Consider the following 56,779-nt stretch of genomic DNA (forward strand, 5'->3'; position numbering starts at 1 on the left):
GGTCGCCGTCGGCGCCGTCGCCCTCGGCGGCGGTGGGTTCGCCATCGGGCGGGCGACGGCACCGGGGAGCACCTCGGCCACCACCGACCAGCAGGTCCCCGGCGGTGGCCAGTTCGGCACCCCGCCGGACGGCGGCCAGCTGGGCACCCCGCCCGACGGGGGCCAGCTCGGCACCCCGCCCGGGCAGGACGGCACCACCGACGGCGGGACGTCGACCGATCCCGACATCTGACCCGTCGCGGCCGGCGCCGGCGCGCAGCTGCCGTGGGGGGTGCGGGCGCGTGCGGTCCATGCCTACCGGCTGGCCCCGTGGGGGCGCGGTCGGCGCGGGAGTGCGCGCCTACGTGGGTCTCCCGCACCGGTGCCCAGGATGGGCGCGCAGCCGCGGTGCGCTCGCGCGTGGGCGCGGGCCGATGAGTTCCGGGCGGAGCGACTGCCAGACGGGGTGACGGGGCCGCGACGGCCGCCCCACGACCCGAGGAGCACCCCGTGCGCATGGTCTTCGTGAACCTGCCCGTGTCCGACGTCGACGCCGCGAAGGCGTTCTACGCCGGGTTGGGCTGGCAGCTGAACGAGCAGTTCTCCGACGAGTGGACGGCGTCCTTCGTCGTGTCGGACACCATCACCGCGATGGTGCTCAACCGGGAGAAGTTCGCCGGCTTCCTGCCCGAGGGAACCGAGGTCGGTGATCCGGCGCGGGCGGTGTCGGTGATGACCGCCCTGTCGGCGGACAGCCGGGCGGAGTGCGACGACCTGCTGGCCAAGGCGGTGGCGCACGGCGGCCGGCAGTTCAACGCACCGCACGACCACGGCTCCATGTACGGCACCAGCTTCACCGACCCCAGCGGCAACGTCTGGGACGCGGTGTGGATGGACCCGTCAGCCCTGCAGGGCCGACGGCAGAAGGGCCCCCTCGCCCCCCGACCCGAGCAAGCTCGGGCCGGGGCCCTGCGAGGGGGCCGTTCCGTCAACTCACCTGCGGGCCAGCTGGCGCTCGCCGTTGGCGCCGGTGGAGTAGGGCAGCTGGTAGTGCGCGAACACGTTCGGCTCGTCGGCGGCGGTGAGCTCGCCGTCGGTGTCGATGCTCGGCGCGGCCTTGGCCAGGTCGCGGGGGAAGGCCACCCGGACCTCGCGCGGACCGACGGTGGAGTCCTTCAGCGGGACGAACACGATGGACTTCCCGCCGATCAGCCCGCCGACCTCGACCCCGATGAAGGACGGCTCGTCGGACACGACGTCGACGTAGATCGACTCCAGGGTGCCGATCTTGTGGCCGTCGGGGTCGACGACGTTCTCGCCGCGCCAGTCGCGGATGTTGCCAGCGGGGATCATGGGAGCAGCCTCCGTGTTCGCGGGCCCCTGGTCTGGAGCCGGTCACCGCGCCCATGCCCCGGATCGATCGCGCGCAATCGTCCGATCCGGGAGGACCTAGGCCGTCAGCAGCCCCTCGATCGCCGTCCGCACCTCGGGGGCGGTGGGCTCGGTGCGCGGTCGGAACCGGGCCACCACCTCGCCGTCGGCGGAGACGAGCCACTTCTCGAAGTTCCACTGCACGTCCCCGGCCTCGCCGGCGGCGTCGGGGACCGCGGTCAACGCGCGGAACAGCGGGTCGGCGCCGTCGCCGTTGACCTCGACCTTCGCCGTCATCGGGAAGGTGACCCCGTAGGTCGCCGAGCAGAACTCCTGGATCTCCTCGGCCGTCCCGGGCTCCTGGCCGGCGAACTGGTTGCACGGCACGCCGACGACGGTGAACCCGCGGTCGCCGTACTCCTGCTGCAGCTGCTCGAGCTGGGTGTACTGCGGGGTCAACCCGCACCGGCTGGCCACGTTCACCACCAGCGCCGGACGGCGTCCGGTGAGCTCGCCGAGGGTGGTCGGCTCGCCCTGCAGCGTGGTGACGGGGACGTCGTTCAGGTCGGTCATGGTCAGGGCGAACCCGCGGGGGGCGGCGGCGATTCCAGCCCGGACACGTCGTCGGGGACGTCGACCGCCTGCGCCACCAGCATCTCCAGCGGCACGACCTCCAGGGCGGCGACGTTGGTCGCGGCCAGCACCACCCCGGCCGGCACCCCGGCCTCGTAGGCCTGCCGCCAGCGGACGGCGACCACGCACCACCGGTCGCCCGGCACGAGCCCGGGGAAGCCGAACTCCGGCCGGGGCGTGGTCAGGTCGTTGCCGAGCCCGGCCTGCAGCGCCAGGAACTCCGCCGACACCACCGTGCACACGGTGTGGCTGCCGATGTCCTCGGGCCCGGTGCAGCACCAGCCGTCGCGGTAGAACCCGGTGACCGGGTCGGTGCCGCACTGCTCGAGCGGCCCGCCGAGGACGTTGCGCTCGCCGGGCACGAACGGTCCGCTCACGCCGGGCCGTCCGACCCGGCGGGGTAGTCGACCATCGGGACGTCGTCGGCGGCCCAGGCGTCCAGCACCGGCTGCACGATCCGCCAGCCCTGCTCGGCCTCGACGTCGGAGATGCTCAGCGTCGGGTCGCCGGCCAGCATCTCGCGCAGCAGCAGGCCGTAGGCGGGCAGGTCCTGCTCCGGCGAGGCCGCGCGCAGCACCTCCCGCTCCAGGTCGAAGGGGTCCCCGGCACCGTTGAGGTTGATCTCCAGCGCGATGCCGTCGGGGGACAGCTGCAGCCGCAGCACGTCGGGCTCGGGCTGCTCGTCGGCGAAGGCCAGGTGCGGCACCGGCTCGAACCGGACGACGATCTCCTTGCGCCGGGTGCCCAGCCCCTTGCCGGTGCGCAACCGGAAGGGGACCCCGCTCCAGCGCCAGTTCTCGACGGTCACGGTGAACTCGGCGTACGTCTCGGTCATCCGCGCCGGGTCGACGCCGTCCTCGTCGACGTAGGCCGGCAGGTCGCGGTCGCCGATCCGGCCGGCGGTGTACCGCCCGCGGACGCTCCGCGCCGGGTCGGGCCGCACCGCGCGCAGCACGTCGGCCTTGCGGGCCTGCAGGGTGGCCGCGTCCAGCGCCTGCGGCGGCTCCATCGCGACGACGGCGAGCAGCTGCAGCAGGTGGTTCTGCAGCATGTCGCGCAGCGCGCCGGCCTTGTCGTAGTACCCGGCGCGGCCCTCCAGGCCCAGGTCCTCGTCGAAGACGACGTCCACCGACGCCACGTGCTGGGCGTTCCAGACCGGCTCGAAGATCCGGTTGGCGAACCGCAGGCCGAGCACGTTGAGCACGGTCTGCTTGGCCAGGAAGTGGTCGATGCGGAACACCGCGTGCTCGGGCACCAGGTCGTGCAGCACCTCGTTGAGCCGGCGGGCGTCCTCGATGCCGGTGCCGAAGGGCTTCTCGACCACCACCCGCGCGCCGTCGGGCAGCCCCACCTCGCGCAGGGCGGTCAGGGTGGGCAGGAAGACGGTGTTGGGCAGCGCCAGGTAGACCACGGGGACCCCGCGCACGCGCTGCAGTGCCCGGCGCAGGTCGTCGGCGCTGGTGACGTCGCCGTGCTCGTGGCCCAGCTGCGCGACCACCCGCTCCCGGGCGTCGGCGTCGAGGCCGGCGGCGTGCGCGGTCAGCCGCTCCCTCGCCCACTCGCGGTAGCGCTCGTCGTCCCAGTCCTGCTGGCTGACCGCGAGGACCTCGACCTCCTCGTCCAGCACCCCCCGCCCGTACAGCTCGGCCAGGCTGGGCAGCAGCAGCCGCCCGGTCAGGTCACCGGAACCACCGAGCACGACGAAGGAACGCTCCACGGCCCGCCCCTTCCCGGCCGAGGGCCTCCTGAACCGCCGCGACCTGGCAGGGTGCGGGGCGTGACGCTGTGGTCCCCGACACCCGAGTCCGCCGCCGCCTCCCAGCTGGGCCGCTTCGCCGCCTGGGTCGACGACCGCCGGGGGCTGTCCCTCGGCACCGACTACGACGCGGTCTGGTCGTGGTCGGTGCAGCACCTGGACCAGTTCTGGGCCGACGTCGCCACCTGGTTCGACGTGTTCGGGACCCCGGTCGAGGACACCGAGGTGCTCGGCTCCCGGGCCATGCCCGGTGCGCAGTGGTTCCCCCGCCGGACGACGAACCTCGCCCGGCTGGCGCTGCGGCACGCCGCCGACGAGCGGCCGGCGATCGTCTCGGTGCGGGAGACCGCTGACGGGCTGTCGACCCCCGAGGAGCTGTCCTGGGCCGACCTGCGCGGCCAGGTCGGCGCGTTCGCCGCCACCCTGCGCCGGCTCGGCGTGCAGCGCGGTGACCGGGTCGCCGGCTACCTGCCCAACGTGCCCGAGGCCGTCGTCGCGTTCCTGGGCTGCGCCTCGATCGGCGCGGTCTGGTCGGCCTGCGCGCCCGACTTCGGCCCCCGCGCCGTCCTGGACCGGTTCGCCCAGATCGAACCCGTCGTGCTGGTCGCCGTCGACGGCTACCGGTTCGGCGGCCGCGAGCACGACCGGCGCGACGTCGTCGCCCAGCTGCGCGGTTCGCTGCCGACCGTGCGGACGACGATCGCCCTGCCCCGGCTGCGCGACGAGCTGCCCGAGGGCGCCCTCGCCTGGGCGGACGCGGTGGCCGACGTCTGCGAGCCGGCGTTCGAGGAGCTGCCCTTCGACCACCCGCTGTGGATCGTCTACTCCTCGGGCACCACCGGGCTGCCCAAGGGGATCGTGCACGGGCACGGCGGGGTGGCCCTGGAGCAGCTCAAGCAGGGCGGCCTGCACCTGGACGTCGGGCCCGGTGACCGGTTCTCCTGGTACGCCTCCACCGCCTGGATCATGTGGAACATCGCGTCCTGCTCGCTGCTCACCGGTGCGACGCTGGTGGTGCACGACGGCGCCCCGGGGTTCCCGTCCCTGGACGCGCAGTTCGCCGTCGCCGCGGCCTGCCGCACCACCTACCTGGGCACCAGCGCCGGCTACCTCACCGCCTGCGAGAAGGCCGGGCTGCGGCCGGGGTCCGCGCACGACCTGTCCGCGCTGCGGGGCATCGGGTCGACCGGGTCGCCGCTGCCCGCCTCGACGTTCGAGTGGGTCTACGACACGGTGAAGGCCGACGTGTTCCTCGGCTCGCTGTCCGGCGGCACCGACGTCGCCACCGGGTTCATCGGGTCCTCGGTGCTGCTGCCGGTGGTCGCCGGGGAGCTGCAGCGGCCGATGCTCGGGGTGGCCGCGGCGTCCTGGGACGAGGACGGGCACCCGGTGGTCGGCGAGCTCGGCGAGCTCGTGGTCACCGAGCCGATGCCGACGATGCCGCTGCGGTTCTGGGGCGACGAGGACGGTTCGCGGTACCGGGAGGCCTACTTCGAGCCCTGGCCCGGCGTGTGGCGGCACGGCGACTGGCTGGAGATCACCCCCACCGGCAGCTGCATCATCACCGGCCGCTCGGACTCCACGCTCAACCGCGGCGGCGTCCGTATGGGGACCGCCGACCTGTACGCGGCGGTGGAGAGCATCCCGGCCATCGCCGACTGCGTCGTCCTCGGCGTGGAGCAGCGCGACGGCGGCTACTGGATGCCGCTGTTCGTGCAGCTGGCGCCGGGGTTCGAGCTCACCGACGCCCTGGTCGCCGAGATCCGGGAGGCGGTGCGGCGCGAGGCGAGCCCACGGCACGTGCCCGACGAGGTGGTCGTCGTCCCCGGCGTCCCGCACACCCGCACCGGCAAGCGGCTGGAGGTCCCGCTCAAGCGGCTCTTCCAGGGTGTGCCGCCGGAGAAGGCGCTGAACCTGGGTGCCGTCGACGACGCCGACGTGGTCGCGCACTACGTCCGGCTCGCGCAGCAGCGCGGCCCCCGCTGACGCAGGCCCGTCGCCGGGTGAGCCGGGGTCGGGGGGACAGCTCCACCCTGGGCCCCGATGTCGGGGAACCCGGTGCCCTGGTGGGCGTGCGGGGCCCGCTGTCCCCGACACCGGGTCGACGGACGGCGCCCAGCGGGTTGTGATCCTCGGCGGAGCGGGTGCCGGGGTGGTTACCCGCCGGTAACTTGGTCCCGACCCCGCCCGACGACGTGCAGGAGACCGCAGTGACCGCGACCGAGGAGACCACCACCGGCACCGTCGAGATGGAGCCGCGCCGGCCGGACCTGCTGCCGCCGTGGCACACCCCCGAGCGCGAGGCGCTGCAGCTGCAGGCCCGGGCGTTCGCGATGGACGAGGTGCTGCCGGTCGCCGACGAGCTCGACCCGCAGAAGGGCGAGATCCCGCAGTACCTGCTCGAGCGGCTCGGCGAGCTCGGGTACTTCGGCATCACGGTCGACCGGGAGCACGGCGGCCTGGGTCTCGGCGTCTTCGAGTACTGCATGGTCAGCGAGGAGCTCGCCCGCGCCTGGATGAGCGTGGCCTCGATCCTGGCCCGTTCGCAGGGCATGGGCACCTCCGTCGCCGACGCCGGGCGCCGCGACGAGCTGCTGCGGAGGTCGGCCGCGGGCTCGTGGATCGGGGCGGTGGCGCTGAGCGAACCCGACGCCGGCTCGGACCTGGCCAACGTGCAGACCCGCGCCGTCCGCGAGGGCGACGAGTGGGTGATCACCGGGCGCAAGCGCTGGTGCGGCAACGCGAAGGCCGCGGACTTCATCCAGGTGCTGGTGCGCGTCGCCGACCCGGAACCGGGTGAGTCCCGCTCCCGGGGGCTGCGCAACGTGCTGCTGGCCAAGGAGCGCGGCTCGTTCCCCGAGGGGCTGTCCGGCTACCCGATCGACAAGGTCGGCTACCACGGCTTCCTGACCTGGGACCTCACCTTCGACGGCGTCCGCATCCCGGCCGACGACCTCATCGTCGGGCCCGGGGACGGCGACGGCGACGGGGGCTCGAAGGCCGGGTTCGCCGAGGCGCAGGCCTTCCTGAACACCGCCCGGGTGCACACCGCCGCCCGCGCCGTCGGCCTGGCCCGCGCCGCCGTCGAGGACTCCACCACCTACCTGCAGGAGCGCGAGCAGTTCGGCCACCCGATCGGCGACTTCCAGGCGCTGCGGTTCGCCCTGGCCGAGATGGCCGCGCAGGTGGAGGAGTCGCGGGCGTTCTACCGGCAGGTCGCGCACCTGCTCGACGTCGGCGTCCCGTGCGAGCGCGAGGCCGCGATGGTCAAGCTGCAGGCCACCGAGATGGCGGTGCGGGTGACCAACCAGGCCATGCAGCTGCACGGCGGCAACGGCTACACCACGGAGCGACAGGTCGAGCGGCACTGGCGCGACGCCCGGCTGACCACCATCTTCGAAGGCACCAGCGAGATCCAGAAGCGGATCATCAGCGACCGGATGCTCCCGCGCTCCCCCCTGACCTGACCCCACCCCCGGGCCGGCGAGGGGGCGGGGGTGGTGTCAGGTGAGCTGGGCGCGGAGCTGGCGGCAGCGGTGCGCGGTCTCCGCGGCGGCCTCGGCCTGCAGCCGGCAGGTGCGCCACTCCAGGTTCTGCGCGCCCAGGTGGGCGGCACGGTCCAGCGCGTGCACGGTCGTGCCGAGCACCGAGCGCCACACCGGGCTGGCGGCGGGGGTGTTGCGGGCCAGCACCCGCCGGCACACCGCGGCGAGGTCGGCGGCGTCCTGGGTGGCGGCGATGCAGGTGCGCAGCTGGGCCACCCTCGGATCACCCATGAGCGTGGCGACGCTGGTCAGCGCCACCTGCTCGTAGCCGGCGAGCGCGTCCAGGGTGCTGGCGAGCTGGTCGGGGGCGGTGCCCAACGGGACGACGCGGGCCTCTTCGCGCAGCATCGTGGTGGTCGACTGCATGACGTCCTCCCTGAGATCGGTTGCACGGACCAACGTCGACCCCGAACCCGGGAACGGGCTGTGAAGCTGCTCCGAGGTCGCTGCCGGGGCGGTGCAGGACGCCTGTGCGCGGACACGATGGGCCGGTGGAGAGCACCCGGCTGCACGGGGTGGACGTCGCCCGTGGCCTCGCCGTCGTCGGCATGCTGTTCGTCGACAACCGCGGCAACGCGGAGATCGGCGAGCAGCTGGTGCACGCCCCCTGGCACGGCCTGCGCGTGGCCGACGTCGTGTTCCCGGTGTTCCTGCTGGTGGTCGGGGTGTCGATGCCGTTCTCCCGGCGCGCCGACCGGCCGCGCGCCGTCCTCACCAGGGTGCTCAAGCTGGCGCTGCTCGGCTGGTTGGTGGTCACCGCCAAGTACGGCTTCGGGGCGGTCGGCGCCGGGGTGCTCGGCCACATCGCCGGGGCGTACCTGCTGTGCTGGCTGCTGCTGCGGCTGCCCCGTCGAGCGCAGGTGCCCGCGGCCGCGGCGGTGCTCGCCGTCCTCACCGCGGTCGCGGTCTGGGTGCCGGTACCCGGCAGCGGCCGGACGGCGGTCGACCCCGACCTGTCCTGGGCGCACTGGTTCGACCAGACCCTGGGCCTGGACTTCTCGGCCGAGGCCCCGCACTCCTACCTGCCCAGCGCGGTGACCGTGTTCGTCGGGGTCCTCGCCGGCCGGGTGCTCGTCGAGCGCGGGGTGCGTGCCGCGCTGCCGCGGATGCTGGCCGGGGCCGCCGTCCTGCTGGTGCTCGGTCTGGCGCTGGCCCCGCTGCTGCCGGTCAACAAGCGGCTCTGGACGCCGTCGTTCGTGCTGGTCACCGGCGGGATCGGGCTGGTGGTGCTGGCCGCGGCCCTCTGGCTGGTCGACGTGCGCGGGGTGCGCCGCCCGTTCCGGCCGGCCGAGGTGCTGGGGCTCAACGCCATCGTGGCGTTCGTGACCTCTGAGCTGGTCTTCCGGGCGGTGCTCCGGTACGACGTGCAGCCCGCCGTGGACCGCTGGCTGACCGACCTGACCAGCGCGACGGCGTCGGCCTACCTGTACGCGGCGTTCTCCGTCGTCGTGGTGTGGGCGGTGTGCCAGGTGCTGGCCCGGCGGGGGATCGTCGTCCGGGTCTGATCCCCCGCCGGGCACCGCTCACCAGGTGGACGGGGTGATCACGTCCAGCACCCAGGTGACGCCGAACCGGTCGGTCACCATGCCGTACAGCGTGGAGAACCCGGCCGGGCCCAGGTCGGCGCGCACCGTCCCGCCCTCGGCCAGACCGCGGAAGAAGCGGGTGATTTCCTCGGCGTCGTCGCCGCGCACGGAGACGAACAGGGCGTCGGTGCCCTGGTCGTACCCGCGGCCGGGCGGGACGTCGAAGGCCATGACCGAGAACCCGTTGGGCGCGGTCACCCCGCCCCAAATGATCTGGTCGTCGACCGCGCCGTCGGCCCGGTCCTGGTCGGTGCCGCCCTGGGCGAACGTGAAGGCCCGGACCTGGCCGCCGAAGACGTCGGCGTAGTGGTCCAGCGCCGCCCGGGCCTGGCCGCGGAAGTTGAGGTGGGTGGTCGTCGTGATGGTCATGAACCCAGCCTGACGGGGGTCGCGGCCAGTTCCCGTCCTACACGTGCGTCATCCTGGTCGTGTGAGCGGAACCCCCGGCCGGCTGCTGGCCCTGCTGTCGCTGCTGCAGTCCCGCCGCGACTGGCCGGGCTCCCTGCTGGCCGAGCGGCTGGAGGTCAGCCCCCGCACGGTGCGCCGGGACGTCGACCGGCTCCGCGACCTGGGCTACCCGGTCCGGGCCGCGATGGGGCCGGACGGCGGCTACCGCCTCGCCGCCGGGGCCGAGCTGCCCCCGCTGCTGCTGGACGACGAGCAGGCCGTCGCGGTCGCGCTCGCGCTGCAGCTGTCCCCCGACGACGCCGCCCACCGCGCACTGGCCGTGCTGCGCCAGGTGATGCCGTCCCGGCTGCGGCACCGGGTGGACGCCGTGCAGGTCGCCGCCGTCCCGGGCCGGCCGGTGGCGGAGGTCGACCAGGACGTGCTGGTCGCGGTCACCGGCGCGGTGCGGGCCCGGCAGGAGCTCCGGTTCGACCTGGGTGACGCCGTGCGGCGCACGCAACCGCACGCCGTCCTGGCCCGGGACGGCCGCTGGTACCTGCTGGCCTGGGACCTCGACCGCAACGACTGGCGCACCTTCCGGCTGGACCGGATCACCCCGCGCACCCCGCTCGGCGCCCGGTTCACCCCCCGCGAGGTGCCCGGCGGTGACCCCGGAGCCTTCGTCGCCGCCCTGTTCCGGGGCTCCCGCGACCCGGACGCGGGCTGGCCGTGCCAGGGGCGGGTGGTGCTCGCCGCGCCCGCTTCGTCGGTCACCCCCTACCTGGGCGACGCGGCCGTGGAACCCCTGGACGACGACCGCTGCCGGGTGTCGGCCGGGGCATGGTCCTGGACCGGCCTCGCCGCGTCGCTGCTGCGGCTGGACGCCCGGGTCGACGAGGCGGAGCCGGCCGAGCTGGCACATGCGTTCGGCGAGCTGGCGGCCCGCTGCGCCGCGGTCAGTTCACCGGCGTCGTCGCGGGCTGGCCGCCGATCGGCTCGGGCTCGCTCATCGCCAGCAGCCGGTTCGCGCTCATCAGGGTGATCCCCCGGTCGGCGATCTGCTGCAGGGCCGAGGGCAGCGCCTGCACCTCGAGCTCGCGCCGCTCCGACAGCGCCTGCGCGAAGGACGCGGTGGGGTCGAAGGTGCCCTGGCCGATCCCGTCGTGCAGGCCCAGCACGTCCCCGGCGACCACCGTCCGGCCCATGTAGTCCTGGATGTCCCGCACCTCCTTCTTGTCGCCGGGCCCGCGGGTCACCGACCAGATGTAGGTGTCGTAGCCCAGCTCCGCGGCCACCCGCAGCGCGTAGCCGGTGATCTCCCCGCGCGGGGGGCGGAAGCTGGTGAACGGCTGGTCGACCAGCGCGGCGACCTCGTCGCGGCAGCGCACCAGCTCGTCGCGGGTCTGCGCGGCGGTGAGCGTGGTGAGGTCCTTGTGCGTCCAGGTGTGGTTGCCGATCTCGTGACCGGCCGCGAGCACCTCGCGCAGCAGGTCGGGGTGCTGCACCGCGTTGTAGCCCATCACGTTGAACGTGGCAGTGACCCCGGCGGCGGCCAGCGCGTCCAGGATGCGCGGGGTGAACTCCGGGGTCGGCCCGTCGTCGAAGCTGATGCAGGCGATCGGGGACGTCACCGTGGTGTTCCAGACCACCCGGTGGGTGCCCAGCCGGGCGACGCTCTCGCCCTCGTCGGCGGCCCCGCCGGCCTCCATGAACCGGGCCTGCGCCCGCTGCCGTTCGTCCGCCCGGACCTCGTCGTCGCTGGTGGCGACCACCGTGCCGATGGTCCCGCCGGCCGCCGCGCCGACGACCAGCCCCCCGATCCCGAGCCCTGCGCGGCCCAGGAACTGCCTCCTGCTGCTCATGCAGCCTGTTCTACCGGCCCCGGGCTGGGAGGACGCTGCCAGTTCGGCAGCAGCGGCTGTGGGTCTGCTGGGAGCCGGGTCCGCAGGCCCCCGGGAGACCTACCGTCGCCGGACGTGAGCGCAGCGGGGACGACGACGGGCCGGCGGCTGGCCGTCGCGGGCGTCGTCACGGCCGTGGTGGTCGGCGTGGCCTGGACCCAGCGGCGAGACCTGGAGGACGTCGTCCGCGGGGTGCACCTGGCCGACCCCCGCTGGCTGCTGGTGCTCGCCGCCGCGCTGCTGGGGTGGTGGGTCGCCTGGACGGCGCTGCACGCCACCGCCCTGGCCGGGGTGACCCGGGTGCGGGCCGGCGACCTCCCGGCGGTCGCCGGCGGCGCGGTCTCGGCCGTGGCGCTGAACTCCGTCGTCACCTCCGCGGGGCTCGCGGGCCTGGCCGCGATGGCCCGGGCCGGACGCCGCCGCGGGCTGCCGCGCACCGACGTGGCCACCGCCTACCTGCTGGCCGCCACGGTCACCGACCCGGGCTTCCTGCTGGTCCTGCTGGCCGGGTTCGGCGTGCTGGGCGCCCGCGGGGAGCTGACCGGGCTGGACTGGCTGGCCGGCGGGGTGTTCACCCTGCTCACGGTCGCCCGCGTCGCCCTCACGGTGCTCGCCGTCCGCCGCCCGGCCGCCCTGCACGCGCTCGCAGTCCGGGCGGCCCGGGTGCGGGCCGCGGTCACCCGCCGCCCCGCCCGGGACCCCGACCCCGCGCGCACCCGCGAGCTGGTGGAGACCGCCGAGGTGCTCACCCGGCGCCCCGCGCGGGCCGTGCCGCCGCTGCTGGCCGCGGCCTGCGTGGACGTGGCGGGCGTGCTGATGCTCTGGGCCGCGCTGGCCGTCGTCGGCGGGCCGCACGACCTCGGGCTGGCGCTGTCGGCCTACGTGCTGGCGTCGGTGGCGGCCATCCTGGGCCCGCTGCCCGGCGGGATCGGCGCGGCCGAGCTCGGCGCCGGGGCGGCGCTGACGGTCGGAGGGGTGCCGCTGGGCGTCGCCGCCGCGGCCACCCTGCTCTTCCGGGTCGCGGAGTTCTGGGTCCCCCTCGCCGTCGGTGGCCTGGCGTGGGTCGGCCTGCGGGGAGGGGAGCCGGCATGAACGTGGTGGCGGTCGGGCGGTGGGTCCGGCGGGGCAGCGCGCTGGTCGCGCTCCTGGTGGGGGTGGCGGCCCTGTCGTCGGTCGCCGCGGTGCTGCCGCAGCCGCACCACCGGCCGGTGCCGGGCCTGCGGCCCCTCGACAGCGCGGTCGCGGCCATCGACGGCGGCCGCTACCTGCTGCTCGGCGCCGGTCTGGTGCTCCTGCTCGTCGTCCGGGCGCTGCTGCGGGGCCGGCGGGCCGCCTGGCTGGCCGCGGTGGCCGCGCTGGTCGCCGCCACCGCGGGCTCGCTGGTGGTGCACCGGCACGCGCCGGTGTCGGTGCTGCTGGCGCTGCTGACGACCGGTGTCGCGCTGGGTGGGCGGTCCTTCGTGGCCCGCGGGGACCCGATGCTGGTCCGCCGCGGCATCGCGGTGCTGGCCGGCGGCTCGGTCCTGGTCGGCGCCGTCGCGACCCTCGGGCTCTACGAGCTGGACGGCCAGTTCCGCGGCGGGACGACGTTCGCCGGCTCGCTGGGGTCGGCCGGCCGGCTGCTGCTCATGCTGCCGGTGGACGACCAGCCGCTCACCCGGCACGCGCAGTGGCTGGTGTCGGCGACCCGCGGCGCGACGCTGGCCGTCGTCCTGGTCGGCGCGGCGCTGCTGGTCGCCGCGGTCTCGGGCGGGCGGCAGCGGGAGGCCGACCGGGCCGTGGTGGCGCGGCTGCTCGCCGAGCACGCCACCACGTCGCTGGCGCACTTCCAGCTGCTGCCGGACAAGCGGTGGCTGATCGCCCCGGACGGGCAGGCCTTCGTCGGCTACGGCCTGCGCGGCCGGACGGCGGTCGCCCTCGGCGGCCCGATCGGTGCGCCCGGGAGCCGGCGGGCGGCGGCGCAGGAGTTCCTCGAGCTGTGCCGGCGCAACGGCTGGACGGCGGGGTTCCACCAGGTCACCGGCGACGAGCTGGACGACCTGGCGCCCCTGGGCCTGCGGGCCTACAAGATCGGCGAGGAGGCCGTCGTCCCGCTGGACGCCGAGGTGCCCCCCGCCGGCCGGCCCGGGAAGTCCATCCGCTCGGCGGTCCGCCGCTGCGAGCGGGCCGGGTACCGGGTGGTCGAGCTGCAGCACCCGCTCACCGACGCCGACCTGGCCCGGCTGCAGGAGGTCTCGGACGCCTGGTCGGCCGACGGTGAGCACCGGGAGCGCACCTTCACCCTGGGCCAGTTCGACGCCGACCAGCTGCGCGCCACCCCGGTGCTCGCGGTGGTCGACGCCGAGGACCGGGTGCAGGCCTTCGCCAACACGCTGCCGCCCTACCGCGGCCGCGAGCGCAGCTTCGACCTCATGCGCCGCCGGCCCGGCTCGGTCAACGGCGTCATGGACCAGCTGTTCGTCGCGATGGCCGAGCGGTTCCGCGCCGACGGCGGCACCGGCATGAACCTCGGCCTGGCGCCCTTCACCGGCCTGGACGACCAGCCGGGCGTGCCCGCCCGGGTCATGCGGCTGCTCTACGAGCACGGCGGGGCGCTGCTGGACTACGCCGGGCTGCGGTCGTTCAAGGACAAGTGGGCCCCGCGCTGGGAGCCCCGCTACCTGGTGACGACGTCGGAGAGCGCGCTGCCCCGGGTGGCCCTCGCGGTGGCCCGCATGGGCGAGCTGCCCGACCGGCGCAACCCGCTGGTGCGGTCGGCCGGCGTGGTGCGGGAGTTCCCGGTGACGACGGCGTTCGTCGCCGTCCAGCTGTGGCTGATGCTGTCCAGCGCCTACGACCCGCAGGTGCACCGGCAGCTGATCCTGGCCGCCGGGTCGTCCTGGGACCTGCTGCTGCACGGGCAGGTGTGGCGGCTGCTCACCTCGCCGGTGGTGCAGGCCAGCCCGGGCCTGGCCTGGGTGAACATCCTGCTCATGCTGGTCGTCCCCGTCGCGGAGAAGCGGCTGGGCAGCCGCTGGACCGCGGTCGGGTTCTTCGCCGGCGACCTGCTCGGCTCGGTGCCGGTGCTGCTGGGCACCCGGGTGGCCGCGGCCCTGGGGTTCGACCCGGCGCGCCTGCTGCTGCACGAGGTGGACGGCGGGACGTCGGCCGGCAGCTGGGCGCTGATCGCGGCGCTGGTGGTCACCATGCCGGCCGGCCGGTGGCGGCGCTGGGCCGGGGCGGCGCTGGCGGTGTGCATGGTCGGGGGGCTGGTGCTGGACCGGGGCATCGCCGACGTCCAGCACGCCGCGTCGGTGCTCGGCGTCGTCCTGGTGCTCACCGTCGGCCGCCGCGTCCTGGAGGCCCGGCGTGGATCAGGTGGGACGACCGACGTGCATCCTCAGCCGCCGACGCCGGTGGCGGAGGTTGCACGGTGATCAGCTGAGCTGATCCACGCCGAGCAGGAGGGAGACGGCGAGGGTGGCCATGACGGCGGCGATGACCCCGTCGAGCACCCGCCAGGCCGTGGGCCGGGCGAACACCGGCCGCAGCGCCCGGGCGCCGGAGCCCAGGCCGGTGAACCACAGCAGGCTGGCGGCGCACGCGCCGGCGGCGAACCACCACCGGTCCTCGCCGTGCGTCCCCGCGACGGTGCCCAGCAGCAGCACGGTGTCCAGGTAGACGTGCGGGTTGAGCCAGGTCAGCGCCAGCGCGGTGCCCACCACCGCGCCCAGCGCCGCCCGGGAGCCCCCGGCGTCGGTGGCCAGCACCGCGGGCCGCAGCGCCCGTCGGGCAGCCAGCACGGCGTACCCGCCCAGGAACAGGGCGCCGGCCACCCGGACGACGTCGACCAGCCACGGCACCCGGGTCAGCACCGCCCCGGTGCCGGCCACCCCGGCCAGGATCAGCACCACGTCGGAGGCCGTGCAGACGGCCACGACGGCGGCCACGTGCTCCCGGCGCAGACCCTGGCGGAGCACGAAGGCGTTCTGCGCGCCGATGGCGACGATCAGCGACAGCCCCAGGCCCAGCCCGGCGAGCACAGCGGTTCCCACCGGTCGGACGCTAGGCGCCGCCCGACGACAGCACCATGCGCGGTTCTGCTGCACCGTAAGCTGCGCTGTCGATGGACCTGGCCCAGCTGCAGGCGCTCGCCGCCGCCGTCGAGGCGGGCACGCTCGACGGCGCCGCCCGGCTGCTGCACGTCACGCCGTCCGCGGTCAGCCAGCGGTTGCGGGCCCTCGAGTCGGCCACGGGCCAGGTCCTGCTGGTCCGCAGCCGGCCCGTCGTCCCCACCGAGGCCGGTGCCGCGGTGCTGCGGCTGGCCCGGCAGGTGCAGCTGCTCGTCGACGACACCACCGCGCAGCTGACCGGCGATGCGGCACCCGGGCCGACGGCGGTGCCGGTCGCGGTCAACGCGGACTCCCTGGCCACCTGGTTCCTGCCGGCGGTCGCGCCGCTGGCCGACCGGGTGCAGCTCGACGTGCGGGTGGCCGACCAGAGCCTCACCAGCGCACTGCTGCGCGACGGCACGGTGATGGCCGCGGTCACCGCCGACCCCGTCGCGGTCCCCGGGTGCTCGGTCACCCGGCTGGGGGCGATGACCTACCGGCCGATGGCCACCGCCGGCTTCGCCCGCAGCTGGTTCGCCGAGGGTGCGACCCCCGCCGAGCTGCGTCGGGCCCCGGTGGTGGTCTTCGACCGGACCGACGACCTGCAGGCGGCCTACCTGCGCCGTCGCACCCACGACCGGCCCGCCCCGCCGGTGCACTTCGTGCCGGCCAGCGCGGACCACCTGCTCGCGGTCCGGCTGGGCCTGGGCTGGGGGATGGTGCCCGACCTGCAGACCGGACCGGACGACGGCCTGGTGGAGGTGGACCCGGACGGCGCCGTCGACGTCGTGCTGTGGTGGCAGCAGTGGAAGCTGCGCTCGCCCGGCCTGGACGCCCTCGCCGGCGCCGTCCGCGGCGCGGCTCGCGCCGCCCTGGTCTGAGCCGGTCAGATGCCGGTGTTCAGGGGGGGGTCCGTGCCGTCGTCCTCGGTGGGCGGCGGGAGGTGGTGCGCGCCGGTCTCCAGCATCGTCTGCAGCCGGTCCAGCAGGCTCTCCAGCGACTCCTCGAACTCGGTGAGCGTCTCGTCGAGGGACAGCAATGGCTGTAGCTCGGAGATCAGCGGGTACTCCACCAGGTCCAGCTTCGTCGCCGTCGGCTTGCCGTCGGGGTCGTCCTCGGGGTGCACCGACACCCCGCGCTGGGCGACCTCGAGCAGCAGGTGCCCGAGCAGGAAGCTGGTGTAGGCGCGGTAGGCCACCACCGCCTGCACGCTGCTGAACCCGTGCTCGTGCAGGGCCCGCAGAAGGGACTCCACCCACTTCAGGCTGCGCAGCGGCGGGCGCACCCACGGGGCGGCCGGCGGGCGGGTGGCCACCAGCGGGAACAGCGCCGGGTGGGCCAGCGCGATGCGCCGGACCCCGTGCGCCAGCCGCTGCAGGTAGTCCTGCCAGCCGAACCTCGGCTCGAAGAGCACCTCCTCGTCGCGGAAGAGCTCGTCGACCACCGTGTCCACCACGCCGTCGAGCAGGTCGTCGCGCCCGGGCACGTAGCGGTACAGGCTCATCGCCTCGACACCGAGGGCGGCCCCGAGCCGGCGCATGGTCAGCAGCGGCAGCCCGTGGGCGTCGATGTAGTCGATGGCGGCGGAGATGATCCGCTCGCGGTCCAGTGGGACGCGGGTGCCCAGCGACGGCGGACCGGTGACGTCCTCGGCCGCGGGGCGACCCCGGTTCTCGGGCAGGTCGGGGTCGTCCGGGTGGTCGGGCGGTTCGAGCCCGCCCTCCTGGATCGCACCCGCGTCCGTGCCCGGCTGGTCGTCCCCGGGGGTCGTCACTGGTCCACCTTCCGCCGTCGTCCCGTCGAGGTTGGCACCGCACACCGGCTCCGCGCACGTCGAGCACCCGGGAGAGTGATCCGTCCCGCACATGTTTGGCGTACGCGCTTACGGCGTAATGAACCGTTGTCCGCAAGGCACTTACGACGTAGGAAGCGTTGCGGACGATCCGGTTGCGGGCCTGTCCGTCCGCCCGGGCCCGGCGAGGCGACCGCCCCGCCGCAACCGGCACCACCCTGGTGCCCGACCCACGGGAGCAACGCCATGAGCGGTCTCGACAAGATCAAGAACAAGGCCGAGGAGCTGGTCGGCGACGCGAAGGAGGCCATCGGGAAGGCCACCGACAACGAGAAGCTGCAGGCCGAGGGCAAGAGCGACCAGGCGTCCGCCAACACCAAGCAGGCCGGCGAGAACGTGAAGGACATCTTCAAGTAGGCCGCCTGCGGGGCCGGGTGCACGAGCGCCCGGCCCCGGCACCTCGCCCCACCGCCCCCCGTCCCCCGTCCCCCGCCCTCGATGCGGGAGCCCACCCCAGGAGTGACCGTGTCCATCGACCCGAACCCGCGCCCCGCCACCACCCCCGGTGCCCACGCGGCGGACGACACCACCGTCGCCGCCACCCCGGTCGCCGCCGCCCCCGCCACCCCCTCGCGCCGCGACGTGCTCGCCGCCGAGAAGGATCGCGCGGGCGGTGTGAAGATCGGGTCCGCCTTCTTCGGCTGGCTGACCGCCACCGGCATGGCCGTGCTGCTGACCGCGCTGGTCGCCGCCGCCGGTGCCGCCGTCGGCCTGGCCACCGACACCTCGCTGTCCCAGGCCGCCCAGGACGCCACGAACAACCCGCAGGCCGTCGGCTGGGCGGGTGGCGTCGCCCTGCTGGTCATCCTGTTCCTCTCCTACTACTCCGGTGGGTACGTGGCCGGCCGGATGGCCCGCTTCCACGGCGCCCGCCAGGGCATCGCGGTGTGGGTCTGGGCGGTCGTCGTGGCCGTCGTCGTCGCCGTCCTCGCCGCGGTGGCCGGCAACCAGTACGACGTGCTGGGCCAGCTGAACGTCTTCCCCCGCCTGCCGATCAACGAGGGTGACCTGAGCACCACCGCGATCGTCGTGGCGCTGGTCGTCGCCGGCGTCGCCCTGGTCGGGTCGATCCTCGGGGGTCTGGCCGGCATGCGGTTCCACCGCAAGGTCGACCGCGTCGGCCTCGGCGACTGATCCACCGGCTCCGGCCCGGTCCCCGCACGGGGGGCCGGGCCGGAGGTGTGCTCAGGGCCGGAAGTTGGCCTGGATGCGGCGCAGCAGGAACTCCCCCGCCGTGATCGGCTCCTCGGCCGGGGCCTCGATCACCGCGCCCTTGTCGGCCTGCGCGAAGTAGGCGATCGAGAACCGCGGGTCCCTCGACTGCCCCGGGCCCGGTGCGGCCACCCGGTGGAAGTTCGACGGCAGCCGCCCGCCCGACCAGCGCTCGAGCATGTCCCCGATGTTGCAGGTGATGGCGTCGTCGGTGGCCGGGACCGGCGTCCAGGCGTAGCCGTCTGCGGTCGGCCGGGCCGCCTCGGCGCCGGGCAGCACCTGCAGGCCGTCCTGGCCGGCCCGCTGGAAGAGCAGGGTCAGGCAGTCGAAGTCGGTGTGCGCACCGGCCCGCCACGTGCCGGGGACGCCGACCAGCTCGGCCGGGAACGCCATGTAGTGGATCAACCGCAGGCACGACTGGTGCTGCGGGTCGGCCGGGTCGTGCACCGCGGCGAAGAAGTCCCGGGGCATGCCGAGGACGTCGGCGAAGCAGGACAGCACGGTCATCGCCACCTGGTGGCAGTGCGCCTCGAAGGCCAGCACCGTGGCACGGAACCCCGCCACCTCGTCCTCGGACGGCCACAGCCCGGCCATGTGCGGGCGGGTCAGCTGCCAGGACTCCTTCTGGTCCGGCGTGCCGACCGACGGCCGGACCTGCGACTTGTGCTCGTAGCCGGCGTTGAGGCCCTTCTTCAGCGGGTAGCGGGCCTTGACCTCGGCGGGCAGGGCGAAGAAGGCCTGCGACGCCGCGAACGCTGCGTCGACCTCGGCCGGGGCGATCCCGTGGTCGACCAGCTGGAAGAAACCGATGTCGGTCGCCGCCGACCACAGCTGCTCGGTGACCTCGGCCCGGCGGGCGTCGAGGTCGGCGAGGGAGACGCGGCGGACCTCGCGGTCGGTCGTCAGGGTGCCGGGTGCACCCATCCGGGACTCGCGGGCCAGCTCGGACAAGGTGGGCGTGCTCATGGTGGGGACCCCCGAGGGGTGGCCGCACGGCAGCTGCCGCGGCTCTGCACCCATTCGAGCCGGGGTCCACGGGCCGGGGCAAGCCCCCGGGCCAGACGTAACGCAGGCTTCACACCGGGCGCTCTGGTTGGGTGGGGCGAGACCGCCGGGGACCACCCCCGGTACCGCGACCCCGAGGAGACCTGCGTGGCCGAGCCGACCCGCCCCGACGTCGAGCCCCCGACCGGGCCCGCCCCCGACGACCTCGTCATCGAGGACATCACCGTCGGCGACGGCGCCGAGGCCACCGCCGGCAGCCTGGTGTCCGCGCACTACGTCGGCGTCACCCACGACGGCGGCGAGCAGTTCGACGCCTCCTGGGACCGCGGCGACCCGCTGGAGTTCCGGCTCGGGGTCGGCATGGTCATCGCCGGCTGGGACGAGGGCATCGCCGGCATGAAGGTCGGCGGGCGTCGCCGGCTGACCATCCCGCCGCACAAGGCCTACGGCGACCGCGGCGCCGGCGGGGTCATCAAGCCCGGCGCCACCCTGGTCTTCGTCGTCGACCTGGTCGGCGTGCGCTGACCCGCCGGGACCCGCCCGGGAACACCGGGCGGGTCCGGCCTGTTGGGCCGCCCGTGAAGGTGGAGATCTGGTCCGACGTCGTCTGTCCGTGGTGCTACATCGGCAAGCGCCGGTTCGAGACCGCGCTGTCCCGGTTCGAGCACGCCGACGCCGTCGAGGTGGTCTGGCGCAGCTTCCAGCTCGACCCCTCGGTCGCCGAGGGCGACGTGCACCCCACGCTGCCCGCGCTGGCCCGCAAGTACGGCCGCAGCGAGGACGAGATGCGCGAGCAGATGACCTCCCTCGACGCGCTGGCTCTGCGCGAGGGCCTGCACTACGACCTGGCCAACGGCGTCAGCGGCAACACCCTGCTCGCCCACCAGCTCATCCACCTGGCCGCCGAGCACGGCACGCAGGACGCCATGAAGGAGCGCCTGCTGCACGCGCACTTCGAGGAGCGGACGTCGGTCTTCGAGCTGGACGCCCTGGTGCAGCTGGGCACCGAGGTCGGCCTGGACGCCGACGAGGTGCGCGCCGCGCTGACCGACCGCCGGTACCTGGCCGCGGTCCGCGAGGACATCGCCACCGCGCAGGCCCTCGGCGCCACCGGCGTGCCCTTCTTCGTCGTCGACCGCACCTACGGCGCGGCCGGCGCGCAGGACCCGTCGGTGCTGCTCCAGCTGCTGGAGCGGGCCTGGGCCGACGCCCACCCGCTGGCGACCGTGCCCCCGGCCGCCGGCTGCGAGGGCGACAGCTGCGCCGTGTGACCTAGGGTCGCGGCATGGAGGGGACGCCGCGGATCCGGATCTCCGACGCCGACCGCGAGCGAGCGGCCCAGCGGCTGCACACCGCGATGGCCGAGGGCCGCATCACCTTCGCCGAGCTCGACGAGCGGTTGGCCGTCGTCTACGCCGCCCGGTTCGCCGAGGACCTGCACCTGCCGCTGGCCGACCTGCCCCCCGAGCACCCGGTCGCAGCGTCGGGGCCGCCGACCACGGTGCCGACGGTCTGGCAGCCGGCGCCCCCGGCCGGGCCGGCGCCGGTCGTGCTGAAGTCCGGCATGGGCGACATCAAGCGGAACGGGGCCTGGCAGGTCCCGCCGGTGCTCGAGGTGCAGAGCACGATGGGTGACGTCGTCCTGGACCTCACCCGGGCGGTGCTGCCCCAGCAGGTGGTCGAGGTCCGGGTCAAGCTCGGCGCCGGCACCGCGAAGTTCATCCTCCCGGCCGGCGCCACCGCCGACGTCGACGGCGTCTCGGCCGGGATGGGCGGCGTGAAGAGCAAGGTGCCGGGCGGGCCGGTGCACGGCCGGCTGCACCTGGTGGTCCGCGGCAAGGTCTCCATGGGCGACGTCGTCGTCCGCTACCCCTACGAGGTCGGCCGCTTCCGGTTCTGATCGCGGGGTAGGGGAGCGCCGTGCTGAACCGTGCCGACCCCTTCCCCGACCGGCCCGGCCCGGTCGTCGTCCTGCTGCCCGCCTTCCCGCTGGACCACCGGCTCTGGGACGACGTCGCCGCCCTGCTGCCGGCGCCGCTGCGGCCGGTCGCCGTGGACCTGCCCGGCCTGGGCTCCCCGACCGGTGGCGAGCCGACGCTGGAGCGCGCGGTGGACGGCGTGCTCGGACTGCTCGACGACCTCGGCGCCGACCGCGCGGTGGTCGTCGGGTTGTCCACCGGCGGCTACGTCGCGGCGATGCTGGCCGGCCGCGCCCCGGAGCGGGTGGCGGCGCTGGCGCTGTGCGACACCACGACCGGGGTCGGCCCGCCCGACGTCCCGGCCGACCGGCTGGTCGCCGCCGACGACCTGGAGCAGCACGGCATCGAGGTGGTCATGGACTCCGTCGCCGAGGGCCTGGGTCCGCACGCCGGCCCCGAGCTGGCCGAACGGGTGACCACGATGATCCGCTCGCAGGACCCGGCCGGGGTGGCATGGGTGTGCCGGGCGCTGGCCGCGCGACCGGACACCTCCGCCGCCGTCCGGGACCTCGGGGCACCGGTGCTGCTGCTGTTCGGCGAGCACGACGGGCCGACCCCGCCGGACGAGCGGCTGGTCCAGCTGCAGCAGCTGCGGCCGGACGCGGTCGCCGTCGTCGTCCCCGGGGCGGGCCACCTGACCGCGCTGGAGGCCCCGGAGGAGGTCGCCGCGGCGCTGGCGGACCTGGCGGTCAGGGTAGAAGACGTCTGATACGTCTGGTCCACAGGTAGACGTCAGATACGTCTCACCCGTTTCACCTGTCCGCGGCGCGGCTCCGGCGCTAGCCTCGTCCGATCGCACCACCGCCGGCGCGAGCTCCGCGCGGCGATCGATGGATGGAGACGCCTGTGACGTCCGTGGCCACCCCCGGTCTGGAGAACGCCCCCACCACCCACGCGCGCCTGCTGGCCTGGGTGGCCGAGATGGCGGAGCTGACCACCCCGGACCAGGTGGTGTGGGTGGACGGCAGCGACGAGGAGTGGACCCGCCTCACCGAGCAGCTGGTCGCCGCCGGCACCTTCACCCGGCTGGCCGCCAAGCCCAACTCCTTCCTGGCCCAGTCCGACCCCAGCGACGTCGCCCGGGTCGAGGACCGCACCTACATCTGCTCGGTCGACGAGGCCGACGCCGGGCCCACCAACAACTGGATGGACCCGGTCGAGATGAAGTCGGTCATGACCGGGCTGTACCGCGGCTGCATGCGCGGCCGCACGATGTACGTCATCCCGTTCTGCATGGGCCCCATCGACGCCGAGTCGCCGATGTTCGGCGTCGAGCTCACCGACTCCGAGTACGTCGTGGTCTCCATGCGGGTCATGGCGCGCATCGGCACGCCGGCCCTGGAGGCCCTCGGCACCGACCGGCCCTTCGTGCCGGCCATGCACTCCCTCGGCGCCCCGCTGGAGCCCGGCCAGGACGACGTGCCGTGGCCGTGCAGCAGCACCAAGTACATCGTCCAGTTCCCCGAGGAGCGGATGATCTGGTCCTACGGGTCCGGCTACGGCGGCAACGCCCTGCTCGGGAAGAAGTGCTACTCGCTGCGCATCGCCTCGGTCATGGCCCGCGACGAGGGCTGGCTCGCCGAGCACATGCTGATCCTCAAGCTGACCAACCCCGAGGGCGCGGTGCACTACATCGCCGCCGCCTTCCCCAGCGCCTGCGGCAAGACCAACCTGGCCATGCTCGAGCCCACCATCCCGGGGTGGGAGGTCGAGACCCTGGGTGACGACATCGCCTGGATGCGGTTCGGCGAGGACGGCCGGCTCTACGCCCTCAACCCCGAGTTCGGCCTGTTCGGCGTCGCGCCGGGCACCGGCTGGGACACCAACCCGAACGCCATGCGCACCATCGAGCAGGGCAACTCGGTGTTCACCAACGTCGCGCTCACCGACGACGGCGACGTCTGGTGGGAGGGCATGACCGACGAGCCCCCGGCCCACCTCACCGACTGGAAGGGCCGTGACTGGACGCCGGGTTCCGACGAGCCCTCCAGCCACCCCAACAGCCGGTTCTGCACCCCGATCACCCAGTGCCCGATCCTGGCGCCGGAGTGGGACGACCCGAAGGGTGTGCCGATCTCGGCCATCCTGTTCGGCGGTCGCCGCAAGACCACCATTCCCCTGGTCACCCAGGCCCGGGACTGGAACCACGGTGTGTTCATGGGCGCGACGCTGTCCTCGGAGACGACCGCGGCGGCCACCGGCGCGGTCGGCGTCATCCGCCGCGACCCGTTCGCCATGCTGCCCTTCATCGGCTACAACGCCGGTGACTACTTCAACCACTGGGTGGAGACCGGCAAGTCCGCCGACGCCACCAAGCTGCCGGCGATCTTCTACGTCAACTGGTTCCGCCGGGACGCCGACGGCGGCTTCCTGTGGCCGGGCTTCGGTGAGAACTCCCGGGTGCTCAAGTGGGTCGTGGAACGGCTGGAGGGCACCGCCTCGGCCACCGAGACCCCGGTCGGCCACGTGCCCACCGCCGACTCGCTGGACGTCGAGGGCCTGGGCATGACCGCCGAGCAGGTCGAGGCCGCGCTCGCGGTGCGCCCGGAGGAGTGGCGCGAGGAGATCCCGCAGATCACCGAGTGGTTCGAGAAGTTCGGCGACAAGCTGCCCACGACGATGTGGGACGAGCTGGAGATCCTCAAGAGCCGCCTCGCCTGACGGGCACGGTCCCGATACGGTCCGTGCATGCGGCACCTGGTCGGGATCGTGCTCGGTGCGGTCCTCGTCGCGGTCGCCTCCGCCGTCCTGCTGTTCGGGGTCGGCGAGGTGGCCGGGCGGGGCGGCGCGACGAGCACCACCGGCCTGGCGCTCGTCTGCGCGGCCGGTGTGCTGTTCGGCCTGCTCGCCGCACTTCGCCGGCTGTCCCCGCTCGCCCCCCTGGTCGGCGGTCTGGCGCTGCTGGCGGCCGGCATCGGCGCCTGGGTGCGGCCGGCGTTCTACACCGGGGTCGACACCGGCGTCGACCAGCTGCAGGTGGGGCTGCCCGCCGTCCTGCAGGGCGGCACGGCCCTGCTGCTCGGCGCCCTGCTCGTCGTCGTCGGCCTGCTGCCCGGCGGCCGTCGTCGCCCCCGGCGGGACGAGGACGAGGACGACGACGGCTTCACCGCGGTGCCCGACGGCGCGCCGCAGGCCTGGCGCTCGCCCGAGAACAGCACGAACGCCTACCCGCGCGCCGAGCCCTACCAGCGCCCGCCGCTGCCGCCGTCCTGACCCTCCTGCGGGCACCGGCCCCGCACGGCGGTTAGCGTCAGGACCCGCACCCCTCGACGCCGCCGGAGGCCACCTCCCCGTGCCCAACCCGTACCTGCACGTGCTGCGCACGCCGCACGTGCTGCCGATGGTGGCGGCGGCCTTCATCGGGCGCCTGCCGCTGTCGATGGTCGGGCTGGGCAGCGTGCTGCTGGTGCAGGACTACACCGGCTCCTACGCGCTGGGCGGCGGGGTCGCCGCGGCCGGCGCGGTGGCCACCGCGATCAGCGGGCCGGTGCTCGGCCGGCTCGCCGACACCCTCGGCCAGCGCCGGGTGCTGCTGCCGGTCCTCGCGGTGTTCGTGCTGGCCGGCTTCGGGTTCCTGTTCTCCGTCCGGGAGGGCTGGCCGCTGTGGACCGTGTTCGCGACCGGCGCCCTGGCGGGGGCCTGCATCCCGCCGGTCGGGTCGATGATCCGGGTCCGCTGGACCCACCTGCTGCGCGGGACGCCCCGCCTGCCGACGGCGCTGGCCATGGAGTCCGTGGTCGACGAGTTCGTCTTCATCGTCGGCCCCGTGCTGGTCACCTTCCTGTCCACCACCGGGCACACGACCTCCGGCGTGGTCACCGCCTTCACCCTCGCGGTCGTGGGCAGCCTCGCCTTCGCCGCGCAGGGCCGCACCGAGCCGCCGGCGCACGGGCACGAGGCCCGGCAGGGTCCCTCGGCGATGCGCACGCCCGGGTTGCGGGTGCTGTTCGTGGTGGGGCTCGCGGTCGGCACGATGCTGGGGACGCTGGAGATCGCGCTGGTCGCCTTCGCCGACCAGGTGGGCGCCAAGCCCTACTCCGGCGTGCTCATCGCCGCGCTGGCCGTCGGTTCGATGGTGTCGGGCATCGGCTGGGGCACGGTGCACTTCCGCTCGCCGGTCCGGCGCCGGCTGCTGGCGGTGCTCTGCCTGTTCGTGCTCACCAGCCTGCCGCTGGTCCTGGTCGGCGGGCTGTGGCTGATGATCCCGTTCACCGTGCTCGCCGGGCTGGCCGTCTCGCCGTCGCTGATCAGCGCCTTCACCCTCGCCGAGGTGCTGGTCCCTCGGGCGGTGGTGACCGAGGCCTTCACCTGGATCGGCACCGCGCTGGCCATGGGGGTCGCCCTGGGCGCGTCGCTGTCGGGCAAGGTCGTGGACGCGGTCGGCGCCAACGCGGCGTTCCTGGTGGCGACCTGCGCGGCCGCCGCGGCGGGTGTGGTGGTGGCGGTGTTCCAGCGGCTGCTGGTCGTCCCCGCCGAGCACGCCGGGGACCCCGCCCTCGCCCGCTGAGGCAATCCGCACCGATCCGGTGTGGTTGGTTGCACCGGGGGCCCGGGTGTGGTGTCCTCTCCGCCGTGACGTACTCGCTCGCGCTGCACCGGAGGTCCGCCGTCGACCTCCTGCGCGTCGCCAGCGCGCTGTGTCCGGGCTGCTGACCCCCAGCCCCCGTCACCCCGCCGCGGACCGTCGCGTCCCGCCGCGCCCCCACCCGGAGACACCCCTGTGCCCAGCACCGTGCTGCCCACTGCCCTGACCACCTCCCCGACCGCTGCCCCGTCGGTCCCGGCCGACGCCCCCGCCGGGGCCGCTGCCCTGGCCGTCGCCCTCGCCATCCGCACCGACCTGTGGGCCGACCGGGTCGAGTACCGGGAGGCCTCCCGCTGGACCTCGCTGCTCGACCCCGCCGACGTCGCGCCGGCCCTGGACCCCTCGCTGCACGCCGAACTGCACGACGCGCAGGTCTGGCTGCTGTCCTGGCTGCCCGGCCAGGGCACCCCGCTGCACGACCACGGCGCCTCCGCCGGTGCCTTCGCCGTCGCCCGGGGGACCCTGACCGAGCGGGTCGTCGCCCGCGGGACCGGTCGCCCGGCCCGGCAGAGCACCACCGACCTGGGTGCCGGGCGGGTCCGCTTCTTCGGCGCGCACTACGTGCACCAGGTGGTCAACACGCTGCACGAGGCGGCGGTGAGCGTGCACGTCTACGCGCCCCGGCTGACCCTCATGAACACCTACCGCGTCGACGGCGGCCAGCTGGTCCGCACCGGCACCGAGCGCGCCGGGGTGGACTGGTGACCGCCCTCCTCGAGCCCGTCCGCGCCCGCCCGGCCGGGGCGGTGTCGGTCGACGAGCTGCTCGCCGCCGCGCGCTCCCGCATCCAGCGCGTCACCCCGCTGGAGGCCGCCGCCCGGGTCGCCGCCGGTGGGTTGCTGGTCGACATCCGCCCGGCCGCGCAGCGGTACCGGGAGGGCTGGGTGGCCGGCGCCCTGGTGGTGGAGCGCAACGTGCTGGAGTGGCGGTTCGACCCGGCCAGCGGTGCCCGGCTGCCCGAGGCCACCGGCTACGACGTCGACGTCGTGGTGCTGTGCTCGGAGGGCTACACCTCCAGCCTGGCCGCCGACGCGCTGCGGGCGATCGGGCTGTCCACCGCCACCGACGTGGTCGGCGGCTTCCACGCCTGGGTGGCGGCAGGACTGCCACACGTGCGCGGGCACGGGGTGTCCTGACCCACCGTGGCCGCATGACCCCCCGTGCGGGGGAGACTGCGGTTTCAGGCTGCAGTTACGGACGACGGCGTTCGAGAATGCGTCCGTGACGACCTCGAACCTGGTGGGTGACCTGCGCGGCGCCCTCGCAGGTGTGCCCGGGGCCGGGTCGTTGGAGGTCCACTTCCAGCCGGTGGTCGGCATCGCCCACGGCGACCCGCTGGGGGCCGAGGCGCTGGTGCGCTGGTGCCACCCCCGGCTGGGCCTGCTGCCCCCGGACGCCTTCGTGCCGGTGGCCGAGCGCGTGGGCCTCGGCCTGCGCCTGGACGCCGCCGTGCTCGGGCTGGCCCTGCGCCAGCTCGCCGTGTGGGACACCGAGGGCATCCGGGTGCACCGGGTGGGGGTCAACCTCGGCCGCACCAGCCTGCACTCGCCGGAGCTGGTCGGCGTCGTGCACCAGGCGTGCGACACCACCGGGGTGCTGCCCGACCGGTTGATGCTCGAGGTCGTGGAGCACGACGAGCTGACCCTGACCCCCGCCCGGCTGGCCGCGGTGCAGTCCCTGGCCGACGCCGACGTGACCCTCGCCGTGGACGACTTCGGCGCCGGCCACGCGGGGGTGGGCCTGCTCGGCCGCGTGCCCTTCGGCGTGCTCAAGGCCGACCGGTCGCTGCTGCCCGGCCCGCACCGGGTCGCGGCCGCCCACGCCCCCGACGCCCGCCGGGTGCTGGCCGGGGTCCTCGCGCTGGCCGCCGCGGTCGGCGTCGAGGTCACCGCCGAGGGGGTGGAGACCCCCGCGCACCGGGAGCTGCTCGCCGACCTCGGCGTCCCGCACGCCCAGGGCTGGCTCTACTCCCGCGCCCTGCCCGCGCCCGCGTTCGCCGCGTGGTGGCGGCAACGGGTGGCCGCGCTCACCGCCTGACCCTGGCAGGGTGGGCCCGGTGACCCGGTCCCGGCCCGCTGCCGGGGGCGGCCGGCTGGTGCTGGTGCCCCCCGCCCGCCTCGAGCGCTGGCTGGACAACGCCGCCGGCCGGCACGGCGCCTTCGCCGACGTCCGCCCGGACGACGAGGGCGTCACCGTGACCTGCGCGGACGGTGCGGTGTTGCGCCTGGTGCCGCCCTTCGGCTGGGACGGCCCCGGACCGGCGGCGCTGACCCGGTTGGGCACCGCGGCGCGCTCGGCCCACCGCGTCGCGGTGCTGCTGGTCCGCCGCGGACGGTGGGCGGTGGGTGTGTTCGACGGCGGGGACCTCGTGGTGTCCAAGGTCGACGCGCGCCAGGTGCAGGGCCGCACGGCCGCCGGCGGCTGGTCGCAGCAGCGCTTCGCCCGGCGACGGGGCAACCAGACCGACGCGGTGGTCGACCACGCGGTGGGGACCGCCGTCCGGGTGCTGCTGCCGCACGCCGGTTCCTGCGCCGCCCTGGCCACCGGCGGGGACCGGGGTCTGGTGGACGACGTGCTGGCCGACCGGCGGCTCGCCCCGCTGGCGGCCCTGCACCGGCTGGACCCGGTCGAGGTCGGCGACCCCACCAAGCAGGAGCTGCTGGCCACCCCCGACCGGTTCCGCGCCGTCCGGGTGCGCGTCCTCGACCCCGACGACTCCTAGGGCCGAGGACGCGCCGGGGTCAGAGCAGCTCGAGGATGGTGGCGTTGGCCTGCCCGCCGCCCTCGCACATGGTCTGCAGGCCGTAGCGGATCCCGTTGTCGCGCATGTGGTGGACCATCGTGGTCATGATCCGGGCGCCCGAGGCGCCCAGCGGGTGACCGAGGGCGATGGCCCCGCCGACCGGGTTGAGCACCTTCTCGTCCGCGCCGATCTCGGCCAGCCAGGCCAGCGGCACCGAGGCGAAGGCCTCGTTGACCTCGAACACGCCGATCTCGTCCAGCCGCAGCCCGGAGCGGTCGAGCACCTTCTTCGTGGCCGGGATGGGTGCGGTGAGCATGATGACCGGGTCGTCGGCGGCCAGCGCGACGCTGTGCACCCGGGCGATCGGGGTCATGCCCAGCTCGGTGGCCTTCTCGCTGGTCATCATGAGCAGGGCGGCCGAGCCGTCGGAGATCTGGCTGGCGTTGCCGGCGCTGACCACCCCGTCGGCCTGGAACGGGGTCTTCAATCCGGCGAGGGCCTCGACGGTGCCGCCGCGGCGGACGCCCTCGTCGGCGGCCACCCGGCCCTCGGGGGCGTCGACGGGGGCGAGCTGGGCGTCGAAGCGTCCCTCGTCCTGGGCGGCCGCGGCGCGCTCGTGGGAGCGCAGCGCGAACTCGTCGAGCTGGGTGCGGGACAGGCCCCAGCGTTGGGCGATCATCTCGGCACCGATGCCCTGGTTGGGGGAGACCCCGTCGTAGCGCTCCATGAACCGCGGGCCCATCGGGTCACGGTCGCCGCGGGAGGAGCCCATGGGCACCCGGGACATCGACTCGATGCCGCCGGCGACGACGACGTCGTAGTGCCCGGCGACCAGCCCGGCGGCGGCGAAGTGCACGGCCTGCTGGGAGGAGCCGCACTGCCGGTCGACGGTGGTGCCGGGCACCGACTCGGGCCAGCCGGCAGCGAGCACGGCGGTGCGGGCGATGTCGAAGGTCTGCTCGCCGCTCTGCGAGACGCAGCCCCAGACCACGTCGTCGACCAGGGCGGGGTCCAGGCCCGCGCGGCCGACGAGGCTCTGCAGCACGTGGGCGGACAGGTCGGCCGGGTGGACGCCGGACAGGCCGCCGTTCCGCTTCCCGACCGGGGTGCGCACGGCCTCGACGATGACTGCGTCGCGCATCCGGCGACTCCTCTCGTGGAGCGCCGGCTCCGCTGCCGGCGCTGGAACGGTCAGCACTGACTGTAGCGCGGTCGAGCCGATCGGTGGAGGGGTGCGCGAGCGCAGCACCCTGCCCTGGTCGTGCTCAGCCGAGCCGTCGCTGGTCGAGCGGGCTCACCCGGGCCAGGACGTCGAAGTCCCGGTCGCGGTGGACGACCTGGGCGCCGTGCCGGATGGCCACGGCGGCGATCAGGCAGTCGACGAGGCTGCGGACGGTGGCGCCCTCGGACCGGGCGGCCTGGTACAGCCCGGCAGCGGCGCGGAAGTCCAGGGTGGCCCGCAGGCCGGCGACGGGCAGGCCGCCGACGATCCGGTCGACGCGGGCCAGCTCGCCGCCGCGCGCGCCGGCGAGCAGTTCCATCACCACGGGCTCGCAGAGGTGGACCTCGAGGAACCGGTCGTCGAGCAGTCGCTGGACGTCATCGGCGACCGGGCGGGGACGGTCGCGCAGGTAGGCGATCCAGGCGGAGCTGTCGAGCAGGATCACGTGCGGGGCGCTGTTCCGTCCCGCATGGCCTCCAGGTCACCCGACCAGCCCGAACCTCGCAGGTCCCGCAGCGTGTCAGCGGTGACCGGGCTGCCGACCAGGCGGCGCAGGGCCAGGTCGACGGCGTCCTTCTTCGTCGACACGTCGAACCGGCGCATCACCTCGGCGACCAGGGCGTCGTCCAGGTCGATGTTCGTGCGACTCATGCACCAACGATACACATCAGAGGTGTACGGAAGCCAGCAGATCGTCGCGGGCGGTGGTCAGGGAGGGGCCGTACCAGGTGAGCTGCCGGCCGCTGACCAGCGCGGTCACCCGCCCGGGGAAGGCCTCGGGACCGTCGTCGGCGGTGAAGACGTAGGGCTCGTCGGGCAGCAGCACCACCTCGGCGTCGACCTCCTCCGGGTCGGCCTTCGGGTAGCGCTCGGTGGTGACGGCGTTGGTGCAGCCCAGCCGGGCCAGCAGGTCGCCGGTGAAGGTGCGGGCGCCCACCCACATCCACGGGTCGCGCCAGATGGCCACCGCCACCCGCGGGCCGGGTTCCGGCGCCGGTGCCCACGCCCCTTCGGCCTCCACCAGCCAGTCCGGGGCGCCGGCCCGCAGGACGTCGCCGAACAACCGTCGCATCGAGGCGAAGGCGTCGTCCAGGGTCTCGATCCGGGTGACCCACACCGGGACGCCGGCCTCCCGGAGCCGGCGTACGTCGAGCTCCCGGTTCTCCTCCTGGTTGGCGACCACCAGGTCCGGGGCCAGGTCCCCGATCGCGGCGAGCGAGGGGTTCTTGGTGCCGCGCACCCGGGGGACGTCGAGGCCGGCCGGGTGCGTGCACCAGTCGGTGGCGCCCACCAGCCTGTCGGGGACCGTGACCGCCAGCGCCTCGGTCAGCGACGGGACCAGGGAGACGATGCGGGCGGGCGCCGTCGGGAGGGCGACGGGGTGCCCCAGGTCGTCGGCGAGTGGCACCTCGGCGCGGGTGCGGGCGCCGGACATCAACGGTGGGCCGTCACTCGAGGTCCCCGGCGTCGGCGCGCAGCTCGCGGAGCACGTCGACGAGGTCCTGCACCCGGTCGGGGGCCAGGCCCGGCCTGGTGAAGACCTCGGCGTTGAGGGCGTCGGTGGCCTTGGCCGCCACCCGCCGTCCCTCGTCGGTGATCGACACGACCACCACCCGGCCGTCGGTCGGCGACGGCCGGCGCACCACCAGCTCGGCCGCCTCCAGCCGCTGCGCCGCGTTCGTGACCGACGCCGGGTGGACCTGCAGCAGCGCGCCCGCCCGGGTCATGGGCAACGAGCCCTCGCGGGTGAAGGACAGCAGCTGCAGCAGCTCGTAGCGGGCGAAGGTCAGCCCGAGGGGGCGCAGCACGGCGTCCACCCGGGCCTGCACGATCGCCTGCGCCCGCATCAGCGAGGTGACCGCCAGCATCCCGGGGGTGGCATCACCCCACCCGCGGGCCGTCCACTGCCGCCCCGCCTCCTCGATGGGATCAGACATTGCGCCGGTACTGGCCGCCGACCTCGAAGAAGGCGTCGCTGATCTGGCCCAGCGAGCAGACCCGGACGGCGTCCATCAGTGCGGCGAAGACGTTCCCGCCGTGCATGGCCGCGTCCTGCAGCGCCGCGAGGGCCGCGGGGGCCTCCGAGGCGTGCCGGGCGTGGAAGTCGGTGAGCCGCCGCAGCTGCGACTGCTTCTCCTCCTCCGTGGCCCGGGCCAGCTCGACGGTCTGCGGCGCCTCCTCGGCCGCGTGCGGGTCGAGGAAGGTGTTCACCCCGACGATGGGCAGCGAGCCGTCGTGCTTGCGGTGCTCGTAGAGCATCGACTCGTCCTGGATGCGGCCGCGCTGGTAGCCGGTCTCCATCGCGCCCAGCACGCCGCCGCGCTCGGCGATCCGGTCGAACTCGGCGAGCACGGCCTCCTCGACCAGGTCGGTGAGCTCGTCGACGACGAACGAGCCCTGCAGCGGGTTCTCGTTCATCGCCAGGCCCCACTCCTGGTCGATGATCATCTGGATGGCCAGCGCCCGGCGGACCGAGTGCGCCGACGGCGTGGTGACCGCCTCGTCGTAGGCGTTGGTGTGCAGGGAGTTGGCGTTGTCGTAGATCGCGCACAGCGCCTGCAGCGAGGTGCGGATGTCGTTGAAGTCCATCTCCTGCGCGTGCAGTGACCGGCCCGAGGTCTGCACGTGGTACTTCAGCTGCTGCGCGCGGGGGTTGGCGCCGTAGCGCTCCTTCATCGCCACCGCCCAGATCCGGCGGGCGACCCGGCCGATGACGGTGTACTCGGCATCCATGCCGTTGGAGAAGAAGAAGCTCAGGTTGGGCGCGAAGTCGTCGATGTGCATGCCGCGGGCCAGGTAGGCCTCGACGTAGGTGAACCCGTTGGCCAGGGTGAAGGCGAGCTGGCTGATGGGGTTCGCCCCGGCCTCGGCGATGTGGTAGCCGGAGATCGAGACCGAGTAGAAGTTGCGGACCTTCTCGGCGATGAACCACTCCTGGATGTCGGCCATGCACCGCAGGGCGAACTCCGTGGAGAAGATGCAGGTGTTCTGGCCCTGGTCCTCCTTGAGGATGTCGGCCTGCACCGTGCCGCGGACGTTGGCCAGCACCCACGCGCGGACCTCGGCCGGGTCCTCCTCGGGGTGGGCGGCCAGCCGCTGGTCGATCGCGGTGTTCAGGAACATCGCCAGGATCGCCGGCGCGGGACCGTTGATGGTCATCGACACCGAGGTGGTCGGCGAGCACAGGTCGAACCCGTCGTAGAGCACCTGCATGTCCTCCAGCGTCGCGATGGAGACGCCGGAGGTGCCGACCTTGCCGTAGACGTCGGGGCGCGGGTCGGGGTCGCGGCCGTAGAGGGTGACCGAGTCGAACGCGGTCGAGAGCCGGGTCGCCGGCTGGCCCTCGCTCAGCAGCTGGAACCGGCGGTTGGTCCGGAACGCGTCGCCCTCGCCGGCGAACATGCGGGCCGGGGCCTCGCCGTCGCGCTTGAAGGGGAAGACGCCGGCGGTGTAGGGGAACCGGCCGGGCACGTTCTCGCTGCGCAGCCAGCCGACGAGCTGGCCGTGGTCGTCGGTGCGCGGCAGCGACACCCGCCGCACCTGGTTCCCGCTCAGGGTCTCCCGGGTCAGCGGGACGGCGATCTCCTTGCCCCGGACGGTGTAGGTGTAGGTGTCCCCGGAGTAGTCCTCGACGAGCTGCGGCCAGTCCTCGAGCAGGTGCACGGTGTCGGGCAGCAGGTCGATCTGCTCCGCGCGCGCCCGGGCGGCCTCGGCCGCGTCGCCGTCCAGCAGCTGTGCCGCCGTCCCCAGGTGCTGCCTGTCCCGGGCGGCCGCGGCCTGCTCGGCCGTCGTCCGGTGGTAGCCGCGCACCGTCTCGGCGACGTCGGCCAGGTACCGGGCCCGGGAGGACGGGACGACGCTGGTCAGCCCGGTGGAGGCCATGACGTCGACGGTCGGCAGCACCCCGGTGGCCAGCGACAGGCCCTTCGCGCCGAGCAGCTTCTTCAGCTCCTGGAACAGCGCGGTGACGCCGTCGTCGTTGAACCGGGCGGCGCTGGTCCCGAAGACCGGCATGGTCTCCCAGCTCTGGCCGAACGCCTCGCGGTTGCGCACCAGCTGGCGCGCGACGTCGCGGCGGGCGTCCTCGGCCCCGCGGCGCTCGTACTTGTTGACGGCGACGACGTCGGCGAAGTCGAGCATGTCGATCTTCTCCAGCTGCGACGCGGCGCCGAACTCCGGCGTCATCACGTACAGCGAGACGTCGGAGAACGGCAGGATCGCCGCGTCGCCCTGGCCGATGCCCGGGGTCTCCACGACGACGAGGTCGAAGCCCGCGGCCTTGGTCGCGGCGATGACGTGGTCGAGGTGCTCGGGGACCTGGGCGCCGGCGGTGCGGGTGGCCAGCGAACGGAAGAAGGTGGAGCCGCGGTCGCCGGTCTCCAGGGCGTTCATCCGGATCCGGTCGCCGAGGAGCGCACCGCCACCGCGGCGGCGGGACGGGTCGACGGCGAGGACGGCGATCCGCAGCTTGTCCTCCTGGTCCAGCCGCAGCCGGCGCAGCAGCTCGTCGGTGAGCGAGGACTTGCCCGACCCGCCGGTGCCGGTGATGCCCAGGACGGGGACGTGCCGCTGCGCCGCCTCCCGGGTCACCCGCTCGGCGAGCTCGGGGTCGGCGCCGGCCTCCAGCACCGTGATGGCGCGGGCGAGGGCGGCGGGGTCGCCGGTGAGGAGGGCCTCGACGTCCGGGCCGTCGGTGGTGAGGTCCACGTCGCAGGCGGCGATCAGCTCGTTGATCATGCCGGGCAGGCCGAGGCGCTGGCCGTCCTCGGGGGCGAAGATGCGCACCCCGCGGGAGCGCAGCAGCGCGATCTCCTCGGGGACGATGACGCCGCCGCCCCCGCCGAAGACCTGCACGTGGCCGGCGCCGTGCCGCTCCAGCTCCTCCTTGAGGTAGCTGAAGTACTCGACGTGCCCGCCCTGGTAGGAGCTCAGCGCGATGCCCTGCGCGTCCTCCTCCAGCGCCGCCCGGACGACGGTGGCCACGCTGCGGTCGTGGCCGAGGTGCACCACCTCCGCGCCCTGGCTCTGCAGCAGCCGCCGCATGACGTTGATCGCGGCGTCGTGGCCGTCGAACAGGCTGGCGGCGGTGACGAAGCGGACGGGGTTCACGGGCACGTGCAGGTCGGCCACGGGTCCTCCTGGCGCAGATGCATGGACGTCCAAGCAACCTACGCGCCGGTTGCTTGGACGTCCACACACCTAGGACCCGACAACCTGCGCGGCGAACGCGGCCGACCGGGCCCGCAGCGCCTCGATGCGCTCGGCGACGACCTGGTCGGCGACCGCCTCGATGCCGTCGCCGGCCTCGCTGCTCGTCGGGGGCCGCCGCACGTTGGTCGAGCAGGCCAGGTCGTCGCACAGCAGCACGCCGAGGGTGTTGCCGGCCCGACCCGACGCCCCGCCCCGGCGGGCGACGAACAGCCCCGCCCGCACGGTGAGCAGGTCCCGGCACCAGGTGCACAGGGCCTTCTTCCGCCGTCCGCCCGGCTCGGGGGTGCGCAGCAGGATGCCGACGGGTCCGTGGTCGAGCTCCAGCACGACGTAGGCGCGCAGCGGGGCCTTGGGGTCGCGCCAGCCCAGCAGGTCGAGGGAGTCCCACGGCTGGGTGGCGAGGTCGGGCAGGACGGCGTCGGCGGCCTCGCGGCGGGAGGCGTTGACGAAGGAGGAACGGATCTGCTTCTCGGTGAGGACGTGCACGGCTGGCTCCGGTGCGGGAGGAGGGGTGGGGGTCGTCGTCCCGCCCCGGGCACGCTGCCGCACCGGCCCGCTCGGGGGCCGTCGATCGTGCGGGTCAGCGGAGCCGGACGCGGGTCCGGCTCGGGGTCGACCAGGCCATCGCGGCCACCTGCCTCCCCGCGGGTCCCCCCGCACACGTGCTCGTCCCGGACAGTCTCGACGCTACGCCCGCTGTCCACCCGGTTCCGATGATCACCCCGGGTGGGGCGCTGCCCCGTCGTCGCGCAGGTCGCATCTGAGCCGGGGTGATCATGGGTCGGTGCGCATCGACGTACCCGTCGTCCCGGACATCGGCTTGAGCTCGGCGACCCGACCACCGGTGTCGGCTCGGCGGCTCTCGCAGAAGGTGATGCTGGTTCTGCTGTCGGGTCGCATGTGGGTACGCGACGGCGACGGGGCCCGCCGTGGCATCACCGGGCCGACCTGGGTCGTCTGGTACGTCGGCGAGGCCCTGGAGTACGGCACGGACGGTGACACCGTGCACTGGGTGGTCGGCCAGCGGACGGGGAGGCCCCCGGCCGGCCTGCCGCGCCCCGGTTCGCTGGTGCGGGTGGTGGACAGCGGCGGGGACGTCGTCCCCGCCGCGCTGATCCACCCGGGCCAGGTGCTGCCTCCGGGGTGACATGACCGCGCTGGACCCGGGGTGATCACCCGGGCGTGTGGCACGGTGGGCGGTACACGTCGAGCGAGGAGTGCCAGTGCAGCGGATCGCGGTCATCGGTGGTGGGCAGATGGGGGCCGGCATCGCCGAGGTCAGCGCCCGGGCGGGGTGCGACGTCGTCGTCGTCGAGGCCGACGAGGCCGGGGCCGAGCGGTTCCGCGCCCGGTTGGAGAAGTCGCTGGCACGCGCGGCGAAGTCCGGCCGGCTGAGCACCGAGGACGCCGACGCCGCGCTGGCCCGGGTCGACGTCGCCACCTCGCTCGAGGGGGCCGTGCACGCCGAGCTGGTCATCGAGGCCGCGCCCGAGGTCGAGGCGCTCAAGCTGGACCTGTTCCGCGAGCTCGACGAGCTGCTGCCGCCGGAGGCGGTCCTGGCGTCGAACACCTCGTCGATCCCGCTGGTGAAGATGGCCAGCGTCACCAAGCGGCCGGACAAGGTCGTGGGCGTCCACTTCTTCAACCCCGCACCGGTGCTGCCGCTGGTGGAGGTCGTGGCCAGCCTGCTGACCAGCGACGCGACCCTCGCCGCGGTGACCGCGTTCGCCGAGGACCAGCTGGGCAAGACCACCATCCGGTCCAAGGACCGGGCGGGGTTCATCGTCAACGCGCTGCTCATCCCCTACCTGCTGAGCGCGATCCGGATGATGGAGAGCGGCTTCGCCTCCGCCGAGGACATCGACGCCGGCATGGTGCAGGGCTGCGCCCACCCGCAGGGCCCGCTCGCCCTGGCCGACCTCATCGGCCTGGACACCACGGCCGCGGTCGCGCAGTCGATGTACGAGGAGTTCAAGGAGCCCCTCTACGCCCCGCCGCCGCTGCTGCTGCGCATGGTCGACGCCGGCCTGCTCGGCCGCAAGACCGGCCGCGGGTTCTTCCCTTACGAGCGGTAGACCGCCGGCAGCCAGCCCCGCAGCGAGCTGACCAGCGCGATCTCCGCCCCGGGCAGGTCGGCCGGGGTGATCCGGCCCTCGACGAGGGTGCCGTCGGCGACCAGCCGGGCCCGCTCGACGCCGGGCAGGCACCCGCTGCCCAGCGGCGGGGTCACCCACGCACCGCCCCGCCGGACGGCGAGGTTGGCGCGGCAGCTCTCGGTGACCTCGCCGGCGGTGTTGACCAGCAGGACGTCGTCGGCGCCGGGGTGGCGGGCCAGCCGGGTGTCGTAGGGCGCCCGCAGGGTGGTCTTGTGGTGCGGCCACGGCGCGTGCTCGTCGACCGGTTCCTCGTCCAGCTCCAGCCGCACCGGGCCCGCGTACGGCGCGGGGAGCGGGAAGGTCTCGACGGTGGGCGTGCCGTCGCGGGCCACCGTCAGCCGGACCCGCCGGTCGCCGTCCAGGTCCGCCAGGGCCCGCTCCACCCTGGCCGGGTCGACGTCGAAGCCGAAGTGCGCGGCGGAGTCCAGCAGCCGGGCCCGGTGGCCGGGCCAGTGGTGCAGGCCCGCGGCGGTGTGCCGCATCGTCTCCAGGAGGGCGAACTCCGGGGGTGCTGCGGTGAGCACCCGGGTCTTGGTCAGGAGTTCGGCGTGCTCGGCGGCGGGGTCGGACGACCACGTGATGCCCCCGCCGGCGCCGTAGGCCGCCGTCCGGGTGTCCCGGTCGACGACCAGCGTGCGGATGGCGACGGAGAACCGGGCCTCGCCCGGGCCCACGAAGCCTACGGCGCCGCAGTAGACCCCGCGGGGTGCGGTCTCCAGCTCGGCGATGACCGCCATGGACGACGCCTTGGGCGCGCCGGTGACCGATCCGCAGGGGAACAGCGCGGTGACCAGGTCGACCAGTCCGGTGCCCGGCCGCAGGGTGGCCCGGACGTCGCTGGTCAGCTGGTGCACCGTCGGGTACCGCTCGGCGGCCAGCAGCCGGGTGACCTGGACGCTGCCGGTGACCGCGACGCGGGCCAGGTCGTTGCGCACCAGGTCGACGATCATCACGTTCTCGGCGCGGTCCTTGGTGCTGGCCAGCAGCGCGTCGCGGGCGGCGGCGTCCTCGGCGGTGGTGCGCCCGCGGGCCGCCGTCCCCTTCATCGGGCGCACGAGCACGTGGTCGCCGGTGCGGTGCAGGAACAGCTCCGGGCTGGCGCTGGCGACGACGGCGGTGCCGGCGTCGAGGTAGCCGTTCCAGGCGCCGCGCTGGGCCAGGGCCAGGTGGGCGTAGGCGGCGAGGGGGTCGGCCGGGGCCGGTCCGCGCAGCCGGGTGGTCAGGTTGACCTGGTAGGTGTCCCCGGCGGCGATCCGCTCGCGGACGGCGGCCACCGCGGCGGCGTGCTGCTCCGGCGTCCAGTCGGGCACCCACGGGCCGGGCGGGGGAGTGCCCGCGGCCACCGGCGGGACGGCGCGGGGCGGGCCCTCGGTGATGCCGAACCAGAGCAGGTGGCCGTCCGGGTCGCGCGTGGTCAGGACCGGGTCCAGGCCGGGGGCGGCCTCGTAGGCGAGGAACCCCGCCGCCCAGCGGCCGGCGGCGGTGTGCGCCTCGACCTCGCGCAGCGCCGGGCCGACCTCGGCGGGTGTGCGGGCGACGACGACCGCGACCGGCGGGTCGAAGGCCAGGGCCGTGCCGGCGACGAGGTCGTCGAACCGCGCCCAGGTGCCCACCCGCTCATCGTCGCCGACGGGGTCCTAGAGCCGCGGCCGGGGGCGGCGCAGTGGCCAGCGGAACGGCGGTGTGCCCGGGCCTGCGGGCGGTACGGGGACGGGACGGCGTGGCGTGGTCATACCGCCACGGTCTCACACTTGCTTGTTCGCATGCAAGTAACCACGATGCGACACTGCGCGGGTGGTCGAGCAGGTCCGCCGGACTCAGCAGCAGCGCCGCGCCGAGACCGAGCGCCGGGTGGTGGACGCCGCCATCGCGCTGATCGCCGAGCGGGGATCGCGCGCGGTCACGCTCGCCGAGGTGGGGCAGGCCGCCGGGTACAGCCGCGGGATCGTGCACGCGCACTTCGGCAGCCGGGACCAGCTGCTGGCCGCCGTCGTCCGGGACGCGCAGCGCTTCGACGTCCCCGAGGTCGACGGGACCGGGCTGGACCGGCTGGCCGCCCTGGTCCGGGCCTACCTGCAGAACGTGGCGCTGCGCCGGCCGGCCATCGGGGCGTTCCTGCTGATGTGGGCGGAGTCGCGGGCCTCGGACCCGGTGCTCGGCCCGCTGTTCGCCGAGCGGGACCGGTCCTTCCGCGCCGACCTCGCCGCCGTCGTCCGGGACGGTGTGCAGGACGGGTCGGTGCGCCGCGACGCCGACCCGGAAGCGGTCGCCGTCCTGCTGCTCGGCGCGCTGCGGGGCATCGGCATGCAGCAGGCCGGGTCGGCCGGTGCCGTGGCCGGGGACGGGATGGTCGAGCAGACGGTCGCGGTGCTGGTGCAGGGCCTGGGCTCCGGGCCGCAACCGGCGTAACGTCCTCCGACCGTGTCCGACGCCGTCCTCGAAGCCGAACGTGCACACCTCGACCTCGCCGCCGCCTGCCTGACCGACATGCGCGCGGCCACCGTGGCCACCGCCGACGCCGGCGTCGACGCCTGGGCCTCCGAACGGCTGGGCGCCGCCCGCGCCGAGCGCCTGCGCAGCCTGGCCGCCGACCCCGGTGCGCCGCCGTTCTTCGGCCGCACCGACACCCCCGCCGAGACCTTCCACATCGGCCGCCGGCATGTGCGCGACGCCGCCGGCGACCCGGTGGTCATCGACTGGCGGGCGCCGATGAGCCGGCCGTTCTACCAGGCCAGCGCCGCCGACCCGCAGGGTCTGACCCGCCGCCGCAGGTTCGGCTTCGCCGACGGCGAGCTGACCTCCTACGAGGACGAGTCGCTGTCGGCGGACGATGGGCCGTCGACGCTGCTGCGGGAGGAGATCGAGCGGCCGCGGTCGGGCCCGATGCGCGACATCGTGGCCACCATCCAGCCCGACCAGGACGACATCGTGCGCGCGCCGCTGGCCGAGTCGATCTGCGTGCAGGGTGCCCCCGGCACCGGCAAGACCGCCGTCGGGCTGCACCGCGCGGCCTACCTGCTGTACACGCACGGCGAACAGCTCTCCCGCACCGGCGTGCTCGTCGTCGGGCCGAACCGGGCCTTCCTGCGCTACATCGAGCAGGTGCTGCCCGCCCTCGGCGAGGTGGAGGTCGACCAGGCCACCGTCGCCGACCTGACCGGCCGGGTGCCGGTGCGGGCCGAGGACCCCGACGACGTCGCCGTGCTCAAGGGCGACGCCCGGCTGGCCGAGGTGCTGCACCGCGCGCTGTGGCGCCGGGTGACCAAGCCGCGCGACTCGGTGCAGGTGCCGCTGTCGGGCCGGAGGTACCGGGTCCCGGAGGAGCGGCTCAAGCGCTACGTCGACGACCTGCGGCGGGCCGGCATCTCCTACGGCGCGGGCCGGGAGCGGCTGGCGCTGTCGCTGGCCGAGGACGCCCGCCGGCAGAAGGAGGAGGTCGGCGGCAGCCCCACGGACGCCGAGACGCGACGGTGCGCCCGCTCGGCCGAGGTCCGCGCGTTCTGCGACGAGCACTGGCCGGCCGTGGACGCCGCCGCGCTGGTCGCCGAGGTCCTCGCCGACCCGTCGGTGGGCGGTTCCGTGCTGGACCCGGCCGAGCAGGACCTCCTGCGGCGGGCACCCGCGCGGTCGGTGCGGGCCACCCGCTGGACGGCGGCCGACGCCGTCCTGGTCGACGAGGTGGCCGGGCTGCTGGAGCGGACGCCGGGCTACGGGCACGTGGTGGTCGACGAGGCGCAGGACCTCTCCCCGATGCAGTGCCGGGCCGTGGCGCGACGGCTGGCCGCCGGGTCGCTGACCGTGCTGGGCGACCTGGCGCAGGCCACCAGCCCGTGGTCGGTGGCCGACTGGTCGGCCACGCTGGAGGCGCTGGGCCGGCCGGGTACGCAGGTGCGGCCGCTGACCACCGGCTACCGGGTGCCCGCCGAGGTGCTGGAGTTCGCCAACCGGCTGCTGCCGGTGCTGGTGCCCGGGCTCGCCCCGGCCACCGCGGTGCGGTCGGAGCCGGGGTCCCTGCAGGTCCGGCCGGTGCCGGTGCTCGCTCCGGTGCTCGCCGAGGTGGTGCGGTCGGCCGGTGCGGGGTCGGTGGGGATCGTGTGCGCGGACGCGGCCGTGGCGGAGCTGGTGGCGGCGCTGGACTCCGAGGGGATCGAGGCCGCTGCCCTGGCCGACGACGGCAGCGAGCCGGCCCCGGTCGCCGTCGTCCCGGCGACGCTGGTCAAGGGCCTGGAGTTCGACCACGTGGTGGTCGTGGAGCCCGCCGCGATCGTGGCGGCCGAGCCGCGAGGGCTGCACCGGCTCTACGTCGCGCTGACCCGGGCGGTGAGCAGCCTGGTGGTGCTGCACCGCGGCGAGCTGCCGGACCTGCTGGCCGCGTGAGCCCTCACTAGGGTTCCGATCATGGCCAAGAAGACGGTGTCCGTGCGCGAGGTCCTGCGAGCACCGGCCGGCACGGTGACCCTGGCCGACATCGACCCCCGGGACACCCCGTCCGCCCCGGGCGACAAGGACACGACCAAGGCGCAGTTGCTCGCCGACGGCGCCGAGCTCGCCGTCCTGCAGGAGAAGCTCTACGCCGAGGGCGCCACCGGCGGCACCCGGCGGGTGCTGCTGGTGCTGCAGGGCATGGACACCAGCGGCAAGGGCGGCGTGATCGAGCACGTCGCCGGGGCGGTGAACCCGCAGGGCCTGGCCATCACCAGCTTCAAGAAGCCCACGCCCGAGGAGCTCAAGCACGGGTTCCTCTGGCGGGTCCGGCGGGCGGTGCCGGTGCCCGGGCTGATCGGCGTCTTCGACCGGTCGCACTACGAGGACGTGCTCATCGGCCGGGTCCGCGAGCTGGCCACCCCGGCGGTCATCGAGCGGCGGTACAAGGAGATCGTCCGGTTCGAGGACCAGCTCGTCGAGGCCGGCGTGACGATCGTGAAGTGCATGCTGCACGTGTCGAAGTGGGAGCAGAAGCAGCGGCTGCTGGCCCGCCTGGACGACTCGACCAAGCGCTGGAAGTTCAACCCCGGCGACATCGACGAGCGCGGCCTGTGGGAGGACTACCAGCGCGCCTACGAGGTCGCCCTCGAGCGCACCTCCACGCAGACCAACCCCTGGTACGTCGTGCCGTCGGACCGCAAGTGGTACCGCAACTGGGCCATCGGCCGGCTGCTGCTGGAGGCCGTGCAGGACCTCGACCCGCGCTTCCCCGCCCCCGACTACGACGTCGCCGCCCAGCGCGACCGCCTCATCGACGAGACCGACTGACTCCGGCGCCCCGCCCCCCCGTTGACCTTGCAGAACCACAACGCCGACACGCCGCCCACCGGCGTGGCGGCGTTGCCGTTCTGCACGATCAACGCGACATGAGCGCGGCCGGTCAGCTGCGGATGCGGGTGCCGTCCACCCACACGCCGGCGACGTCCGCGGGGCCGCCCAGGGCGAAGACCTTGGCCAGCGCGTCGTCGGGGCCGGCGGCCGAGCGCAGGACGACGTCCAGGGTCGAGCCGGACGGCGGTCGCAGCCAGACGGCGTCGAAGCGCATGCCGACCGACAGGTGGCCGACCTGGTCGGCCAGCCCGAGCGCGTCGGCGCCGGCGACCGTGGCCAGGTGCAGCAGGTCCGCCGGGGTGAGCGGCACGCCCTCGGGGCCGAGCAGCTGCTGGGCGAAGTAGGCCTGCAGGCCCTCCTTGAGCAGCGAGAACCCGGTCCCGGCCCCGACGTCGGAACCCAGCGCCACCCGGACCCCGGCGTCTGCGTGCCGGCGCAGCGGGAACAGGCCGCTGCCGAGTGCGGCGTTCGAGGTCGGGCAGTGCGCCACCGCCGTCCCCCGCGCGGCCAGGACGGCGAGCTCGGCGTCGGTGGGGTGCACGTCGTGGGCCAGCACCGACGCCGGGCCCAGCAGGCCGTACCGGTCGTAGCTGTCCACGTAGCCGCCGTGCAGGTCGGCCACCGCGGCCACCTCGGCCGGGTTCTCGTTCACGTGCGAGGTGAACAGGGCGTCGTCCAGCGACCCCAGCAGGTCGGCACTGGCCTCCAGCAGCGCCGGCGAGCAGGAGAGCGAGAAGCGCGGCGTCACCGCGTAGCGGGACCGGCCGACGCCGTGCCAGCGCCCGGCCAACGCGAGGCCCTCCTCGAAGGACCGTGCGGGCGAGGTGTGCAGGTCGGCGGGAAGCAGCAGGTCGCTGACCACCAGCCCCGACGTCACCCGCAGCCCGACCCGCGCGGCCTCGGTGAACAGCGCGTCCACGGCCGTCGCGAAGTGCGAGCCGAACACCAGCGCGGTCGTCGTCCCCGCCCGGACCAGGCCGTCGACGAACTCCGACGCCACCGCGGCGGCGTAGTCGGGGGCGGCCAGCTCGCACTCCTCGGGCAGGGCGCAGCGGTCCAGCCAGTCCAGCAGCGGCATGCCCAGCCCGCCGATCGCCCGGACCTGCGGGTAGTGCACGTGCGTGTCCACCAGCCCGGGCAGCACCACGCCGCCGCGCAGGTCGACGTCCGGCGCGGGGAAGTCGGACGCCGGTCCTCGAGCCGTGACGACGCCGTCCTCGACCTGCACGACCCCGTCGAGGGTGCGCAGCTCCCCGGCGACCGGGGTGTCGAGGAAGGTGCCGCGGACCAGCGTCACGACGGGACGCGCGCGACCGCGCCGAGCAGCGCCGCCGCCACGCCCACCGCGATCACGGCGGGGTCCTTGCCGGCCAGCTCCGGGAGACCGATGGGGCAGGTGATCCGGTCCGGGTCGGGGGCGCCGTCGGCGAGCAGGGTGCGGCGGAACCGGGCCCACTTGCCGGCCGACCCGATGAGCCCGATCGAGGCCAGGCCCGGCGTGCGCAGGGCGGCGTCGCAGAGGGCGGCGTCCTCGGCGTGGTCGTGCGTCATGACCAGCACGTGGCTGCCCGCGGGCAGCTCGGCGAGCACCAGCTCGGGCAGCACCGGCACCTGGTGCACGTGCACCTCGGCGACGGCGTCGTCGAGCACGGCCAGCCGCTCCGGGGCCAGCTGACCGGGCCGGCTGTCGACCAGGTGCAGGTCGAGGTCGTGCCGGGCGAGGATCCGCGCCAGCTCGAGCCCGACGTGGCCGATCCCGAACACCGCCACCGACGGGACGACGGGCAGCGGCTCCAGCAGTAGCCCGACCTCGCCGCCGCAGCACTGCACGCCGTGCTGGTAGGGCGCCTTGTCCGACAGCGCGACCTCCACGACCAGGGTGCCGCCGTCCGAGCCGAGCAGTTCCCGGGCGCGCTCGACGGCGACGGCCTCCAGGTTGCCGCCGCCGACGGTGCCGTGCTGCCCGGCCGCGGTGACCACCATCTTGGCGCCGGCCTCGCGCGGCGAGTGCCCGCGCACGGTCGCGACGGTGACCAGGACGCCGGCCTCCCGGCGCTCGCGCAGCGCCCGGACGGCGCGGTCCCAGCGCATCAGGTCTGGCCCAGGACGCGCTCGGAGGTGGGCCGGATCGGTGGCCCGTCGGGCTGCGGGGGAGCCGAACCGCCGTCGCGCACGTGCGCACCCTCGGCGGAGCGGGCCGCCTCGACCGCCCAGAACACCGCCTCCGGGGTGGCCGGGGAAGCCAGGTCCACGCTCGTCCCGGGCGGCCCGAACGCTGCGGCGGCCTGGCGGATCGCCTCCCGCACGGAGAACGCCAGCATCAGCGGCGGCTCGCCGACCGCCTTGGAGCCGTAGACCGCGCCGTCCTCGTGCGCGGCGTCCAGCAGGGACACCCGGAAGTCCTCGGGCATCTCGGAGAAGCTGGGCAGCTTGTAGGTGGACGCCGACGAGGTCAGCACGCGACCGGTGGTGGCGTCCCAGCGGAGGTCCTCCAGGGTCAGCCATCCCAAGCCCTGCACGAAGCCGCCCTCGACCTGGCCGAGGTCGACCAGCGGGGACAGCGAGTCGCCGACGTCGTGCACGATGTCCACCCGCCGCACCCGGTAGGCGCCGGTGAACCCGTCGACCTCGACCTCGGCCGCGGCCACCCCGTAGGCGAAGTACTTGAACGGCTCGCCGCGCATCGCCGCGGAGTCCCAGTGCAGGCCCTCGGTCCGGTAGAAGCCGGCCGCCCACAGCTGCACCCGCGAGAAGTACGCCAGCCTGACGACGTCCTCCCACGCCACCGAGGGCCCGGCGGCGTCCAGGCCGCGCACCCGGCCCTCGACGAACCGGACGTCGGCCGCCGGCACGTGCAGCTCCTCGGCGGCGACCTGCGCCAGCCGGCCCAGGATCTGCTCGCAGGCGTTCTTCACCGCGCCGCCGTTGAGGTCCGCGCCGGAGCTCGCCGCGGTCGCGGAGGTGTTGGGCACCTTGTCGGTGCGGGTGGGGGCCAGCCGCACCCGGGACAGCGGGACGCCGAGGGCGGTGGCCGCGACCTGCAGCATCTTGGTGTGCAGGCCCTGGCCCATCTCGGTGCCGCCGTGCGTGATGAGCACGGAGCCGTCCTTGTAGACGTGCACCAGCGCGCCGCCCTGGTTGAAGGCGGTGAAGTTGAACGAGATCCCGAACTTGACCGGGGTGATCGCCAGACCCCGTTTCACGTGGATCGACCCGGCGTTGAACTGCTCGACCTGCGCGGTCCGGTCGTGGAAGTCCGAGGAGTCCAGCACCTGCTGCCAGGCCTTCTGCAGCCGGTCGGCGTGGCGGACCGGCTGGCCGTAGGGGGTGTCCTGGCCCGACGCGTAGAAGTTGCGGCGGCGCAGCTCCTCGGCGGTGAACCCGAGGGTGGGGGCGCAGCGGCCCAGCACGTCCTCGATGACCAGCATGCCCTGCGGCCCGCCGAACCCGCGGAACGCCGTCTGCGAGGTCTTGTTGGTCTTCGCGATCCGGCCGTTCACCCGGACGGCGGGGATCCAGTAGGCGTTGTCGACGTGGCACAGCGCCCGGGCCAGCACCGGCTCGGACAGGTCCAGGCTCCAGCCGCCGTCCGAGGTCAGCGTCGCGTCCAGCGCGGTGAGCCGGCCGGCGTCGTCGAACCCGACCCGCCACTGGGCCAGGAACCCGTGCCGCTTGCCGGTCATCGTGATGTCCTGCGCGCGGTTCAGGCGCAGCCGCACCGGCCGGCCGGTCAGGCGGGCACCGAGCGCGGCGACCGCGGCCAGGCCGTGCGGCTGCATCTCCTTGCCGCCGAACCCGCCGCCCATCCGCAGGCACTGCACGGTGACCTCGCTGCTGGCCAGGCCCAGCACGTGCGCGACGATCTCCTGCGTCTCGGTGGGGTGCTGGGTGCTGGACTGGATGAACACCTGGCCGTTCTCGTCGACCTGGGCCAGCGCGCAGTGCGTCTCCAGGTAGAAGTGCTCCTGGCCGGCGAACTCGAACTCGCCGCTGAACACGTGCGCAGACCCGGCGAGTGCCTCCTCGACGTCCGGGCCGCGCAGCAGCGTCGGCTGCCCGCCCTGGAAGGAGCCGGCGGCGACCGCGTCGCGCACCGTGACGAGGGCGGGCAGCTCCTCGACGTCCACCTCGACGGCGACCGCGCCGAGCCGGGCGGCCTCCAGCGTCTCGCCGAGCACCCAGGCCACCGCGTGGCCGTGGAACATGACCTCGTCGGGGAACAGCGGCTCGTCCTGCTTCACCCCGGCGTCGTTCACACCGGGGACGTCGGCCGCGGTGAGCACCCGGACCACCCCGGGGACGGCGGTCGCGGCCTCGGTGCGGACGGCGGTGACCCGCGCGTGCGCGGCGAGCACCTGCACCGGCCACGCGTGCAGCACGCCCTTGGTGCGGCCGACCAGGTCGTCGGTGTACAACGCCTGCCCGGTGACGTGCAGCGCCGCGGCCTCGTGCGGGACGGGGGCGCCGACGACGGCGCCGAGGGGACGTTCGGACAACGCGCTCATGCCGGCACCTCCGACGCAGCGATCCTGAGCAGGGACTGCCGGAGCATCGCCCTCCGGTAGGCGGCGCTGGCCCGGTGGTCGTCCAGCGGGGTGCCCTCGGTGGCCAGCACGTCGGCGGCCGCGGCGACGTCCGGCCAGCGGGCGCCGACCAGGGCCTCCTCGGTCGCGCGGGCGCGGATCGGGGTGGCGGCCACCCCGCCGAGCCCGATCCGGGCCTTCACGACCTCGCCGTCGACCACGTCGAGGCCGACGGCGACGGCGACGCTGGAGATGTCGTCGAACCGCCGCTTGGCGATCTTGGTGAACCCGACCAGCCCGGGTTGCGGCTGGGGGATGCGGACGGCGCGGATCAGCTCGCCCGCGGTGCGCACGCTGCGGCGGTAGCCGGTGAAGTAGTCGGCCAGGGCGACCTCGCGCTCGCCGTCCGCGGAGACCAGCACCAGCGAGGCGTCCAGGGCGAGCAGGACGGGGGCGGTGTCGCCGATGGGGGAGCCGGTGCCCAGGTTGCCGCCCAGCGTGGCGCCGTTGCGGATCAGCACGGAGGCGAACTGCGGCAGCAGCAGGTCCAGCAGGGGGACGGCGCCGTCCAGCCGGGTGGCCACCTCGGACAGCGTGACCGCGGCGCCGATCTCGACCACCTCGTCGGTGACCGTCACCCCGCGCAGCTCGGGCAGCCGGTCGATGGCGACGACGTGCGGGGCGCGCAGGCCGCGCAGGTTGACCTCGACGCCGTGGTCGGTGGAGCCGGCGACGACCACCGCGTCGGGGTGCTCGGCCAGCAGGGCGAGCGCTGCGGGCAGGTCGGGCGGGCGGGTGAACCCGGGGACGTCGGTCGGGGCTGCTGCCGGGGCGGGCTCGTGCAGCCGGCCGGCCAGCGCGTCGTCGGTGCCCGGCCCGGCGAGGGCGTAGGCGGCGTCCCGGATCGGCCGGTAGCCGGTGCAGCGGCACAGGTTGCCCGACAGGGCGTGCAGGTCGAAGCCGTTGGCCCCGTGCTCCGGGGTGGGCTCGCCCGGGGCCTCGATCGGGACTCTGTCGGGCCGGTAGAACTCCGCGGCCATGGAGCAGACGAAGCCCGGCGTGCAGTAGCCGCACTGCGAGCCGCCGCGCACCGCCATCTCGTGCTGCACCGGGTGCAGGTCGTCGGGGGTGCCCAGGCCCTCGGCGGTCACGACCTCCTGGCCATCGAGCGCCAGCACCGGGACCAGGCAGGCGTTGAGCGCCGTCCAGCGCGTGGGCGTCGTCGTCCCCGGGCGGGCGACCAGCACCGAGCAGGCCCCGCACTCGCCCTCGGCGCAGCCCTCCTTGGCGCCCACCAGACCCGACTCCCGCAACCAGTCCAGCGCGGTGGTGTGCGCGGGGACGCCGTCCAGGGGGACGGTGCGCCCGTTCACGGTCAGGTCGGGGGACGGCATGGACCAGGCTCCTCGGGGTCGGTGCGGGGTTCCAGGGTGCACTGTGCAGGTTGCATCCAGGTCTCGGCGGGTCCCAGGGCCGTTGTGGAACGGCTGTGCCCCGGGTTCTATGGGCCCCTGACCTGCAGGGAGGCACGTCGATGAGCGCGGCCCGACGGATCGGCACGGTGGTCCAGCTGCTGGGCGCCCTCGTGCTGGCCGGGGTGCTGGTGGCCGCCGTCCTGTTCCCGGTCGTCGGCGGGCTGGGGGTGACCGCCAGGAACTCGGCCTCCCTGCTCGACGCGCTGCCGGTCGAGCTCACCGACCGCACCCCGCCGGGCAACACCGTGGTGCTGGCCGCCGACGGCGAGGTGATCACCGGGTTCTACGAGGAGAACCGCGCCCCGGTGGCGCCCGAGCTCATCGCGCCGGTGATGAAGCAGGCGATGGTCGCCATCGAGGACGCCCGCTTCTACTCCCACCACGGCCTGGACGTGCAGGGCACGCTGCGCGCCGCGGTGACGAACCTGGTCGCCGGCGACGTGCAGGAGGGCGGGTCGACGCTGACCCAGCAGCTGGTCAAGCAGACCCTGCTGCAGACCGCGGAGACGCCCGAGGAGGCGGCCGCGGCCACCGAGCAGACGCTGCAGCGCAAGCTGCGCGAGGCCCGGCTCGCCCTGGCGCTGGAGGAGACCTACTCCAAGGACGAGATCCTCACCCGCTACCTGAACATCGTCTACTTCGGGCAGAACGCCTACGGCGTGCAGGCCGCCGCCCGCATCTACTTCTCCGTCGACGCCGTCGACCTCACCCTGCCGCAGGCGGCGATGCTGGCCGGGCTGGCGCAGAGCCCCACCAACGACGACCCCACGGTCAACCCGGACGCCGCCACCACCCGGCGCAACCAGGTGCTGGACCGGATGGCCGCGCAGGGCATGGTCACCTCTGCCGACGCCGCCGCGGCGCAGGCCGCCCCGCTGGGCCTGGTGCTCGGCGCCGCCCCGCCGCGCGGCTGCGTGCAGGCCTCGGTCGGCGCGTTCGTCTGCGACTTCGTGCAGCGCTACCTGACCCAGACCCTGGGCATCAGCCAGGAGCAGCTCGAGCACGACGGGCTGACCATCCAGACCACGCTGGACCCCGACCTGCAGCGGGCCGGCGACGCCGCGGTGCTGCAGACCCTGCCCATGGGCGACTCGCTGGCCGGCATGTTCACCGCCGTCCAGCCCGGCACCGGTCACCTGCTGGCGATGAGCGTCAACCGGGTCTTCGGCTACGACCAGACCGACCCGGCGCAGGAGTCCTACAACCTCAACGTCGCGGCCAGCCAGGGCTCCGGGTCGACGTACAAGGTGTTCACCGCCGCCGCGGCGCTGGCCCGGCAGTACTCGCAGTACTACACGCTGACGACGTCGGACCCCTACGTCTCCCGCGTCTACCGCGACGGCAGCGAGCCCTACGACGTGGAGAACGCCGGCCGGTACTCACCCACCCTCGACCTGTCGACGGCGCTGTACCAGTCCTCCAACACCTACTTCCTGGCGCTGGAGGACGCGCTGGGCAGCGTCGAGGAGCCGGTGCGGATGGCCGAGGCGGCGGGCCTGTTCCAGTTCAGCGACCCCGGCCTGCCACAGCAGATCATCGACGAGAACCGCGGGTCGTTCACCTTCGGCGCGGAGGCGACCAGCCCCCTCGCGCTGGCCAGCGCCTACTCCACCTTCGCCGCCAGCGGCACCCGCTGCCTGGTCACCCCGGTGACCGCCGTCCTCGACCGCACCGGTGCCCCGCTGACCGGGGACGACGGCGCCCCCGTCGTCCGCGGCGACCAGTGCACGCCCGGGGCGATCAACCCGGGGGTGGCCACCACCCTGAACCAGATCCTGCGCCGCGACGTCGAGCCCGGGAACCCCGGCCAGACCGGGTCGCGCGCCTACGTCGCCGGCCACCAGATCGCCGGCAAGACCGGGACGTCGCAGGACAACTTCTCCGCCGCCTTCGTCGGCTACACCCCGGAGATCACCGCCAGCGTCATGGTCCTCAACCCCAAGCAGAACCAGGACGTCGGCGGCTTCGGCGGCAACAAACCGGCCACCATCTGGCGCGCGGCGATGGCGCCGATCCTGGATGCCCGGGGCAGCGGCGAGTTCCCGCCCGCCGACCCGGTCGTGGTCAACGGCAACACCCGGCCGGTGCCCGGCTGCGGGTCGGTGTCCTCGTGCCGGGCCGCGCTCGCCTCGGCCGGGTTCGTCGCGCAGACCGTGACGGTGAACGGGAGCAGCCCGGCCGGGTCGCTGCTGGGCACCAGCCCGCCCGCCGGGGGCCGCGCCGTCGTCGGCCAGGTGGTCACCATCCGGGTCAGCAACGGCGCCTCGTACAGGCCGCCCGCCCCCGCACCGGTGCCGGTGCCGGCCCCGGTGCCGGCCCCGGGGCCGGCACCCCCGCCGGGGCAGCCGGTCCCGGGACCGCCGGCCATCCCGGGGCTCCCGACGAACTAGCTCGTGTGGTGCACGGGCGCCGGCTCGCTCACCGGCGTCGGGATGCCTTCGTACCGGGCCTTGAGCTGCAGGGCCAGGTAGAGGGAGTAGTGCCGGGACTGGTGCAGGTTGCCGCCGTGCATCCACAGGTGCGGGACGGCGGTGGGCTTCCACATGTTCCGCTGCTCGCCCTCCCACGGCCCGGGGTCCTTGGTGGTGTCCGACCCCAGGCCCCAGACCTTGCCCAGCCGGTCGGCCGTCCCCTGGTCGACCAGGTCGGCGACCCAGCCGTTCATCGAGTCGTAGCCGGTGGCGTAGACGACCAGGTCGGCCGGCAGCTCGGTGCCGTCCTCCAGCACGACGGCGTCCTCGGTCAGCTCCCGCACCTGGCCGCCGACCAGCTTCACCGACCCGTTCGCGATGAGCTCGGAGGCGCCGACGTCGATGTAGTAGCCCGAGCCCCGGCGCAGGTACTTCAGGAACAGCCCCGAGTCGTCGTCGCCGAAGTCGAGCTGGAACCCGGCCTTCTCCAGCCGGGCGTAGAACTCGGCGTCGTCGATGCGGATCTGGTCGTAGAGCGGCTTCTGGAACTCGCCCATGATCCGGTAGGGCAGCGAGGCGAAGGTCAGGTCCGCCTTCTCCGTGGTCATCCCGCCCGCCAGGGCGCTCTCGGAGTACAGGCCCTCCATCGTGCCCATCAGCGAGGCGCTGGTGACGATGTGCGTGGAGCTGCGCTGGACCATCGTGACGTCGGCGCCGTGCTCCCACAGCGCCGCGCAGATGTCGTGCGCGGAGTTGTTCGACCCCACCACCACGACCTTCTTGTCGCGGTACTCCTCCGGCCCCGGGTGCTGGGAGGAGTGCTGCTGCTCGCCGCGGAAGCGGTCCGTCCCCGGGAACCGAGGCATCCGCGGCTTGCCGCTCATGCCGGTGGCGAAGACCAGCTCGGTCGGGTGCAGGGTCAGCCGCTCGCCGTCGCGGGTGAGCTCGACGGTCCAGGTGCCGGCGTCCTCGTCGAAGTGCGCGGACTGCACGGTGGTGGAGCTCCAGTAGTCCAGCTCCATGACCTTGGTGTACATCTCCAGCCAGTCGCCGATCTTGTCCTTCGGCGCGAAGACCGGCCAGTTCGGCGGGAACGGCAGGTAGGGCAGGTGGTCGTACCAGACCGGGTCGTGCAGGCAGAGGGACTTGTAGCGGCTGCGCCACTGGTCGCCGGGTCGCGCGTGCTTGTCGACGACGATGGTGGGGACGTCGAGCTGGCGCAGCCGGGCGCCCAGGGCGATGCCGCCCTGCCCGCCGCCGATGACCAGCACGTGGGGCTGGCGGGTGTACCCGAGCTCGGCGGCCTCGGCCTCGCGGCGCTCCAGCCAGGTCTGCCGGTCCTTGTTCGCCCCGTGCTCGGCGCCCATCGGCCGGTCCCGGCCGGCCTTCTCCTCGTGCCCCTTCAGCTCGTACAGCGTGGTCAGCAAGGTCCACGCCTTGCCGTCCTGCAGCCGGAGGTGGCCCCGCCCCCGCCCGACCGAGGTCTCGAAGTGGATCCACGCCTCGTCGACGCCGTCCGCGCCGGTGGGCTCCTCGCCCTCGGTCACCCGGAAGCCGGTCGGGTGGACCCGGTCCAGCACCTCGGTGAGCCGGGCGCGGACGGCGTCCTGGCCCTCGGCGGTGGTGATGTTCCAGGTGAAAGCGACCAGGTCGCGCCAGAAGCACGTCGGGGCGAACAGCTCGACGGCTGCGTCCACGTCCCGGGCGGTCAGTGCGGCCTGGAAGTCGGCCAGCCAGGACTCGACGCGGCCGGCCGGGGTGTCGGTGGCCCGTTCCAGGGTCTGGGTCATGCGGGTGCCTCCTCGTCGCCGACGGCCTCGTCGCCGTCCGCGGCCCCATGCCACACCCGGCGCGGACGTCGCGGCAGGGTTGCAGGGGGTTGCGTCCTCGGTGGCCCGGGTCACACCCTGGGTGCGTGCCGCGCCCGCTGATCGACGCCTCCTGGCGCCGGGTCGCCGCCGCCGGGGTCGACCCGGGCGGCGGCGCCGGGAAGGCCGTGCTGCCCGACGCCGAGGTCTCCCGGCGGGTGGTCACCGGGCCGCTGGCGCCGATGCTGCCGGTGCTGCGCGACCGGTTGGAGCCCGTGGCCCGGGCCTGCGGGCAGCTGGTGGTGGTCACCGGCACCGACGGCCGGGTGCTGTGGCAGGGCGGGGCGCCCGAGGTGCGCCGGCGGGCCGACGGCCTGGGCTTCGTGCCCGGCGCGGCCTGGGACGAACCGACGGTGGGCACCAACGCCATCGGCACCTGCCTGGTCGTGGGCGCGCCGGTCGGGGTGCACGGCGGGGAGCACTACGTCGACGGCCACCAGCAGTGGACCTGCGCGGCCGCGCCGCTGCGCGACCCCGTCGGCGGCGGGTTGCTGGGCGTGGTCGACCTCTCCGGGCCGGCCCGCACCGCGCACCCCGGCGCCCTGGCCCTGGTGTCGGCGGTCGCCGCGCTGGCCGAGCACGAGGTGCGGGCCGCCCACGACCGTGCGCTGGACCAGCTGCGCCGGGTGGCCGGGCCGCTGCTGGCCCGGGTCGAGGGCCGGGCGCTGGTGCTGGCCCCCGACGGTGTCACCGCGGCGGCCACCGGGTTCGCCGGGCCGGCGCGGGTGGTGCTGCCGGCGGCGCTGGACGGCGGGCCGGTGGTGCTGCCCGGGCTGGGGTCCTGCCGGGTGGCGCCGCTGCCCGGCGGCTGGCTGGTGCGGCTGGACGACGTCCAGCCGGGGTGCGCGACCGACGTGGTCCTGGACCTCTCCGGCGACCGGCCGGTGCTCCGGGTGACCGCGCCGACCGGCTCCTGGACCGACGTGCTCGGGCTGCGGCACGCGGAGATCCTGCTGGCCCTCGCCTCGGCGCCCGGGGGGCGCAGCGCCGGCGAGCTGGCCGACGACCTGTTCGCCGACCCCACCCGCACGGTCACGGTGCGGGCCGAGGTGTCCCGGCTGCGCCGGGCGGTCGGCCCGCTGCTGGCGACCCGGCCCTACCGCTTCGCCGAGGGGGTCACGGTGCAGGTGCGCCGTCCGGCCGGTCGGCTGCTGCCGGGGTCGGTCGCGCCGGTGGTGCTCCGCGCGCGAGCCGCTCGTCCAGCGCCTGGGTGAGCAGCCAGCCGGCGATCACCACCAGGTGCAGCAGGAACAGCCACAGGCCGAGGGCCACGACCCCGCCGACCACCTCGAGCCCGCCGAACGGGGCGCCGATCGACAGCGGCAGACGCAGGAAGAGCATGAACCCCTGCAGGAACCCGGCCAGCGAGGCCGCGGTGAAGAACGCCCCGGTGCCGATCGCCCGCCAGCGCAGCATCCCCGCCGCGACCACCCGGAACCCCCAGACCAGCGGGCCGACCAACGCGAAGAGCACCGCGTAGAAGCCCACGGCGACCTCGGCCACCCGCGACCCGGTCCCGCCGGTCTGCAGGTCGGCCAGCACCGGGACGACCAGCAGCACCGGGTACAGCAGCAACGGCGAGACGAGCAGCAGCGGGACGACGGCCAGCCGGCCCCGCCACCCGGTGTAGGTGTCCCGCTCGTCGGTGAACCGCAGCAGGGCCCGCCGCAGCCCCTCGCCGTAGAACGTCATGGGGAGCAGCGCCAGGACCCCGCCCAGCCAGGTCAGCGTGGTGCCCGCCTCGGCGAGGGCGGCCAGCGCGTCGGGCGCACCGAGCTCGTCGGGCAGCACCCCGCCCAGGGTGTCCAGGTACCTGCGCACGGCCTCCGGGGAGGTGAGCAGCGAGGTGAGCGCGACGGCCAGCAGCAGCAGCGGGACCACGGAGATCCCCGCGTAGAACGTCAGCCCCGCCGCGATCAGCGACAGGTCCCGCCCGCGCAGACCCCGGCGCACCGATCCCATGAGGAACCGCACCTCGGCACGCCAACGGATCACCGCACCCACTCCACCACCCCGCGCGCGGCGCCGCCCGGTCAGCTCAGTCGGCGTGCACCAGCAGGCCGCGGATCGTCTCGCCGGCGGCCTGGTCGGCGAATCCCTGGTGCAGCTGGTCCAGGGAGTACCGCCGGGTGACCAGGCGGTCGAGCTCGAGCTTCCCCTCCTCGGCCAGCCGCAGCAGCATCGGGACGTCGCGGTGGGCGTTGCAGCTGCCGAACAGCGCGCCCTGGATGCGGTGCTCGTAGGCGGTCACGCCGTTGCCCTGCAGCGAGAGCGTGACGTCGGTGGCGACGTCGGCCAGCGCGGTGAGCACCAGCGTGCCGCCCTTGCCCAGGCAGCGGGCGGCCAGCCGGGTGCTCTCGGCGTCGGTCGAGCCCAGGGTGAGGACGACGACGTCGGCGCCGTTGCCCCAGGTCAGCTCACGGGCCAGCGCCGCGGCGTCCCGGGAGCTCTCCACCGCGTGGGTGGCCCCGACGGTGAGCGCGAACTCCCGCCGGAAGGCCACCGGGTCCACCGCGACGACGTGCGAGGCCCCGGCGTGCACGGCGCCCTGCACCGCGTTGGCGCCCACCCCGCCGCAGCCGACGACCACGACGGTGTCGCCGGGCCGGGTGCCGCCGGCGTAGACCGCCGAGCCCCAGCCGGTGGGCACGCTGCAGGCCATCAGCGCCGCGGTGTCCAGCGGCAGCCACGGGTGGATCCTGATCACCGACGCCTCGTGCAGCAGCGAGTGCCGGGCGAACGCGCCCACCATGCAGAACCCGCCCAGCTCGGCGCCGTCCAGCCGGAACGGCCAGGTGCCGGTGGGCAGCTGCCCGGTGCCGATGGTGGCACCCAGGTTGCACAGGTTGGACCGGCCCGACGCGCACCACCGACAGGTGCCGCAGGCGGGCAGGAAGCTGGCCACCACGTGGTCGCCGGGCGCGACCCGGCTGACCCCGGGGCCGACCGCCAGCACCCGCCCGGAGCCCTCGTGGCCGCCGACGATCGGGTACCGGCCGCCGGCGTTGGAGTGCCGCAGGTGCTCGTCGGAGTGGCACAGCCCGGCGTAGGCCATCTCCACGAGCACCTCGCCGGGGCCGGGGTCGCCGACCTCCAGCGTCACCAGCTCGTACTGACCACCCTGGCTGCGCAGCACTGCACCGGTCGTCTCCACCGGCTCATCCCAGCAGATGACGGGCCGCGGCGTACCCGCCCAGCCCGCTGACCGCCCCGCCGCGCACCGTCCCGCCGCTGGACGCCGACACCACCCGCGGGTGGTCGGTGGCGGCACCCCAGCTGCCGGCCGGGTGCGCCTCGTCGGCGACCGGCCAGGCCAGGTCGCCGTGGAAGATGTGCCCGCCCGGCATGGCCAGCGAGGCCTCGACGTCCAGCGGGGACGCCGCCTGCAGGCACGGCCGGCCCTCGGCGTCGGTGGCCAGGCAGTCGGCCAGCGGCTCCTCCAGCTGCGCGTCCAGCTGGGCCACCACCCGGCGCACCGCCTCCTCGCGGGTGCCCACCGGGTCGGCGGCGAACAGCCGGGCGGGGGTGTGCAGGCCGAACAGGGTCAGCGTGTGCAGGCCGGTGTCGCCGGTGATCGACGGGTCCGTCAGCGAGTGGCAGTACACCTCGAACGGGATGGTCGCGGGCAGCCGCCCCGCCGCGGCGTCGGCGTGTGCGGCGTCGATCTGGGAGACGGCCTCGTCGACGTGGCAGGTGCCGCCGAACGCGACCGCGGGGTCCAGGCCCGAGCGGGGCCTCGGCAGCCGGGTCAGCACCATGTTGACCTTGAGCTGGGCGCCTTCCGGGCGCGGCCCGGGGACGGCGCCGGTCAGCTCGTCGAGGACGGCGGGGGCACAGCCGGCCACCACGTATCCGGCGTCCACGGCGTGCCCCGTCCCGTCGTCGTCGGTCCAGTGCACGGTGACGCCGTCCGCGCGGGTCTCGAGGGCGGTGACGGTGGCCCGGGTCCGCAGGTCGGCACCGGCGCGCCGG

General features: G+C 74.8%; 54 protein-coding genes and 1 pseudogene (1 of these 55 cut by a window edge). 29 read left to right on the top strand and 26 right to left on the bottom strand.

Features of this window, described 5'->3' with window-relative positions:
* Window positions 1-232 (top strand): hypothetical protein (locus NH342_RS00005; RefSeq protein WP_253009965.1); only part of this gene is annotated, 232 nt, incomplete at its 5' end.
* A 263-nt stretch (window positions 233-495) separates the two neighbouring features.
* Window positions 496-798 (top strand): annotated as a pseudogene (locus tag NH342_RS00010) (VOC family protein); the annotation flags it as partial.
* 174 nt (window positions 799-972) lie between these two features.
* Here the strand turns inward: NH342_RS00010 and NH342_RS00015 are convergent.
* From NH342_RS00015 to NH342_RS00030, 4 genes are all read right to left on the bottom strand, one after another.
* On the bottom strand, window positions 973-1,332 hold the full coding sequence (locus tag NH342_RS00015; protein ID WP_253009967.1) for a PRC-barrel domain-containing protein: 360 nt from the start codon (window positions 1,330-1,332) through the stop codon (window positions 973-975).
* A gap of 96 nt (window positions 1,333-1,428) precedes the next feature.
* On the bottom strand, window positions 1,429-1,923 hold the full coding sequence (locus NH342_RS00020; RefSeq protein ID WP_253009969.1) for a glutathione peroxidase: 495 nt from the start codon (window positions 1,921-1,923) through the stop codon (window positions 1,429-1,431).
* A gap of 2 nt (window positions 1,924-1,925) precedes the next feature.
* A complete protein-coding gene (locus NH342_RS00025; RefSeq protein WP_253009971.1) occupies window positions 1,926-2,360 on the bottom strand; it encodes a DUF2237 family protein in 435 nt (144 codons plus the stop codon).
* Window positions 2,357-3,700: a glucose-6-phosphate dehydrogenase gene (locus NH342_RS00030; protein WP_253009973.1), complete on the bottom strand. Its 1,344-nt coding sequence runs from the start codon at window positions 3,698-3,700 to the stop codon at window positions 2,357-2,359. The genes NH342_RS00025 and NH342_RS00030 overlap by 4 nt, the downstream gene beginning before the upstream one ends.
* Window positions 3,701-3,760: 60 nt before the next feature.
* Between NH342_RS00030 and NH342_RS00035 the strand changes: the two genes are divergently transcribed.
* Both NH342_RS00035 and NH342_RS00040 read left to right on the top strand, forming a co-directional pair.
* Window positions 3,761-5,725, top strand: a complete 1,965-nt coding sequence (locus NH342_RS00035; RefSeq protein ID WP_253009975.1) for an acetoacetate--CoA ligase — start codon at window positions 3,761-3,763, stop codon at window positions 5,723-5,725.
* A gap of 224 nt (window positions 5,726-5,949) precedes the next feature.
* The gene (locus NH342_RS00040) at window positions 5,950-7,206 is read left to right on the top strand and encodes an acyl-CoA dehydrogenase family protein (protein ID WP_253009977.1); all 1,257 of its coding nucleotides are present in this window, start codon (window positions 5,950-5,952) and stop codon (window positions 7,204-7,206) included.
* 36 nt (window positions 7,207-7,242) lie between these two features.
* On the opposite strand, the gene NH342_RS00045 is transcribed toward NH342_RS00040, so the two are convergent.
* Entirely contained in the window at window positions 7,243-7,650 is a 408-nt protein-coding gene (locus NH342_RS00045) for a hypothetical protein (protein WP_253009979.1), read from the bottom strand.
* 125 nt (window positions 7,651-7,775) lie between these two features.
* On the opposite strand from NH342_RS00045, the gene NH342_RS00050 reads away from it, so the two are divergent.
* Entirely contained in the window at window positions 7,776-8,789 is a 1,014-nt protein-coding gene (locus NH342_RS00050) for a heparan-alpha-glucosaminide N-acetyltransferase domain-containing protein (protein ID WP_253009981.1), read from the top strand.
* An 18-nt stretch (window positions 8,790-8,807) separates the two neighbouring features.
* Here the strand turns inward: NH342_RS00050 and NH342_RS00055 are convergent, their stop codons facing one another.
* Complete coding sequence (locus NH342_RS00055; RefSeq protein ID WP_253009983.1) at window positions 8,808-9,239, bottom strand: VOC family protein; 432 nt, start codon at window positions 9,237-9,239, stop codon at window positions 8,808-8,810.
* A 61-nt stretch (window positions 9,240-9,300) separates the two neighbouring features.
* On the opposite strand from NH342_RS00055, the gene NH342_RS00060 reads away from it, so the two are divergent.
* On the top strand, window positions 9,301-10,299 hold the full coding sequence (locus tag NH342_RS00060; RefSeq protein ID WP_253009986.1) for a YafY family protein: 999 nt from the start codon (window positions 9,301-9,303) through the stop codon (window positions 10,297-10,299).
* Here NH342_RS00060 and NH342_RS00065 read toward each other — a convergent pair.
* Complete coding sequence (locus NH342_RS00065; protein WP_253009988.1) at window positions 10,214-11,119, bottom strand: polysaccharide deacetylase family protein; 906 nt, start codon at window positions 11,117-11,119, stop codon at window positions 10,214-10,216. The genes NH342_RS00060 and NH342_RS00065 overlap by 86 nt on opposite strands.
* A gap of 114 nt (window positions 11,120-11,233) precedes the next feature.
* Between NH342_RS00065 and NH342_RS00070 the strand changes: the two genes are divergently transcribed.
* Both NH342_RS00070 and NH342_RS00075 read left to right on the top strand, forming a co-directional pair.
* Entirely contained in the window at window positions 11,234-12,250 is a 1,017-nt protein-coding gene (locus NH342_RS00070; protein ID WP_253009990.1) for a lysylphosphatidylglycerol synthase domain-containing protein, read from the top strand.
* A complete protein-coding gene (locus NH342_RS00075; RefSeq protein WP_253009992.1) occupies window positions 12,247-14,574 on the top strand; it encodes a phosphatidylglycerol lysyltransferase domain-containing protein in 2,328 nt (775 codons plus the stop codon). Before NH342_RS00070 ends, NH342_RS00075 begins: the two co-directional genes overlap by 4 nt.
* Here NH342_RS00075 and NH342_RS00080 read toward each other — a convergent pair whose 3' ends face one another.
* Window positions 14,575-15,192, bottom strand: coding sequence for a LysE family transporter (locus NH342_RS00080; RefSeq protein ID WP_253009994.1), 618 nt, complete (start codon window positions 15,190-15,192; stop codon window positions 14,575-14,577).
* A 71-nt stretch (window positions 15,193-15,263) separates the two neighbouring features.
* Between NH342_RS00080 and NH342_RS00085 the strand changes: the two genes are divergently transcribed.
* A complete protein-coding gene (locus NH342_RS00085; protein WP_253009996.1) occupies window positions 15,264-16,130 on the top strand; it encodes a LysR family transcriptional regulator ArgP in 867 nt (288 codons plus the stop codon).
* Between the two features lie 5 nt (window positions 16,131-16,135).
* On the opposite strand, the gene NH342_RS00090 is transcribed toward NH342_RS00085, so the two are convergent.
* Window positions 16,136-17,023: a TetR/AcrR family transcriptional regulator gene (locus NH342_RS00090; RefSeq protein ID WP_253009998.1), complete on the bottom strand. Its 888-nt coding sequence runs from the start codon at window positions 17,021-17,023 to the stop codon at window positions 16,136-16,138.
* A 264-nt stretch (window positions 17,024-17,287) separates the two neighbouring features.
* Between NH342_RS00090 and NH342_RS00095 the strand changes: the two genes are divergently transcribed.
* Together NH342_RS00095 and NH342_RS00100 are read left to right on the top strand one after the other, a co-directional pair.
* A complete protein-coding gene (locus NH342_RS00095; protein ID WP_253010000.1) occupies window positions 17,288-17,458 on the top strand; it encodes a CsbD family protein in 171 nt (56 codons plus the stop codon).
* A 108-nt stretch (window positions 17,459-17,566) separates the two neighbouring features.
* Entirely contained in the window at window positions 17,567-18,235 is a 669-nt protein-coding gene (locus tag NH342_RS00100) for a hypothetical protein (RefSeq protein WP_253010002.1), read from the top strand.
* A 51-nt stretch (window positions 18,236-18,286) separates the two neighbouring features.
* Here the strand turns inward: NH342_RS00100 and NH342_RS00105 are convergent, their stop codons facing one another.
* The gene (locus NH342_RS00105) at window positions 18,287-19,279 is read right to left on the bottom strand and encodes an isopenicillin N synthase family oxygenase (RefSeq protein ID WP_253010004.1); all 993 of its coding nucleotides are present in this window, start codon (window positions 19,277-19,279) and stop codon (window positions 18,287-18,289) included.
* A gap of 186 nt (window positions 19,280-19,465) precedes the next feature.
* Between NH342_RS00105 and NH342_RS00110 the strand changes: the two genes are divergently transcribed.
* The 11 genes from NH342_RS00110 (at window position 19,466) to NH342_RS00160 (ending at window position 28,604) form a co-directional block, all read left to right on the top strand.
* Window positions 19,466-19,843 (top strand): FKBP-type peptidyl-prolyl cis-trans isomerase, encoded by a 378-nt coding sequence (locus NH342_RS00110; RefSeq protein ID WP_253010006.1) that lies wholly within the window; start codon window positions 19,466-19,468, stop codon window positions 19,841-19,843.
* Between the two features lie 53 nt (window positions 19,844-19,896).
* A complete protein-coding gene (locus tag NH342_RS00115) occupies window positions 19,897-20,589 on the top strand; it encodes a DsbA family oxidoreductase (RefSeq protein ID WP_253010007.1) in 693 nt (230 codons plus the stop codon).
* A gap of 14 nt (window positions 20,590-20,603) precedes the next feature.
* On the top strand, window positions 20,604-21,218 hold the full coding sequence (locus NH342_RS00120) for a DUF1707 domain-containing protein (RefSeq protein ID WP_253010008.1): 615 nt from the start codon (window positions 20,604-20,606) through the stop codon (window positions 21,216-21,218).
* A gap of 20 nt (window positions 21,219-21,238) precedes the next feature.
* Window positions 21,239-22,006, top strand: coding sequence for an alpha/beta fold hydrolase (locus NH342_RS00125; protein WP_253010010.1), 768 nt, complete (start codon window positions 21,239-21,241; stop codon window positions 22,004-22,006).
* A gap of 137 nt (window positions 22,007-22,143) precedes the next feature.
* On the top strand, window positions 22,144-23,958 hold the full coding sequence (locus tag NH342_RS00130) for a phosphoenolpyruvate carboxykinase (GTP) (RefSeq protein WP_253010012.1): 1,815 nt from the start codon (window positions 22,144-22,146) through the stop codon (window positions 23,956-23,958).
* A 27-nt stretch (window positions 23,959-23,985) separates the two neighbouring features.
* Window positions 23,986-24,510, top strand: a complete 525-nt coding sequence (locus tag NH342_RS00135; protein WP_253010014.1) for a hypothetical protein — start codon at window positions 23,986-23,988, stop codon at window positions 24,508-24,510.
* A gap of 79 nt (window positions 24,511-24,589) precedes the next feature.
* Complete coding sequence (locus tag NH342_RS00140) at window positions 24,590-25,804, top strand: MFS transporter (RefSeq protein ID WP_253010016.1); 1,215 nt, start codon at window positions 24,590-24,592, stop codon at window positions 25,802-25,804.
* A gap of 213 nt (window positions 25,805-26,017) precedes the next feature.
* Window positions 26,018-26,587, top strand: coding sequence for a cysteine dioxygenase family protein (locus NH342_RS23970; protein WP_253010018.1), 570 nt, complete (start codon window positions 26,018-26,020; stop codon window positions 26,585-26,587).
* On the top strand, window positions 26,584-27,018 hold the full coding sequence (locus tag NH342_RS00150) for a rhodanese-like domain-containing protein (protein WP_253010020.1): 435 nt from the start codon (window positions 26,584-26,586) through the stop codon (window positions 27,016-27,018). The genes NH342_RS23970 and NH342_RS00150 overlap by 4 nt, the downstream gene beginning before the upstream one ends.
* A gap of 85 nt (window positions 27,019-27,103) precedes the next feature.
* Complete coding sequence (locus tag NH342_RS00155) at window positions 27,104-27,919, top strand: EAL domain-containing protein (protein WP_253010022.1); 816 nt, start codon at window positions 27,104-27,106, stop codon at window positions 27,917-27,919.
* A gap of 19 nt (window positions 27,920-27,938) precedes the next feature.
* Window positions 27,939-28,604 carry an acVLRF1 family peptidyl-tRNA hydrolase gene (locus tag NH342_RS00160; RefSeq protein WP_253010024.1) on the top strand — a complete coding sequence of 222 codons (666 nt, stop codon included), beginning with the start codon at window positions 27,939-27,941 and terminating at the stop codon, window positions 28,602-28,604.
* A gap of 19 nt (window positions 28,605-28,623) precedes the next feature.
* On the opposite strand, the gene NH342_RS00165 is transcribed toward NH342_RS00160, so the two are convergent.
* From NH342_RS00165 to NH342_RS00195, 7 genes are all read right to left on the bottom strand, one after another.
* Complete coding sequence (locus NH342_RS00165; protein WP_253010026.1) at window positions 28,624-29,766, bottom strand: thiolase family protein; 1,143 nt, start codon at window positions 29,764-29,766, stop codon at window positions 28,624-28,626.
* Window positions 29,767-29,890: 124 nt separating this feature from the next.
* Window positions 29,891-30,292 (bottom strand): PIN domain nuclease, encoded by a 402-nt coding sequence (locus NH342_RS00170; RefSeq protein WP_253010028.1) that lies wholly within the window; start codon window positions 30,290-30,292, stop codon window positions 29,891-29,893.
* Window positions 30,289-30,498, bottom strand: coding sequence for a type II toxin-antitoxin system VapB family antitoxin (locus NH342_RS00175; RefSeq protein WP_253010030.1), 210 nt, complete (start codon window positions 30,496-30,498; stop codon window positions 30,289-30,291). Before NH342_RS00175 ends, NH342_RS00170 begins: the two co-directional genes overlap by 4 nt.
* Before the next feature lie 16 nt (window positions 30,499-30,514).
* Entirely contained in the window at window positions 30,515-31,255 is a 741-nt protein-coding gene (locus NH342_RS00180; RefSeq protein WP_253010032.1) for a helical backbone metal receptor, read from the bottom strand.
* 40 nt (window positions 31,256-31,295) lie between these two features.
* Complete coding sequence (locus NH342_RS00185; RefSeq protein ID WP_253010034.1) at window positions 31,296-31,784, bottom strand: MarR family winged helix-turn-helix transcriptional regulator; 489 nt, start codon at window positions 31,782-31,784, stop codon at window positions 31,296-31,298.
* Window positions 31,777-34,977: a fused isobutyryl-CoA mutase/GTPase IcmF gene (icmF, locus tag NH342_RS00190; RefSeq protein ID WP_253010036.1), complete on the bottom strand. Its 3,201-nt coding sequence runs from the start codon at window positions 34,975-34,977 to the stop codon at window positions 31,777-31,779. The genes NH342_RS00185 and icmF overlap by 8 nt, the downstream gene beginning before the upstream one ends.
* Before the next feature lie 69 nt (window positions 34,978-35,046).
* The gene (locus NH342_RS00195) at window positions 35,047-35,544 is read right to left on the bottom strand and encodes an FBP domain-containing protein (protein WP_253010038.1); all 498 of its coding nucleotides are present in this window, start codon (window positions 35,542-35,544) and stop codon (window positions 35,047-35,049) included.
* Between the two features lie 298 nt (window positions 35,545-35,842).
* On the opposite strand from NH342_RS00195, the gene NH342_RS00200 reads away from it, so the two are divergent.
* Both NH342_RS00200 and NH342_RS00205 read left to right on the top strand, forming a co-directional pair.
* Complete coding sequence (locus NH342_RS00200) at window positions 35,843-36,205, top strand: hypothetical protein (protein WP_253010040.1); 363 nt, start codon at window positions 35,843-35,845, stop codon at window positions 36,203-36,205.
* Window positions 36,206-36,281: 76 nt separating this feature from the next.
* Window positions 36,282-37,133 (top strand): 3-hydroxybutyryl-CoA dehydrogenase, encoded by an 852-nt coding sequence (locus NH342_RS00205; protein WP_253010042.1) that lies wholly within the window; start codon window positions 36,282-36,284, stop codon window positions 37,131-37,133.
* Here NH342_RS00205 and NH342_RS00210 read toward each other — a convergent pair.
* Complete coding sequence (locus NH342_RS00210) at window positions 37,121-38,827, bottom strand: chorismate-binding protein (RefSeq protein WP_253010044.1); 1,707 nt, start codon at window positions 38,825-38,827, stop codon at window positions 37,121-37,123. The genes NH342_RS00205 and NH342_RS00210 overlap by 13 nt on opposite strands.
* 181 nt (window positions 38,828-39,008) lie before the next feature.
* Between NH342_RS00210 and NH342_RS23975 the strand changes: the two genes are divergently transcribed.
* From NH342_RS23975 to NH342_RS00225, 3 genes are read left to right on the top strand one after another with little or no spacing between them, the layout of a single operon-like run.
* A complete protein-coding gene (locus NH342_RS23975) occupies window positions 39,009-39,623 on the top strand; it encodes a TetR/AcrR family transcriptional regulator (RefSeq protein ID WP_253010046.1) in 615 nt (204 codons plus the stop codon).
* 12 nt (window positions 39,624-39,635) lie between these two features.
* Window positions 39,636-41,591, top strand: coding sequence for an AAA family ATPase (locus tag NH342_RS00220; protein ID WP_253010048.1), 1,956 nt, complete (start codon window positions 39,636-39,638; stop codon window positions 41,589-41,591).
* 21 nt (window positions 41,592-41,612) lie between these two features.
* Window positions 41,613-42,467, top strand: coding sequence for a PPK2 family polyphosphate kinase (locus tag NH342_RS00225; RefSeq protein WP_253010050.1), 855 nt, complete (start codon window positions 41,613-41,615; stop codon window positions 42,465-42,467).
* Between the two features lie 112 nt (window positions 42,468-42,579).
* Here NH342_RS00225 and NH342_RS00230 read toward each other — a convergent pair whose 3' ends face one another.
* Genes NH342_RS00230 through NH342_RS00245 form a run of 4 tightly spaced genes read right to left on the bottom strand, consistent with a single transcriptional unit; the run spans window position 42,580 to window position 48,447 of the window.
* A complete protein-coding gene (locus NH342_RS00230) occupies window positions 42,580-43,827 on the bottom strand; it encodes a guanine deaminase (protein WP_253010052.1) in 1,248 nt (415 codons plus the stop codon).
* Window positions 43,824-44,621, bottom strand: coding sequence for a xanthine dehydrogenase accessory protein XdhC (gene xdhC, locus NH342_RS00235; RefSeq protein WP_253010054.1), 798 nt, complete (start codon window positions 44,619-44,621; stop codon window positions 43,824-43,826). Before xdhC ends, NH342_RS00230 begins: the two co-directional genes overlap by 4 nt.
* Window positions 44,621-47,035 (bottom strand): xanthine dehydrogenase molybdopterin binding subunit, encoded by a 2,415-nt coding sequence (gene xdhB / locus NH342_RS00240; RefSeq protein ID WP_253010056.1) that lies wholly within the window; start codon window positions 47,033-47,035, stop codon window positions 44,621-44,623. The genes xdhC and xdhB overlap by 1 nt, the downstream gene beginning before the upstream one ends.
* Window positions 47,032-48,447, bottom strand: a complete 1,416-nt coding sequence (locus NH342_RS00245; protein ID WP_253010058.1) for a xanthine dehydrogenase small subunit — start codon at window positions 48,445-48,447, stop codon at window positions 47,032-47,034. The genes xdhB and NH342_RS00245 overlap by 4 nt, the downstream gene beginning before the upstream one ends.
* Window positions 48,448-48,587: 140 nt before the next feature.
* On the opposite strand from NH342_RS00245, the gene NH342_RS00250 reads away from it, so the two are divergent.
* Entirely contained in the window at window positions 48,588-50,918 is a 2,331-nt protein-coding gene (locus tag NH342_RS00250) for a transglycosylase domain-containing protein (RefSeq protein ID WP_253010060.1), read from the top strand.
* Here the strand turns inward: NH342_RS00250 and NH342_RS00255 are convergent.
* Complete coding sequence (locus NH342_RS00255; protein WP_253010062.1) at window positions 50,915-52,729, bottom strand: NAD(P)/FAD-dependent oxidoreductase; 1,815 nt, start codon at window positions 52,727-52,729, stop codon at window positions 50,915-50,917. The two genes, NH342_RS00250 and NH342_RS00255, sit on opposite strands and share 4 nt — an antisense overlap.
* A 125-nt stretch (window positions 52,730-52,854) precedes the next feature.
* On the opposite strand from NH342_RS00255, the gene NH342_RS00260 reads away from it, so the two are divergent.
* Window positions 52,855-54,021 carry a GAF domain-containing protein gene (locus tag NH342_RS00260; protein ID WP_253010064.1) on the top strand — a complete coding sequence of 389 codons (1,167 nt, stop codon included), beginning with the start codon at window positions 52,855-52,857 and terminating at the stop codon, window positions 54,019-54,021.
* Here NH342_RS00260 and NH342_RS00265 read toward each other — a convergent pair.
* The 3 genes in view from NH342_RS00265 to NH342_RS00275 are tightly spaced (at most 43 nt apart) and all read right to left on the bottom strand, a layout consistent with a single transcriptional unit that may run on beyond the window.
* On the bottom strand, window positions 53,924-54,802 hold the full coding sequence (locus NH342_RS00265) for a YhjD/YihY/BrkB family envelope integrity protein (RefSeq protein WP_253010066.1): 879 nt from the start codon (window positions 54,800-54,802) through the stop codon (window positions 53,924-53,926). The genes NH342_RS00260 and NH342_RS00265 overlap by 98 nt on opposite strands.
* A gap of 43 nt (window positions 54,803-54,845) precedes the next feature.
* The gene (locus NH342_RS00270; protein ID WP_253010068.1) at window positions 54,846-55,961 is read right to left on the bottom strand and encodes an NDMA-dependent alcohol dehydrogenase; all 1,116 of its coding nucleotides are present in this window, start codon (window positions 55,959-55,961) and stop codon (window positions 54,846-54,848) included.
* A gap of 4 nt (window positions 55,962-55,965) precedes the next feature.
* Window positions 55,966-56,779 carry the 3' portion of an NAD(P)/FAD-dependent oxidoreductase gene (locus NH342_RS00275; RefSeq protein WP_253010070.1) on the bottom strand. 710 nt of this gene lie beyond the right edge of the window, so only the last 814 of its 1,524 coding nucleotides appear in the window; the start codon falls outside the window, past its right edge; its stop codon occupies window positions 55,966-55,968.

This window comes from Klenkia sp. PcliD-1-E, from assembly GCF_024124375.1.
In the GTDB taxonomy this organism is placed as follows: Bacteria; Actinomycetota; Actinomycetes; order Mycobacteriales; family Geodermatophilaceae; genus Klenkia.

Excerpts from the sequence above, each read along its gene's own strand:
- NH342_RS00085 (WP_253009996.1), top strand. The coding sequence starts at position 15,264 with ATGGACCTGGCCCAGCTGCAGGCGCTCGCCGCCGCCGTCGAGGCGGGC.
- NH342_RS00135 (WP_253010014.1), top strand. The coding sequence starts at position 23,986 with ATGCGGCACCTGGTCGGGATCGTGCTCGGTGCGGTCCTCGTCGCGGTC.
- NH342_RS00255 (WP_253010062.1), bottom strand. The coding sequence starts at position 52,729 with ATGACCCAGACCCTGGAACGGGCCACCGACACCCCGGCCGGCCGCGTC.
- NH342_RS00105 (WP_253010004.1), bottom strand. The coding sequence starts at position 19,279 with ATGAGCACGCCCACCTTGTCCGAGCTGGCCCGCGAGTCCCGGATGGGT.
- NH342_RS00095 (WP_253010000.1), top strand. The coding sequence starts at position 17,288 with ATGAGCGGTCTCGACAAGATCAAGAACAAGGCCGAGGAGCTGGTCGGC.
- NH342_RS00075 (WP_253009992.1), top strand. The coding sequence starts at position 12,247 with ATGAACGTGGTGGCGGTCGGGCGGTGGGTCCGGCGGGGCAGCGCGCTG.
- xdhC (WP_253010054.1), bottom strand. The coding sequence starts at position 44,621 with ATGCGCTGGGACCGCGCCGTCCGGGCGCTGCGCGAGCGCCGGGAGGCC.
- NH342_RS00250 (WP_253010060.1), top strand. The coding sequence starts at position 48,588 with ATGAGCGCGGCCCGACGGATCGGCACGGTGGTCCAGCTGCTGGGCGCC.
- NH342_RS00225 (WP_253010050.1), top strand. The coding sequence starts at position 41,613 with ATGGCCAAGAAGACGGTGTCCGTGCGCGAGGTCCTGCGAGCACCGGCC.
- NH342_RS00245 (WP_253010058.1), bottom strand. The coding sequence starts at position 48,447 with ATGCCGTCCCCCGACCTGACCGTGAACGGGCGCACCGTCCCCCTGGAC.
- NH342_RS00175 (WP_253010030.1), bottom strand. The coding sequence starts at position 30,498 with ATGAGTCGCACGAACATCGACCTGGACGACGCCCTGGTCGCCGAGGTG.
- xdhB (WP_253010056.1), bottom strand. The coding sequence starts at position 47,035 with ATGAGCGCGTTGTCCGAACGTCCCCTCGGCGCCGTCGTCGGCGCCCCC.
- NH342_RS00120 (WP_253010008.1), top strand. The coding sequence starts at position 20,604 with ATGGAGGGGACGCCGCGGATCCGGATCTCCGACGCCGACCGCGAGCGA.
- NH342_RS00165 (WP_253010026.1), bottom strand. The coding sequence starts at position 29,766 with ATGCGCGACGCAGTCATCGTCGAGGCCGTGCGCACCCCGGTCGGGAAG.
- NH342_RS00055 (WP_253009983.1), bottom strand. The coding sequence starts at position 9,239 with ATGACCATCACGACGACCACCCACCTCAACTTCCGCGGCCAGGCCCGG.
- NH342_RS00185 (WP_253010034.1), bottom strand. The coding sequence starts at position 31,784 with ATGTCTGATCCCATCGAGGAGGCGGGGCGGCAGTGGACGGCCCGCGGG.
- NH342_RS00065 (WP_253009988.1), bottom strand. The coding sequence starts at position 11,119 with ATGAGCAGCAGGAGGCAGTTCCTGGGCCGCGCAGGGCTCGGGATCGGG.
- NH342_RS00045 (WP_253009979.1), bottom strand. The coding sequence starts at position 7,650 with ATGCAGTCGACCACCACGATGCTGCGCGAAGAGGCCCGCGTCGTCCCG.
- NH342_RS00015 (WP_253009967.1), bottom strand. The coding sequence starts at position 1,332 with ATGATCCCCGCTGGCAACATCCGCGACTGGCGCGGCGAGAACGTCGTC.
- NH342_RS00020 (WP_253009969.1), bottom strand. The coding sequence starts at position 1,923 with ATGACCGACCTGAACGACGTCCCCGTCACCACGCTGCAGGGCGAGCCG.